This window comes from Psychromarinibacter sediminicola (assembly GCF_029168335.1).
Lineage (GTDB): Bacteria > Pseudomonadota > Alphaproteobacteria > Rhodobacterales > Rhodobacteraceae > Psychromarinibacter > Psychromarinibacter sediminicola.
This window is the reverse complement of record NZ_JARGYC010000004.1, coordinates 55,842-112,382: the sequence shown is the minus strand read 5'-3', so window position 1 is coordinate 112,382 and position 56,541 is coordinate 55,842. Positions and strand designations below refer to the sequence as shown.

52 protein-coding genes (1 of these 52 cut by a window edge) are annotated in these 56,541 nt (G+C 70.2%); 27 read left to right on the top strand and 25 right to left on the bottom strand.

Annotated features, from left to right (window positions below):
* Together P1J78_RS02845 and P1J78_RS02840 are read right to left on the bottom strand one after the other, a co-directional pair.
* Window positions 1–206, bottom strand: the 5' portion of a protein-coding gene (locus tag P1J78_RS02845; protein ID WP_275565805.1) for a cupin domain-containing protein. The gene continues 310 nt to the left of window position 1, outside the view; 206 of the gene's 516 nt are visible here — the first part of the coding sequence; the start codon lies at window positions 204–206; the stop codon falls past the left edge of the window.
* A gap of 487 nt (window positions 207–693) precedes the next feature.
* Entirely contained in the window at window positions 694–1,404 is a 711-nt protein-coding gene (locus tag P1J78_RS02840) for a winged helix-turn-helix transcriptional regulator (protein WP_275565804.1), read from the bottom strand.
* Window positions 1,405–1,509: 105 nt separating this feature from the next.
* Here P1J78_RS02840 and P1J78_RS02835 point away from each other — a divergent pair, with 105 nt between their 5' ends.
* Window positions 1,510–1,962: a cupin domain-containing protein gene (locus P1J78_RS02835; RefSeq protein WP_275565803.1), complete on the top strand. Its 453-nt coding sequence runs from the start codon at window positions 1,510–1,512 to the stop codon at window positions 1,960–1,962.
* Window positions 1,963–1,990: 28 nt separating this feature from the next.
* Here the strand turns inward: P1J78_RS02835 and P1J78_RS02830 are convergent, their stop codons facing one another.
* The 3 genes from P1J78_RS02830 to P1J78_RS02820 all read right to left on the bottom strand — a co-directional run bounded on the left by P1J78_RS02830 (window position 1,991) and on the right by P1J78_RS02820 (window position 4,956).
* On the bottom strand, window positions 1,991–3,154 hold the full coding sequence (locus P1J78_RS02830) for a GNAT family N-acetyltransferase (RefSeq protein ID WP_275565802.1): 1,164 nt from the start codon (window positions 3,152–3,154) through the stop codon (window positions 1,991–1,993).
* 414 nt (window positions 3,155–3,568) lie between these two features.
* Entirely contained in the window at window positions 3,569–4,360 is a 792-nt protein-coding gene (locus P1J78_RS02825; RefSeq protein WP_275565801.1) for an SseB family protein, read from the bottom strand.
* Window positions 4,357–4,956, bottom strand: coding sequence for a uracil-DNA glycosylase family protein (locus tag P1J78_RS02820; RefSeq protein WP_275565800.1), 600 nt, complete (start codon window positions 4,954–4,956; stop codon window positions 4,357–4,359). Before P1J78_RS02820 ends, P1J78_RS02825 begins: the two co-directional genes overlap by 4 nt.
* A 196-nt stretch (window positions 4,957–5,152) precedes the next feature.
* Between P1J78_RS02820 and P1J78_RS02815 the strand changes: the two genes are divergently transcribed.
* Entirely contained in the window at window positions 5,153–6,373 is a 1,221-nt protein-coding gene (locus P1J78_RS02815) for an acyl-CoA dehydrogenase (protein WP_275565799.1), read from the top strand.
* Window positions 6,374–6,433: 60 nt separating this feature from the next.
* Here the strand turns inward: P1J78_RS02815 and P1J78_RS02810 are convergent, their stop codons facing one another.
* From P1J78_RS02810 to P1J78_RS02800, 3 genes are all read right to left on the bottom strand, one after another.
* Entirely contained in the window at window positions 6,434–7,330 is an 897-nt protein-coding gene (locus tag P1J78_RS02810; RefSeq protein ID WP_275565798.1) for a hypothetical protein, read from the bottom strand.
* Window positions 7,331–7,428: 98 nt separating this feature from the next.
* Window positions 7,429–9,711: a glycosyltransferase family 2 protein gene (locus P1J78_RS02805; protein ID WP_275565797.1), complete on the bottom strand. Its 2,283-nt coding sequence runs from the start codon at window positions 9,709–9,711 to the stop codon at window positions 7,429–7,431.
* Entirely contained in the window at window positions 9,701–10,732 is a 1,032-nt protein-coding gene (locus tag P1J78_RS02800) for a glycosyltransferase family 2 protein (RefSeq protein ID WP_275565796.1), read from the bottom strand. Before P1J78_RS02800 ends, P1J78_RS02805 begins: the two co-directional genes overlap by 11 nt.
* Window positions 10,733–10,889: 157 nt before the next feature.
* On the opposite strand from P1J78_RS02800, the gene P1J78_RS02795 reads away from it, so the two are divergent.
* The 7 genes from P1J78_RS02795 (at window position 10,890) to P1J78_RS02765 (ending at window position 17,059) form a co-directional block, all read left to right on the top strand.
* Window positions 10,890–12,398, top strand: a complete 1,509-nt coding sequence (locus P1J78_RS02795) for a hypothetical protein (RefSeq protein WP_275565795.1) — start codon at window positions 10,890–10,892, stop codon at window positions 12,396–12,398.
* A 43-nt stretch (window positions 12,399–12,441) separates the two neighbouring features.
* Window positions 12,442–13,377, top strand: a complete 936-nt coding sequence (locus P1J78_RS02790; RefSeq protein WP_275565794.1) for a phosphoadenosine phosphosulfate reductase — start codon at window positions 12,442–12,444, stop codon at window positions 13,375–13,377.
* A gap of 166 nt (window positions 13,378–13,543) precedes the next feature.
* Window positions 13,544–14,104, top strand: a complete 561-nt coding sequence (locus P1J78_RS02785) for a TetR/AcrR family transcriptional regulator (protein WP_275565793.1) — start codon at window positions 13,544–13,546, stop codon at window positions 14,102–14,104.
* The gene (locus tag P1J78_RS02780; protein WP_275565792.1) at window positions 14,101–14,877 is read left to right on the top strand and encodes an enoyl-CoA hydratase/isomerase family protein; all 777 of its coding nucleotides are present in this window, start codon (window positions 14,101–14,103) and stop codon (window positions 14,875–14,877) included. Before P1J78_RS02785 ends, P1J78_RS02780 begins: the two co-directional genes overlap by 4 nt.
* Entirely contained in the window at window positions 14,870–16,351 is a 1,482-nt protein-coding gene (locus P1J78_RS02775) for a class I adenylate-forming enzyme family protein (RefSeq protein WP_275565791.1), read from the top strand. Before P1J78_RS02780 ends, P1J78_RS02775 begins: the two co-directional genes overlap by 8 nt.
* Window positions 16,344–16,697: a MaoC/PaaZ C-terminal domain-containing protein gene (locus P1J78_RS02770; protein ID WP_275565790.1), complete on the top strand. Its 354-nt coding sequence runs from the start codon at window positions 16,344–16,346 to the stop codon at window positions 16,695–16,697. The genes P1J78_RS02775 and P1J78_RS02770 overlap by 8 nt, the downstream gene beginning before the upstream one ends.
* A complete protein-coding gene (locus P1J78_RS02765) occupies window positions 16,697–17,059 on the top strand; it encodes a hotdog family protein (RefSeq protein WP_275565789.1) in 363 nt (120 codons plus the stop codon). Before P1J78_RS02770 ends, P1J78_RS02765 begins: the two co-directional genes overlap by 1 nt.
* A 746-nt stretch (window positions 17,060–17,805) precedes the next feature.
* Here P1J78_RS02765 and P1J78_RS02760 read toward each other — a convergent pair.
* The 6 genes from P1J78_RS02760 to P1J78_RS02735 all read right to left on the bottom strand — a co-directional run bounded on the left by P1J78_RS02760 (window position 17,806) and on the right by P1J78_RS02735 (window position 23,402).
* A complete protein-coding gene (locus P1J78_RS02760; protein ID WP_275565788.1) occupies window positions 17,806–18,555 on the bottom strand; it encodes an alpha/beta fold hydrolase in 750 nt (249 codons plus the stop codon).
* Window positions 18,556–18,557: 2 nt separating this feature from the next.
* The gene (locus P1J78_RS02755) at window positions 18,558–19,610 is read right to left on the bottom strand and encodes a branched-chain amino acid ABC transporter permease (protein WP_275565787.1); all 1,053 of its coding nucleotides are present in this window, start codon (window positions 19,608–19,610) and stop codon (window positions 18,558–18,560) included.
* 1 nt (window position 19,611) lies between these two features.
* Window positions 19,612–20,643 (bottom strand): branched-chain amino acid ABC transporter permease, encoded by a 1,032-nt coding sequence (locus tag P1J78_RS02750; protein WP_275565786.1) that lies wholly within the window; start codon window positions 20,641–20,643, stop codon window positions 19,612–19,614.
* A 1-nt stretch (window position 20,644) separates the two neighbouring features.
* On the bottom strand, window positions 20,645–21,364 hold the full coding sequence (locus P1J78_RS02745) for an ABC transporter ATP-binding protein (protein ID WP_275565785.1): 720 nt from the start codon (window positions 21,362–21,364) through the stop codon (window positions 20,645–20,647).
* Window positions 21,357–22,121, bottom strand: coding sequence for an ABC transporter ATP-binding protein (locus P1J78_RS02740; RefSeq protein ID WP_275565784.1), 765 nt, complete (start codon window positions 22,119–22,121; stop codon window positions 21,357–21,359). The genes P1J78_RS02745 and P1J78_RS02740 overlap by 8 nt, the downstream gene beginning before the upstream one ends.
* 99 nt (window positions 22,122–22,220) lie before the next feature.
* Window positions 22,221–23,402 carry a substrate-binding domain-containing protein gene (locus P1J78_RS02735; RefSeq protein ID WP_275565783.1) on the bottom strand — a complete coding sequence of 394 codons (1,182 nt, stop codon included), beginning with the start codon at window positions 23,400–23,402 and terminating at the stop codon, window positions 22,221–22,223.
* Window positions 23,403–23,601: 199 nt separating this feature from the next.
* Between P1J78_RS02735 and rfbC the strand changes: the two genes are divergently transcribed.
* Genes rfbC through rfbA form a run of 4 tightly spaced genes read left to right on the top strand, consistent with a single transcriptional unit; the run spans window position 23,602 to window position 26,970 of the window.
* Window positions 23,602–24,183, top strand: coding sequence for a dTDP-4-dehydrorhamnose 3,5-epimerase (rfbC, locus tag P1J78_RS02730; protein ID WP_275565782.1), 582 nt, complete (start codon window positions 23,602–23,604; stop codon window positions 24,181–24,183).
* Window positions 24,180–25,229 carry a dTDP-glucose 4,6-dehydratase gene (gene rfbB / locus P1J78_RS02725; RefSeq protein ID WP_275565781.1) on the top strand — a complete coding sequence of 350 codons (1,050 nt, stop codon included), beginning with the start codon at window positions 24,180–24,182 and terminating at the stop codon, window positions 25,227–25,229. Before rfbC ends, rfbB begins: the two co-directional genes overlap by 4 nt.
* Window positions 25,226–26,098, top strand: coding sequence for a dTDP-4-dehydrorhamnose reductase (rfbD, locus tag P1J78_RS02720; RefSeq protein WP_275565780.1), 873 nt, complete (start codon window positions 25,226–25,228; stop codon window positions 26,096–26,098). The genes rfbB and rfbD overlap by 4 nt, the downstream gene beginning before the upstream one ends.
* A complete protein-coding gene (gene rfbA, locus P1J78_RS02715; protein ID WP_275565779.1) occupies window positions 26,092–26,970 on the top strand; it encodes a glucose-1-phosphate thymidylyltransferase RfbA in 879 nt (292 codons plus the stop codon). The genes rfbD and rfbA overlap by 7 nt, the downstream gene beginning before the upstream one ends.
* Before the next feature lie 114 nt (window positions 26,971–27,084).
* On the opposite strand, the gene P1J78_RS02710 is transcribed toward rfbA, so the two are convergent.
* A complete protein-coding gene (locus P1J78_RS02710; protein ID WP_275565778.1) occupies window positions 27,085–28,014 on the bottom strand; it encodes a helix-turn-helix transcriptional regulator in 930 nt (309 codons plus the stop codon).
* A 113-nt stretch (window positions 28,015–28,127) separates the two neighbouring features.
* On the opposite strand from P1J78_RS02710, the gene P1J78_RS02705 reads away from it, so the two are divergent.
* The 13 genes from P1J78_RS02705 (at window position 28,128) to P1J78_RS02645 (ending at window position 44,179) form a co-directional block, all read left to right on the top strand.
* Complete coding sequence (locus P1J78_RS02705; RefSeq protein ID WP_275565777.1) at window positions 28,128–29,543, top strand: family 4 glycosyl hydrolase; 1,416 nt, start codon at window positions 28,128–28,130, stop codon at window positions 29,541–29,543.
* Window positions 29,544–29,702: 159 nt separating this feature from the next.
* Window positions 29,703–31,691: an ABC transporter substrate-binding protein gene (locus P1J78_RS02700; protein WP_275565776.1), complete on the top strand. Its 1,989-nt coding sequence runs from the start codon at window positions 29,703–29,705 to the stop codon at window positions 31,689–31,691.
* A gap of 164 nt (window positions 31,692–31,855) precedes the next feature.
* Entirely contained in the window at window positions 31,856–32,833 is a 978-nt protein-coding gene (locus P1J78_RS02695) for an ABC transporter permease (protein ID WP_275565775.1), read from the top strand.
* Window positions 32,830–33,975, top strand: a complete 1,146-nt coding sequence (locus tag P1J78_RS02690; RefSeq protein WP_275565774.1) for an ABC transporter permease — start codon at window positions 32,830–32,832, stop codon at window positions 33,973–33,975. The genes P1J78_RS02695 and P1J78_RS02690 overlap by 4 nt, the downstream gene beginning before the upstream one ends.
* A 7-nt stretch (window positions 33,976–33,982) precedes the next feature.
* A complete protein-coding gene (locus P1J78_RS02685; protein ID WP_275565773.1) occupies window positions 33,983–35,008 on the top strand; it encodes an ABC transporter ATP-binding protein in 1,026 nt (341 codons plus the stop codon).
* Entirely contained in the window at window positions 35,001–36,038 is a 1,038-nt protein-coding gene (locus P1J78_RS02680; protein ID WP_275565772.1) for an ABC transporter ATP-binding protein, read from the top strand. Before P1J78_RS02685 ends, P1J78_RS02680 begins: the two co-directional genes overlap by 8 nt.
* Window positions 36,035–37,516, top strand: coding sequence for a hypothetical protein (locus P1J78_RS02675; RefSeq protein ID WP_275565771.1), 1,482 nt, complete (start codon window positions 36,035–36,037; stop codon window positions 37,514–37,516). Before P1J78_RS02680 ends, P1J78_RS02675 begins: the two co-directional genes overlap by 4 nt.
* Window positions 37,513–38,679: a hypothetical protein gene (locus tag P1J78_RS02670; protein ID WP_275565770.1), complete on the top strand. Its 1,167-nt coding sequence runs from the start codon at window positions 37,513–37,515 to the stop codon at window positions 38,677–38,679. The genes P1J78_RS02675 and P1J78_RS02670 overlap by 4 nt, the downstream gene beginning before the upstream one ends.
* A gap of 219 nt (window positions 38,680–38,898) precedes the next feature.
* Entirely contained in the window at window positions 38,899–39,570 is a 672-nt protein-coding gene (locus P1J78_RS02665) for a hypothetical protein (RefSeq protein ID WP_275565769.1), read from the top strand.
* A gap of 486 nt (window positions 39,571–40,056) precedes the next feature.
* On the top strand, window positions 40,057–40,785 hold the full coding sequence (locus P1J78_RS02660; RefSeq protein ID WP_275565768.1) for an RraA family protein: 729 nt from the start codon (window positions 40,057–40,059) through the stop codon (window positions 40,783–40,785).
* On the top strand, window positions 40,778–41,890 hold the full coding sequence (locus tag P1J78_RS02655; RefSeq protein ID WP_275565767.1) for a hypothetical protein: 1,113 nt from the start codon (window positions 40,778–40,780) through the stop codon (window positions 41,888–41,890). The genes P1J78_RS02660 and P1J78_RS02655 overlap by 8 nt, the downstream gene beginning before the upstream one ends.
* Window positions 41,887–43,104 (top strand): carboxylate--amine ligase, encoded by a 1,218-nt coding sequence (locus P1J78_RS02650; protein WP_275565766.1) that lies wholly within the window; start codon window positions 41,887–41,889, stop codon window positions 43,102–43,104. The genes P1J78_RS02655 and P1J78_RS02650 overlap by 4 nt, the downstream gene beginning before the upstream one ends.
* Before the next feature lie 19 nt (window positions 43,105–43,123).
* Window positions 43,124–44,179, top strand: coding sequence for an Ldh family oxidoreductase (locus P1J78_RS02645; RefSeq protein WP_275565765.1), 1,056 nt, complete (start codon window positions 43,124–43,126; stop codon window positions 44,177–44,179).
* A 10-nt stretch (window positions 44,180–44,189) separates the two neighbouring features.
* On the opposite strand, the gene P1J78_RS02640 is transcribed toward P1J78_RS02645, so the two are convergent.
* The 6 genes from P1J78_RS02640 to araD1 form a co-directional block, all read right to left on the bottom strand.
* Window positions 44,190–45,017, bottom strand: coding sequence for a carbohydrate ABC transporter permease (locus tag P1J78_RS02640; protein WP_275565764.1), 828 nt, complete (start codon window positions 45,015–45,017; stop codon window positions 44,190–44,192).
* Complete coding sequence (locus tag P1J78_RS02635; RefSeq protein WP_275565763.1) at window positions 45,014–45,898, bottom strand: carbohydrate ABC transporter permease; 885 nt, start codon at window positions 45,896–45,898, stop codon at window positions 45,014–45,016. Before P1J78_RS02635 ends, P1J78_RS02640 begins: the two co-directional genes overlap by 4 nt.
* 65 nt (window positions 45,899–45,963) lie before the next feature.
* Complete coding sequence (locus P1J78_RS02630; protein ID WP_275565762.1) at window positions 45,964–47,241, bottom strand: extracellular solute-binding protein; 1,278 nt, start codon at window positions 47,239–47,241, stop codon at window positions 45,964–45,966.
* Between the two features lie 58 nt (window positions 47,242–47,299).
* Complete coding sequence (locus P1J78_RS02625; protein WP_275565761.1) at window positions 47,300–48,376, bottom strand: ABC transporter ATP-binding protein; 1,077 nt, start codon at window positions 48,374–48,376, stop codon at window positions 47,300–47,302.
* A 13-nt stretch (window positions 48,377–48,389) separates the two neighbouring features.
* Window positions 48,390–49,901 (bottom strand): arabinosylfuranosidase ArfA, encoded by a 1,512-nt coding sequence (gene arfA, locus P1J78_RS02620; RefSeq protein ID WP_275565760.1) that lies wholly within the window; start codon window positions 49,899–49,901, stop codon window positions 48,390–48,392.
* Window positions 49,902–49,977: 76 nt separating this feature from the next.
* The gene (gene araD1 / locus P1J78_RS02615; RefSeq protein WP_275565759.1) at window positions 49,978–50,982 is read right to left on the bottom strand and encodes an AraD1 family protein; all 1,005 of its coding nucleotides are present in this window, start codon (window positions 50,980–50,982) and stop codon (window positions 49,978–49,980) included.
* Between the two features lie 270 nt (window positions 50,983–51,252).
* Between araD1 and P1J78_RS02610 the strand changes: the two genes are divergently transcribed.
* Window positions 51,253–52,245, top strand: a complete 993-nt coding sequence (locus P1J78_RS02610; RefSeq protein ID WP_275565758.1) for a LysR family transcriptional regulator — start codon at window positions 51,253–51,255, stop codon at window positions 52,243–52,245.
* A 25-nt stretch (window positions 52,246–52,270) separates the two neighbouring features.
* Here P1J78_RS02610 and P1J78_RS02605 read toward each other — a convergent pair whose 3' ends face one another.
* The 4 genes from P1J78_RS02605 to P1J78_RS02590 form a co-directional block, all read right to left on the bottom strand.
* Window positions 52,271–52,807, bottom strand: a complete 537-nt coding sequence (locus P1J78_RS02605; RefSeq protein ID WP_275565757.1) for an NADPH-dependent FMN reductase — start codon at window positions 52,805–52,807, stop codon at window positions 52,271–52,273.
* A gap of 174 nt (window positions 52,808–52,981) precedes the next feature.
* Window positions 52,982–54,475: a TRAP transporter large permease gene (locus tag P1J78_RS02600; protein ID WP_275565756.1), complete on the bottom strand. Its 1,494-nt coding sequence runs from the start codon at window positions 54,473–54,475 to the stop codon at window positions 52,982–52,984.
* The gene (locus P1J78_RS02595; RefSeq protein WP_275565755.1) at window positions 54,472–55,032 is read right to left on the bottom strand and encodes a TRAP transporter small permease subunit; all 561 of its coding nucleotides are present in this window, start codon (window positions 55,030–55,032) and stop codon (window positions 54,472–54,474) included. Before P1J78_RS02595 ends, P1J78_RS02600 begins: the two co-directional genes overlap by 4 nt.
* 76 nt (window positions 55,033–55,108) lie before the next feature.
* Window positions 55,109–56,317: a C4-dicarboxylate TRAP transporter substrate-binding protein gene (locus P1J78_RS02590; RefSeq protein WP_275565754.1), complete on the bottom strand. Its 1,209-nt coding sequence runs from the start codon at window positions 56,315–56,317 to the stop codon at window positions 55,109–55,111.
* Window positions 56,318–56,541: the final 224 nt, after the last annotated feature.

Below are 56,541 nucleotides of genomic sequence, written 5' to 3'. Positions count from 1 at the left end.
GCGTCGGGATGCCAGTGGTGGTAGTCGAAGACGGTATAGACCCAGCCGCCGCCCCAGCCGTTCCGGCGGTGGATCTCCTGCACCTCCGCCGGGCTCAGCGCCGGGTCGAGCGCCGCCTTCAGGATCACCACCGGCAGGTCGGGGTTGTTCGGGATCACCCCGTCATCCTCGAAATGCCGGGCGACGACATCGACGTTGTCCTTCATGAAAGCCTCCATCCTTGCCGGGCCTACGGCTAAGCCAACCGAACGTTGCGGCTTAGAGGCAGAAAAGGCGGGACAGTTCTGCCCGCCTTATCACGTAGTCCTTGGTTTCCAGTTTAACTAGAAATAGTTATCGACGAACATGACGATAGTCATGATGCTTGCGACAAGTGCAACGATTTCTATGACGGTCATTTTTCATGGTGCCCCGTCACTTTGCTTTTCGCGTCCAGGCGTGCCGGATTTTTCGCGTGCAGGCGTGCCGGTCTGTCCCTTATTACATAACAATATGTACTGATGAGCCAATCTGCAAGCCATCAAGGGCCGCACACGATTCAGCGCACTTGGCGAAGTGGCTACCACGAGTTCAATGTGATTGCCCAAGTAAGAGCCTGCGAACCTCTCAATCGGAAGCTGCGTGCCGTCCCCCGGCTTCCGCGCGTCCGCAGCATACAATTGTATCCCGACACTCCATCTACGCCCCCGCGCCCTACGGCGCGACCGAGGCGCCGTCGTGCTTCTTCTGTACCGCGAAGGGGCTGCCGCCCAGCCATTCCGGCACCGCCTCGGCGATGCCGCGGTCGCCGGTCAGCTCCAGCCGCCCGCGGTCCCGCTCGCGCCGCACGGTGGTCAGGCCCATCCAGATCGCCGTCATGCAGCGCAGGTCGGTGGCGACATACAGGTCCACGTCGTAGCCGGGATCGACCGAGCACAGGTCGACCTCCTGCCCCGGCTCCACGATCAGCCACCAATGCGCCCGCTCGGCGGGCTGGTCGGAATAGACGAAGGAGACCACGGTGCGCCGGTCCGGCAGCGGCTCGGGGTTCAGGTTGCGGCGCATGTCCCACATCAGAAGGCCGGGATCGACGTTCTTCAGGCTGGGCTCGGCATCGACCCATTTCTGGCCCCACATGCCCAGCGCCTCGATCACCGGCGCCAGGTCGCGGCCCGCGTCGGTCAGGAGGTAGTCGTGGGCCGTCGTGCCCGGCACCGGCTCGCGCCGGACGATTCCCGCCTCCTCCAGCTCGCGCAGCCGCCGCGACAGCAGGGTCGGCGACATCTTCGGCAGCCCGCGCCGCAGCTCGTTGAACCGCGTCGAGCCGCCCAGAAGCTCGCGCAGCAGCACGAGCGTCCAGCGCGTGTCGAGCACCTCGGCGGCCATCGCGACGGGGCAGAACTGGCGATACCGGCTGTCGGCCATCGCCTGTCACCCTATCAGGGCCGGCGCCGGCGGTACAGTCCGTGGACTGGATGGCCCGGCCCCCGCGATGCCAGGCCGGCGGTATTGCAACCCGAAGGAGGAGACATGACACCGTCCATCCGCATCCCGCTCGCCACCGCCCTGGGCCTTGCCGCGCTCGCCGCCGGGCCGGCCCCGGCGCAGGAGATGGCCGTCGCGCGCACCGTGGACTCCGACGCGCTGGACTGGGGGCCCTGCCCCGGCTTCATGCCCGAGGGCTGCGGCATCGCCGTGCTGCACGGAAATCCGGCCGAGCCCAATGCCGACATCTTCTACCGCGTGCCCGGCGGGGCCGAGATCCCGCGGCACTGGCACACTTCGCCGGAACGGATGGTGCTGGTCGAGGGCGAGATGTCGGTGACCTATGACGGGCAGGATCCGGTGACGCTGGCGCCCGGCACCTACGGCTACGGCCCGGCGCGCAAGCCGCACAGCGCGGACTGCCTGTCCGACGGTCCCTGCACCCTGTTCATCGCCTTCGTCGCCCCGATCGACGCGATGGCGGACGCGCCGGACTGACGCCTGCCCGGCCCGGCCCGGGCCGCGCCTAGCCGAGCGGCAGGCCGGCCTCGGCCACCTCGTCGGCCGGCGGCTCTTCGCTATGCGTCTGGCGGCGCCGGCCGCCCGGCCGCGACCGCCGGCGGGCGCGGCCGGCGCGCCGGGCCAGCCTGTGCCGCGCCTCGGCCCAGGCATCGGTCGCCATCGCCGCGACACCGAGCAGGTTCAGCGGATAGACCCGCAGCGTCACCGTCGCCACGCCGGTCTCGGTCCATGTCCGCTTGAAGTCGTCCAGCTGGCCGCAGAACTCCAGCCGCGTCACGCCGCGCCCGGCCAGGTGCCGGATCAGGTGGTACTGCAGCAGGATGCCGGGGCCGTACCGGCCGTAGCCCGCGTCGTAGCCGGTCTTGTGCGCCCAGTAGACGCCGTCGACGACCTCGCCGATGCTCATCGCCAGCGGGCGGTCGTCGAGCGACAGGAAGGTCAGGTGCAGCCGCCCGGCCCGCGCCTGCCGCCGGCCGTAGCGGCGCAGGAAGGTCAGCTGCCGCGCGTCGTCGACCAGCGCGGTGCCGGCCGCGCGCTTCCAGCCGCGCGCCTCGACATCCGCCGCCTCCAGGATCAGCGCGTCGACCTCCGCCTCGGAGGGTTCTAGGAAGTCCACCCGCAGCGCGCCCAGCTCGCGCAGGCGGCGCTCGCGGCGGCGGATCGACTGCGCCGTCTTCTTCTTCAGGTGGCGTTCGGGCGCCTGCCAGCTGTCGTCGAGCGCCAGGTAGGGGGCGGTGGGCCGGTCCTGCGGCCGCGCCAGCGCGATCGCCCGCCCCCGGCAGGCGTGCCGCAGCAGGTCGACCGCCGGCGAGGCCGCCGGGTAGTAGCCCAGGCTCAGGGGCGCGCGCAGGCCGGCGACGGTCTCGGCCACGGCGGCCAGCGCCTCGGGGCGCCGCGCGGGGATCGCCACGCCGCCGTCGTCGTTGCCGATGAAGCGGTGACGGCGCAGCGGCCCCGGCTCGACCAGGAGCGGCAGCAGCGCCTCGGGGTCGGAGGGCGGCCCGGCGACCACGACCTTCACCTCGCTGCCCGGCGGCGCCGCCTCGGCGGTGCACAGGGTCCAGTCGCGCAGCACCATCGGGCAGCGCCCGGCGGTCGGCGCCACGGCGTCCCAGGCCGCGGCGGGAACCTCGCTGAACGGCAGGATACGGGTGTCGGGTCGGTCCATCACATATTCACCTGCCCGGCACCGGACCGCCGGCGACGCGGGTCACACGAAAAAACACGAGGGTCACAGAGCCACACGGGATTGTGACTTGGCAAGCATAGACTGCCACCGTTCCCGTTTCGTCGACAATTCCGCCACACGCGCGAGATTGTCGAGTGCCGGGCCCCGCACCGCCCAATTCCGCGCCACGACCCCCGAGGCGCCGGCCGCCCTGCCCGGCCGCGATCCCCTCCCCGCAGCGCACACCCCTGCTTCTTCTCGTTCCAAATACGCAGTCCGCCGCATCCGACCGCCACCAAGGCGCCCGCCGGTCCTCAGCGCGCACCCCCCCTGCTTCTTCTCGTTCCAAATACGCAATCCGGCGCCGCCGACCGTCGCCACCGGCCGGCACCTGCGCCCCGGCCCTCTCAGCCGCTACCGCAGCTTCGGCGGTGTCTCCGGGTCCATCCCCGGCGCCCCCGGCGCCAGCACCTGCGCCGCTTCCGGCTCCGGCAGCTCGATCTTCAGCCCGTGCCGTGCCAGCGCCGCCGCTGCCGGGTCGGAGGCCGCGAAGAAGCCCACGTCGAGCGCCCCGGCCTCCAGCCCCGAGAAGGTCAGCGCCTCGCCCACCGCCTGCGCCAGCGCCGGCTCCGCCCCGTCGGCCGCGTCGACGAAGGCCAGCAGGTGGCCGCGCCCGCCGCCGCGATAGCGGACCGAGGCCAGGTAGGCCATCGGCGCCAGCCCGGCCGCCAGCCCCAGCTTGCGGTCGAGCCCCTCCAGGAGCGCCTCGGGCACGCCGTCGGGCGCGGCGATATCCTCGGGCCGCTCGGCCACCTCCGCCGGGCGCCGGCCCAGCGTCTCGGCCAGCCACGCCACCGCGTCGGCCGGAATCAGGATCGACGAGGGCGCCACCTCCAGGTTCAGCCCGAAGCCCATCCCCTCGGCCGCCAGCATTCCCGTCAGCGCCCGGCCCGACAGCGCCGCGTAGGGCGCGGCGTCCCCGACGAAGCCGGTCAGCCGGTCCTCGCGGTCGAAGGCCAGCACGACCCGGCCGCCCTCGACGTCGAACAGCGCGGGTTCGACCCGCTCGCCCTGCGCCTCCTCGGCCAGCAGCAGCACCAGTTCCGCCTCGGCCACCCGCTCGTAGAAGCGCAGCCGCGCCGCGTCGTCCCCGGGTGCGGCCGTCATCGCGGCGTGGGCGCGGTCGATCGGGGTTTCGTCGGTCATCGCTCAAGCACCTCTGCCACCCGGTCGCGGAGCACCGGCAAGAGCTCCGCCTCGAACCACGGGTTCTTTCTCAGCCAGGCCGTATTCCGCCAGGACGGGTGCGGCAAGGGGAAGACCCGGGGCGCGTGGTCGCGCCAGCCCGCCACCGTCTCGGTCACGCCGGCCTTCGTGCCCAGATGCCACTTGTGGGCGTAGCCGCCGACCAGCAGGGTCAGCCGCACCTCGCCCAGCGCCGCCATCAGCGGGGCGTGCCAGGTCTGCGCGCAGATCTTCGGCGGCGGCAGGTCGGAGCCCTTGGCGTCGTAGCCCGGAAAGCAGAAGGCCATCGGGATCACCGCGACCCGGCTCCGGTCGTAGAAGATGTCGCGGTCCACCCCCATCCAGTCGCGCAGCCGGTCGCCCGAGGGGTCGTCGAACGGCACGCCCGATTCATGCACCCGCGCCCCCGGTGCCTGCCCGGCCACCAGGATGCGCGCGCCCGGCTCGAACCAGGCGACCGGGCGCGGTTCGTGCCCGGTCGCCGTGGCGGCGAAGCGGTCGGCACAGAGCGTGCAGGCGCGGATGTCGGCGCGGAGGCGGTCGAGCGGATGCGGCATCGCCCCTAGCTAGGGCCGCGCCCCCCGCGATTGCAACCGGTCGGGCGGGCCGGCAGGCCGCGGGCGGGTCGGAAACATCCCCATACGCGGGGCACGGGCGGGCCCTGCGCGCCGCGGCGGCGGCGGCGCGATTGCCCCGGGGCGCCGCCTGCTCTATCAAACGGGCGACCGCCGGACGCGCGCAAGGGAGAGAGCCATGAACGTCGAGACCAAGCTGTCGGCCAAGGACGCCCCCAACATGGGCCCCTTCGCCTGGGAGGATCCGTTCCTTCTGGAGGACCAGCTGACCGAGGACGAGCGGATGCTGCGCGACGCGGCCCATGCCTTCGCCCAGTCGGAACTGCAGCCGCGCGCGATCGACGCCTTCCGCGAGGAGACCGTGGCGCCCGAGCTGTTTCCGCTGATGGGCGAGGCCGGCCTGCTGGGCTCGACGATCCCGGAGGCCTATGGCGGGCTGGGCGCGGGCTATGTCACCTACGGGCTGATCGCGCGCGAGCTGGACCGGGTGGATTCTGGCTATCGCTCGATGATGTCGGTGCAGTCGAGCCTGGTGATGTACCCGATCCATGCCTACGGCACCGACGCGCAACGGCAGAAATACCTGCCCGGCCTCGCCAGCGGCCAGCTGATCGGCTGTTTCGGCCTGACCGAGCCGGATGCCGGCAGCGACCCCGGCGGCATGAAGACCGTCGCGAAGAAGACCGCCGACGGCTATGTGCTGAACGGCTCGAAGATGTGGATCTCGAACGCGCCGATCGCGGATGTCTTCGTGGTCTGGGCCAAGTCGGAGGCGCATGGCGGCAAGATCCGCGGCTTCGTGCTGGACAAGGGCATGGACGGGCTGTCGGCGCCCAAGGTGGGCGGCAAGCTCAGCCTGCGCACCTCGGTCACCGGCGAGATCGTGATGAAGGACGTGGCCGTCTCCGAGGACGCGCTCCTGCCGAATGTCGAAGGGCTGAAGGGCCCGTTCGGCTGCCTGAACCGGGCGCGCTACGGCATCGCCTGGGGGGCGATGGGCTGTGCCGAGTTCTGCTGGCACGCGGCGCGGGCCTACGGGCTGGACCGCAAGCAGTTCGACCGGCCGATCGCGCAGACCCAGCTGTTCCAGAAGAAGCTGGCCGACATGCAGACCGAGATCGCGCTGGGCCTGCAGGGCGCGCTGCGCGTCGGGCGGCTGATGGACGAGGGGCGCGGGGCGCCGGAGATGGTGTCGCTCGTGAAGCGCAACAACTGCGGCAAGGCGCTGGACATCGCCCGGATGGCCCGCGACATGCATGGCGGCAACGGCATCCAGGAAGAGTACCAGGTGATGCGGCACATGGTGAACCTGGAGACGGTGAACACCTACGAGGGCACCCACGACATCCACGCGCTGATCCTCGGGCGGGCGCAAACCGGGCTGCAGGCGTTCTTCTGAGGGCGCCCCCAGGGGGCGACCCCGGGACCATCCCCCGCACCGGCCCGCTCCGCGCGGCGCTCACGCCGAGATGAAGGTCACCCCCGCCATCCGCTCGATCAGGGCGACGTCTTCCTCGTAGATCGCCGTCACCTCGTCCACCAGCTCGGGCGTCCAGCCCGGCAGGTCGATTTCCTCCTCCAGCGCGTCGTCGCGCGCGAACTTCTCGGCGAAGGCGGCGATGATGCGGCGGCGCTGCATCTCGTGGGCCGGCGGGTGGCTTTCCAGATAGGCTTCCATCTTCCGGAAGCCCTCGTCCTTCAGGATCGACTTCAGAATGTCGTGGTCGCCCTTGAACGGGGCCGACAGCTCGGTATCGGTGATCTCGCGCAGGATCTCCGGCCAGATCAGCGGCGTGTCCTCGTTGCACCAGACGGTGATCGGGCAGCCGGGGTTGTTGTTCTGGATGCGCTCGATCACGCCGGACCAGCGCATCTCGTGCGGGTCGGCGTCGCCCACGAAACCGTCGTAGCCCGGCATGCTCTTCTGCGCCAGCGCGGCGGGCAAGTAGGTGGCGGGGTTGCGGATGGCGATGAAGAACTCGCAGGGGTTCTCGGGAAACAGATAGCGCAGCCACATCGTCCGCATCCCGGCCTTGGAATAGAGCTGCCCCTTGTCGAACACGCCCTGCGGCAGGCACAGGTAGTCTTGGTCGCCCAGGATCACGCGCTCGGCCGGATAGCCCTTGAGGATCGCCTCGTAGAGCGCCTCCTGCTCGGCCTCGGGCATCGGCTCGCCGCGGTACTGGTGCATGTGCTCGCGCACCATCTTGCGGTAGGTGCGCGGGCGCGGGACGATGACGTTGCGGTCCTGCAGCGCGACGCCGTCCTGCAGGAGCGAGCGCACCAGCAGGTCGTCGTCGGTGCAGTGGACGCCGAGATGATAGACGAAGGTCACCGCCGGACTGCCGAACTTCATCGCTGCCCTCCCCCTGTCATGCCGTTTCTCCTTTGCCGGGCTGCATTTAGGCTCATCCCGCCCGGGGGCGCAACCGATCCCGCCCGTGCGCGCCCCTGTCAGTCGGCCGCACGGCCCCGGGGCGGCGCCACGTTGAACACGAACGACGCCGGCAGATCGTCGGCCAGCACCCGGTCGGGGATCACCCGGGGGCCGCGCAGGAACACGTTCATGCCGAAGCGCGCGTGCATCCGCGACAGCCGCCGCATCCGGTCGGAGGTGATCGCGTCGTAGAGCCGGCGATAGTCGTCCTGCGTCTTCAGCTCGGCGATCGTGGCGCGGTGGCGGGCGACGCTGTGGCGATGCGCCGCCGCGATCTCGGGGTCGGCCATCAGCCGGTCGATCTCGGCCCGCAGCGCCGGCAGGTGGCGCTGGATCGAGCGGTCCTCCTCGGCGTTGTTGTTCATGCGGAACCAGTAGCCCTCGTGCTGGTCGTGGGCGACGTGGTTGACGCGGCCGCGGCGGCGCTTGACCAGGTAGCTCTCGGCCGAGCGTACGGCGTAGTGGTTCAGCGTCACTAGGTCGTAGCCCCAGCAATCGGCGGTGGAGCGCCAGCCGGAGCGCAGGAACCGCGCGGGCATCGGCCGGCCGGAGCCGTTGACCCAGCGGACCTGATGCGCCCGCGCGGCGTTCAGCCCCTTGGGGCGGTGGACGGCGAGGCGGCGGAACAGGCCCTGGTTGCGGACCAGCGTCTTGAAGGCCCAGGCCTGGTGCGGCCGGCGGATCAGCCGCGGCGCGCAGCGGGTGAACTGCTCGGTGACGGGGCTGTCTTGGTATTGCGCGATGTCGGCATTGCCGAACAGCCGCCAGGTCATCGAGATCGCGTTCGCCGCGCCGGCGGCGGCGTAGAGGTCCGCGAGCCGGCCCTCGCCCGCGTGGATGTTGATGAACTCGTCCACGTCCATCGGGACGATCCAGCCGGCCTGCTGCACCACCGGCTCGTCGGCCGCCGCGGCAAGGGCGGCGCGCTGGGGCTTGTCGCCGGTGGCGCGGAACGGGTTTTCGCGGTGCTGGACCAGCCCGCGCGCTTGCAGGAGGTCCAGCAAGGTGTCGGTCCCGTCGTCGCAGTCGTTGCTGTAGACGAGGATGTCGTCGACCCCGATCATCCGGTGATAGGCCAGCCATTCCAGCAGGAACGGCCCCTCGTTCTTCATGCAGGTGACGATGACGGTACGCTCGGACGGCGCGGGGGGCAGCGGGTCCGCGGCCGGGGCGGGGGCGGCCTGCGCCGCGGGCGGGCGCACGGGCTTGGCGCCGAACAGGTCCTCGGCGCGGGCGATCAGCCGGGGGTCGGCGGCGAGGCGGTCCTTGTCGACCAGCTCCTGCACCTTGTTGTCGGGGAACAGGACGGACATGCAGCGGTCGAACCGGGCCGGATCGGCGCGCTCGGGCCGCTGCCCCGCGATGCCGCCGGCGAGCCACAGGGCGTCCGGCCCCAGCCGCTTCGGATCGGCGGCCCAGCGCGCCGGTCCGTCGCCCGGCGGCGCCAGGCGGCAGACATGGTCGCCGTGCGCCGGCCGCTGCCCCTTGCGCAGGCGCCAGGGATAGACCGGCTCTCCGGCCAGCGCCAGGACGCCCCTTTCCGTCGCGGCCACGCGGTCGAAGACCGTCGCGGCCCCCGGCGCGGCCACGGCCAGGTCGCAGGGGTCGAGGGCGGCGACCGCGCGGGCGCGGGCGAGAAAGCGCCATTTCAGCGCGTCATAGACCAGCGGTTCGCCCAGCGGCGCGCGCCAGGGGTCGGGCGCGGCCGGCTCGCCCCAGCGGCGCGGCGCGGTGCGCGGGTCGCCCAGCGCGGGCTGCTTCGCCCCGCCGAGCGGCAGGGCGCAAGAGACCACGACCAGCCGCTTAAGCCCCGGCATCGCGGCGGTCAGCCGCTCCAGCGCGTCGGCGAAACCGGCGTCGTCCGGCGCCCGGTCGAGGATCAGCGCGGCGTCGGCGCCCTGGCTGTCGACATGATAGCCCAGCCACCGCGCCACGGTCTCCGCCGGCTCGCGGTGACGCTGCGCCAGCAGCACGGCCATGCCGTCGAACAGCCCGGTTTCCGGCGCGGCGGTGTCGAGATCGGCCGCCCCGGCGGCAAAGGCGGCGCGCAGCGGCCCGTCGCCCGCCGGCGCCTCGCCGGTGACGATCAGGTTTGCCCCGACCACGAGGGCCTTCTTCAGGTGCATCTCGCCCGCCGCCGCCCCCGGTTTCACCATCTCCGGCCGCGCGCCCTGGGCGAACCAGATCCGCACCGCGCTGCCGAACGGCGACGGCCAGCGCAGCGCCTCGATCACGCGCAGCGCGCCGTGGGCGCCGGAAGTCAGCCGGCGCCGCAGAAAGACGGGCAGGTCATCCGGCACGCTGGAACCTCCGGATCAGCTCGGCGATCTCGTCCTGCGGCAGCGGCGTGCTGTCGGCCGCCAGCAAGAGCCGGCCATAGAGCTTCAGCTCCGCCTCCTCGCGCAACATCTCCTCGAAGGCCGCGTGATGCGCGGCATGGGCGCGGGCGTGCAGATCGGCCAGGCCGGGGATCGCCGCCAGCTCGGCCAGCACGGCCTGCGTGCCCGGCTCCAGATGCGCGATGGACGTGTCCTCCACCGTGTTGAAATTCCGCTCCACCCAGTACATCAGATCGACCGGCTTGCCCTTGCGGTTGGGCAGGCCCCGGCGCCGCTTGAGCATGAAGCTTTCGGCGGAGCGCAGCGAGTAATGGTTCAATTGTACAAGCCTCGACGCCTCGGGATGGCCATATAGCGCGATGCGTTGTTCGTTCTGTGAAAACGCATCCGGCAGGTACACGCCCGAGCCGTCGACCCAGTAGGCCTGATCCGCCTGCCCCTTCTTCATCCGCGGGCGGTGCACGCCGATCTGCGCGAAAGGCCCCTTGCGGCGGAACAGCGTCTTCACCTGGCGCGCGCCGACGGGGTAGTCGCACGCCTCCGGCGCGGCGCGGGTGAACAGCCGCGTGGTCGGGGCGTCGACCAGCCGCCGCTGGCCGTTATGGCCGAACAGCCGCCAGGGCATCACGATGGCGTCGGCGCCCTCGATCTCGCCGATCAGGTCGGGCAGCGTCTTCAAAGGCGGGCGCAGGTTCACGAACTCGTCGCTGTCGATGCAGAGGATCCAGTCGGCCTGTTTCCGCAGCGGATGGCCCCAGGCCTCCTTCAGCGCGTTCCATTGCAGCGACTTGCCCTGCGGCGGCGGATTGCGCCGGTGGACCACGCCGACCCGGGCCAGCGCATCCAGCATCGCGTCGGTCCCGTCGGAGCAGTCGTTGGAGAAAAGCAGGAAATCGGTCACCCCGAGCGCGCGGTGATGCGCGACCCATTCCAGAAGATGCGGCCCCTCGTCGCGAAGCGCCGAGACCAGCAGAACCCTCACCGCGCGCCTCCGGGCGCATTTCCGCCCTTACCTGCCATCAAGATTGCCTTTTTGATGCGCATTTGCGATCCATTGCTCGATTATCGGCGGTATTACACATAAATTGCGCCGATCATAAGGAGGAACGGTCCTGCCCCGCGAATATCAGATCGGTGCGTTGTGGATCGGCGGCGCGCTGAGCTATGTCGAGCAGCTCTGCCTGAAATCCTTCCTGGACGCCGGCCAGCACGTGAAGCTGTTCACCTATGGCGCGGTGCAGAACATCCCCGACGGTGTCGAGGTGGCGGATGCCAACGCGGTGCTGGCGGACGACCGGGTGATCCGCCACAGCCGCACCGGCAGCCCGGCGCCGCAGGCCGACCGGTTCCGCTATCACATGCTGGCGCAGTCGGACGACCTGATCTGGGCGGATACCGACGCCTATTGCGTGAAGCCGTTCACCACCGACAACGGGCATTTCTACGGCTGGGAATCCGAGCATCACGTGAACAACGGCGTGCTGGGCCTGCCCCGCGACAGCGACACGCTGGCCGAGCTGGTGGCCTTCACCTCGGACGAATACGCGATCCCCGAATGGCTGCCCGAGGACGAGCAGGCCCAGCTGCGCGCGGCGAAGGAGGCCGGCACGCCGGTGGGCGTGGGCGACCAGCAATGGGGCGCCTGGGGGCCGCGGGCGCTGACCTGGTTTCTGCAGAAGACCGGCGACGTGCGCTTCGCGCTGCCCCGCGCGGTGCTGTACCCGATCGGGTTCCGGGACCGGCAGCTGCTGGTGCGGCCGGGCGCGGACGTGGAGCGGTTCCTGACGCCCGAGACGCTGTCGATCCACCTCTACGGCCGGCGCATCCGCGGCCGGCTGACCCAGGAAGCGGGGGCCGAGCCGGATCCCGACTCGCTTCTGGGCCGGCTGCTGAAGAAACACGGGATCGTGCCGTCGGACGCGCCCCTGCCCGCCCCGCCGAAACCGCCCGAGCGGCTGACCGCCGAGGACCGGCGCGGGCGCGGCGTCGTCAACCTGACCGACCTGGCCGACGCGGCGGGGTCGGACCGGGGCAGCGCCAAGCACCGCTACACCGAGCTTTACCAGATGCTGTTTCACCCGCTGCGGCAGCGCAGGCTGAAGGTGGTGCTCCTGGGCCTCGACGGCGGGATCGGGGTGGAGCGGCCGGAGCTTTCGGCGCCGACGGCCGAGGCGACGGTAAAGATGTGGCTCGACTACTTCCCGAAAGCCGCCTTCACCGCGCTCGACCGCGCGCCGGCCGCGCCGGTGCACGACCCGCGTCTGGGCTATACCCCGTGCGACTTCGAGGACCCGGCGGCCATCGCCGCCGCCGTCGACGGCGCCCCCGACCTGGTGATCGACGACGCGACCCATGCCAGCCACCACCAGCAGAACGGCTTCCGCGCGCTGTTCCCGCGGCTGGCGGCCGGCGGGCTTTACGTGATGGAGGACCTGCGCCATCAGCCCGCGTCGCTGGAAGGTCCGGGTTCGGTCAAAACTGCGGCGCTTTTTCAGAGCTATGTCGAAAGCGGGATCTTCGACCATCCGGACGCAGAGACCCGGGCCGCGTTCAACGACATGCGGGCCGACATATCGGGATGCTTCGTGTTTCCGGCGCATTTCGTAAAGGGCCGGCGGGATCAACTGCTGGTGGTACACAAGCGCTGAGGCCGAGGACGACAGGACGAAACGCATGCGAGACACCGCGACGATGACCAGACCCGCCGCAAGCGCCCAGGAGGTGCTGGACGCGCTGAGGGCCGAGACCGGGGCCGACGGGTTCCAGCACCTGCTGGATGACGACCATTCGGTCAGCTACATCGCGCGCGGGCCGAAGCTTCTGGTGACCTTCGAGCGGATCCAGGACACGCTGGAGATCGCCGAGCACGGGCTGCCGCTGGGGCTGGACTTCGCCGAGGACAAGAACTGGTCGGTGCTGCATTTCGCGGCGTCGGGCGACACCTGGTTCCGCAGCGCGGCGGTCTATGCCGTCCTCGACGACATGGTGGACGACGCCTTCTTCGAGGAGTTCGACGCGGTCACCTTCTACGGCGCCGGGATGGGCGGCTATGCGGCGGCGGCCTTCTCGGTGGTGGCGCCGGGGGCCACCGTCGTCGCGATCTCGCCGCAGGCCACGCTGGATCCGGAGGTGGCCGAATGGGACGGCCGGTTCCCCGCCTCGCGGATGCTGGATTTCCGCGACCGCTACGGCTATGCGCCCGACATGGCCGAGGGCGCGGCGCGGATGCACGTGGTCTACGACCCGTGCGAGACGCTCGACGCCGTGCATGCCAGCCTGTTCCGCGGCGACAATGTCGCGCATCTGCGCTGCCGGCATTTCCGCCACCATATCGCGCGCTCGCTGCGCGAGATGGACGTGCTGCACCGGCTGATCGAGGAGGCCGCCGAGGGGCGGCTGACGCGGGCGGGGTTCTATGCGCTGATGCGCCGGCGGCGGGAGCACAGCCGGTTCCTGCGCAATCTGCTGTTCGACCTGGACGATCTGGACCGGCCCTACCTGACCGCGCTCTACTGCGCCCACGTGCTGTCGCGGATGAACGCGCCGGCCTTCCGCCGGCGGCTGAACGCGGCGCGGGCCCGGCTGAAAGACGCGGGCGCCCTGCCCGCGTGGCTCCCGGAGGCATAGCGCAAAATTCTTCGAAGAATTTTGCCAAGAGTTTTCAAAAAAACTCTTGCGCGCCGGGGGACGCCGCCGCGGCCCAGGGCCCGGGGCATTGCGCCTTGAAAATTGAAACATGAATCAGTATTCATGAATCATGGCGAACGGCACGGCCCCACGGACCAGGCGCGGCGTGGCGCGACGGGAAGCGCTTCTGAAGGCGGCGGAAAAGGTGATCGGCGAGAAGGGCTTCTCGGCCGCTTCCATCGCCGACATCACCCGCGAGGCCGGCACCGCGCTGGGCACCTTCTACATCTACTTCCCGACCAAGGAGGCGGTGTTTCACGAGCTCGTCCTCGAAATGGGCCACGCGACCCGCGCGGCGGTCACCCAGGCGATCGACGGGGCGCCGGACCGGCTGGCCGCCGAAAAGAACGGCCTGCGCGCGTTTCTGCAGTTCGTCGCCGCGCGCCCGGCGCTCTACCGCATCGTCGAGGAGGCGCGCTTTGTCGACCCCGAGGCCTATCGCGGCTATTTCACCACCTTCGCCCGGGCCTATGCGACCCGGCTTCGCGCCGCCGCGGAGGCGGGCGAGATCGCCCATGGCGATCAGGAGGTGCGGGCCTGGGCGCTGATGGGCGTCGCCAAGACGCTCGGCGACCGCTTCGTGCTGTGGGAGGAAAAGCCCGATCTCGACCACGTGGTCGACAGCGCCTTCGCCCTGATCCGCGACGGGCTGGGGCCGAAACCGTGAGCGTCGCCGTGGCCTTCGACACGCTGCCGGACGGCACCGCGCTGTCCGGTCTCACGCTGACCGCGCCGCGCGCGAACGCGCTGACGCCGCAGCTGTTGCAGGATCTGTCCGACGCGCTCGACCGGGCCGAGGCGGCCGGGGCGGCGGCGCTCCTGATCTCCGGCGGGCGCAACTTCTCCACCGGGGGCGACGTGGCCGCCTTCCGCGACGCGGCGGCGCGCGGCGAGGCGCGTGCCTTCGCCGCCCGGCTGGTGCCGCAGCTGCAGGAGATCGTCCTGCGTCTCGTCGCGCTGCCCTGCCTCGTCGCCGTCGCGGCGCGCGGCGCGGTCACCGGCGGCGCGGCGGGGCTGCTGTTCGCGGCCGATGTCGCGGCGGTTCATCCCGGCTGCTTCGTCCAGCCCTACTACGCCAGGGTCGGCTTCGCCCCCGACGGCGGCTGGACGGCGCTTTTGCCCGACCGCATCGGCGCGGGGCGCGCGGCGCGCTGGCTGCTCTGCGACCGCCGCCTGACCGGCCCGGCGCTCGTGGAGGCCGGCCTCGCCGATACCTGCGACGCCGAACCGGAGGCGGCCGCGCGGCGGCTTCTGGCCGACGGCCGGACGGGCGCGCAACTCGCCGCCAAGGCCCTGATCTGGGACGCGGCCCGGCGAAGCGCACTGCGCGAGCGGCTCCACCGCGAGACCGACGCCTTCCTCGACCGCATCGACCGGGGCGACACGCGCGCCGGGATGGACGCCTTCCTCGCCGCCGGCAAGGAGACCTCGCATGTTTGACGCCGTCCCCGACATGGCCGCCAAGCGGGCGGAACTGACGCCAGAGGCGCTCGCCTTCCGGGACGGCCGCGACTGGAGCTTCGCCGCGGTCGACCGCGCGGCCGGCGGGATCGCGGCGGGGCTCACGCAGGCCGGATTGCAGGAGGGCGACCGGCTGGCGATCCTGTGCCACAACGCCGTCGCGTTCTTCCTGGCCCTCTTCGCCTGCCAGAAGACCGGGATCGTCCTGTGCCCATTGAACTGGCGCCAGCCGGCGCCGGAGCTTCTGGACACGCTGGCCCCGGTCGGCGCCCGGGCGATCCTGCACGATGCCGCCTTCGCCGACCTGGCCGCCGAGATCGCCGAGGCCGCCGGGCTGGCACGCTACGCCTTCGAGGGGGACCTGGACGACTGGCAGAGCCTGCCGCCACGCTCCGAGCCCCAGACGGTGCCGGCGGACCGGCCCTGGTATCTGCTGTTCACCTCCGGCACGACGGGCCGGCCGAAGGCGGTGATCCAGACCGCCCGCATGGCCTGGGCCAACGCCGTCAGCGTCATGCAGTCGGTCTCGATGACCGCCGCGGACCGCTCGGTGAACTTCCTGCCGCTGTTCCACACGGCGGGGATCAACCTCTACACGCTGCCGCTGTTCCTCGCGGGCGGAAGCTCCACCGTGCTGCCGAAATTCGAGGCCGAGGCGCTGCTGCAGCTCTGCCGCGACGGGGCCGTCACCCAGTTCTTCGGCGTCCCCGCCATCTATCAGGCGTTCAGCCTGTCCGATCTGGTGGACGACGTGGACTGGGCCGGCATCCGCTGCGGCTGCGGCGGCGCGCCGCTGCCCGACCCGCTGATCCGGTTCTTCGCCGCGCGCGGGGCGCGCGTGCTGAACGGCTATGGCATGACCGAGACGGGGCCGATGGGCACGCTGATGGACCCCGCCGCCGCCGAGGCCAAGATCGGCTCGGTCGGCAAGCCGCAGATGATGAACGAGATCCGCCTGGCCGGCGTGGCCCCGGGCGCCGCGGGGACCGGCGAGATCCAGTTTCGCGGGCCCAACGTCACCCCCGGCTATTACCGCAACGACGCCGCCACGCGGGCCGTCTTCACCGAGGACGGCTGGCTGAAGACCGGCGATGTCGGCCGGCGCGACGCGGACGGGTATCTCTATGTCGTCGACCGCATCAAGGACATGTTCATCTCCGGCGGCGAGAATGTCTATCCGGCGGAGGTCGAACGGGTGCTGCACGCGCATCCGGCGGTGCTTGAGGCGGCGGTCGTCGGCGTGCCCGACGCGCGATGGGGCGAGACCGGCGCCGCCTTCCTGATCGCGCGGCCGGGCGAGGCGCTCGACACCGACGCCCTGCGCGCCTGGTGCCGCGCGCGGCTGGCGGCCTACAAGGTGCCGGCCCGGTTCCGCGTGGTCGAGGACTTGCCGCGCACGGCGGCGGGCAAGGTGCGCAAGCCGGATCTGAAGGAGATGCTGGACGATGCCTGAGATCACCGCGGCGTGGACCCCGACCCAGGCCGAGTTCGACGCCTTCGCCGCCGTCTCCGGCGACGACAACCCGATCCATGTGGACCCGGACTTCTCGGCCCGCACGGCCTTTGGCCGGACGGTCAGCCACGGCATGCTGATCTACGCGAAACTCTGGGGCCTGGTGATGGCTGCGCGGCCGGAAACGCGCCAGCTCCGGCAGGAGATGATGTTCCCGGCGCCCTGTTTCGCGGGCGAGCCGGTGACGCTGCGGGTCGCGGGCGACTGGCCGGGGCGGATCGAGATGACGGCCCGTCGCGCCGCGGACGGCGCCGAGCTCTTCGTCGGCGCGGCAGAGGTGGCCTGATGCGGGTCGGGGCGGCGGCCGAGATCGCGCGGACCTACACGGCGGCGGATCTCGACGCCTTCGCCGCGCTGTCCGGCGCCGGGCCGGGCGAGACCGTGCCCGAGCCTCTGATCGCGGCGCTGTTCTCCTATCTTCTGGGGGTGGAGCTGCCCGGGCCGGGGACGAACTATCTCAAGCAGGAGCTGCGGTTTCTTGGGTCGGCGCCCCTCGGGGCGCGGCTGACGGCGCGGGTGGAGGTGACGCGGGTCAGGCCGGAGAAGCACCTGGTGGATCTGCGCGCGACCTGCGCGCTGGCGGACGGGACGGTGGTCTGCGAGGGTCGTTCGCTGGTGAAGGCGAAGGATGTGGTGGCGGCGGGGTGAGGCGTTGCGGGAGCGCCGGGCCGCTCGAGCAACGTGAGAAGCCGCGCAAGGGCCGACGCGCGTGGGTTCGCACCGAAGAAGAAAACGTCCAGTGGACGTTTTCCGGTGCGGACGGGCGGAGCCCCGGAGGCGCTGGGCGCCACGACCGAAGACGTTCGAACAGCGTGAGGAGCCGCGCAAGGGCCGGCACGCGCGGGGGCGCACCGAACGTCGAGCGGCGCACTTTATGGCTGCCAGGTCCGGGCGACCTCGGAGCTCTGCGATAACGTCGACCACAGCGCCGCCGCGTTGGGGCGGGTCTCTCGGGCATTTCGTTTGCGAAATGCCCTGCCGACAGGCGATTGCAGAGCAATCGCCGAGAGGCGGCGCTTGCGCGGCGGCTTCGCCTTGTTCCGCGCTGAGCACCGTTCGAAGGTGTCAACGCATATGCCGAACGTCCAGTGGACCGACACTACTGGCCATTCCCAAGCAACGTGAGGAGCCGCGCGAGGGCCGACGCGCGCGGGGGCGCACCGACCTTCGAACGGCGCGCTTTATGGCTGCCAAGTCCGGACGACCTCCGAGCTCTGCGATAACGGTTACCACAGCGCCGCCGCACCGGGGCGCGTCGGCGCTCGCGCGGCGGCCTGGGGCCTTGTTCCGCGCCAGGCACCGTTCGAAGGGGTCATCCTCGTGCCCCACACCCCGCACTCCCGACGACGCGCGCGGCGGCCTTCGGCCTTGTCCCGCGCCGGACACCGTTCCAATCACAGCCCTTCCGCGAACGCCCCCAATACCCGGGCCATCTCCCTGGGCTCCTCCAACGGCGGCGAATGGCCCGACGCCGCGAAGCCGTGGACCCTGGCCTCCGGCGCCTGCGCCGCGAGCCAGTCGGCGGCGGAGGCCGGATAAACCCGGCTCCGCCCCCCACGGGCGACGAGATAGGGCACGGCCACCTGCCCAGCCGCAGCGCGCAGGTCCATTCCGGCCAGCTCGGCCCAGCAGCGGCGCATGACGGCCGGATCGTTCGACAGGATCTGCCGCAGCGCCCGCTCCCGCGGGAAATGCGCAGGCCCCGCGCGATCCGCGAACATCGTCGCCGCCACCGCCCCGGCGGTGCCGGGCCAGTCGGTCTCGATCCGCTCCGTCGTGCGCGCCACGTCCGCGGCGCTCTGGCCCAGCAGGCCGTGGCGCCAGCCCGCGCCGTTCGCCAGCCGCGGCGACATGTCGACGGTGACCAGGCCCGAGAGCCCGCCGCAGCCATGCCGCTCGACCATCCGCCACGCCACCGCCGCTCCCATCGACCAGCCGACCAGCAGCGCCCCGGGATGCGCCGCGACCAGCGCCTGCACCTGCTCGGCCGCGACGTCCAGCATCGGCCAGGCCGGCGGCGCCGCGCCGTGCCCCGGCAGGTCCGGCGCCAGCCCCCGCAGGCCCGCCGGCAGCGCCACGCGCAGCGCGTCGAACACCGCGCCGCGCATGGTCCAGCCATGCAGCAGGATGACCGGCCGGTCCACGCCTAGCGACCGGACCGGAGCCGTCCGACGATCCCCGTGGGAAAGAAATAGACGCTGAGGATGAACAGAAGCCCCAGCCACAGCAGCCAGCGGTTGGGGTCGAGGAACAGCGGCAGGATCGGCAGCGCCTCGGTCGCCTCGGCGGCGACTCCCATCAGGTTCTGCAGGTAGTTCTGCGCCAGCACGAAGATCACCGCGCCCAGCACCGCGCCGTACATCGTGCCCATGCCGCCGATGACCACCATCAGAAGGATGTCCAGCATGATCTCGAAGGACAGCGTCGTGTCGGGGCCGACATAGCGCAGCCAGATCGCATAGAGCGCCCCCGCCAGCGCCGCGATGGCCGCCGACAGGCAGGTGGCGGCCGTGCGGTACCAGACCACGCGGTAGCCGATCGCCTCGGCGCGAAAGTCGTTCTCGCGGATCGCCTGCAGCACCCGGCCGAACGGCGAGTTCACGATGCGCAGAAGCAGCAGGAACAGCGCCAGGCAGGCCACGAAGATCAGGTAGTAGTTCAGCACCCGCCCGTTGACCCGCACGCCGAACAGCTCGCCCATGCGGAAGGCGGGCGTCAGCTCGCGCGGGATCAGGTAGGTCAGCCCGTCCTCGCCGCCGGTGATGTTGAACAGCTGGCTGACCAGCACCGCCACGGCCGAGGCGACGGCCAGGGTGATCATCGCGAAGAAGATCGCCCGCACCCGCAGCGAGAACAGCCCGATGATCAGCGCCAGCGCGGCGGCGGCAACGGCGCCCGACAAGCTGCCCACGATCAGCGCGCCCCAGCCGCGGCCGATATGGATCGAGGCCAGCGCCACGCCATAGGCGCCCAGCCCGAAGAACATCGTGTGGGCAAAGCTGACGATGCCGGTATAGCCCAGCAGCAGGTCGTAGGAGGCCACCAGCAGGATGAAGATGCAGATCGTCGCCGCCGTCTCCAGCGACCGCACGCCGGGAAACAGGAACGGCGCACCGGCGAGGCAGACCAGCACGATCAGCAGAAGCACGGTCAGGACGGCCGAGCGCGGCGTGTCGCCGGAGATCAGGTTCACGAGCATGTCACTTCGCCTTCACGACGGGCATCATCCCCTGCGGCCGCCACATCAGGATGGCGGCCATCAGGCCGATATTCGAGACGAGCGCCAGTTTCGGCGCGAGGAACGCGATGTAGTTCTGCAAAAGCCCCACCAGCAAAGCGCCGATGAACGCCCCCTCGACCGAGCCGAGCCCGCCGATGATCACCACGATGAACACCAGGATCATCATCCGCTCGCCCATGCCGGCGGTGATGACCTCCTGGTAAAGGCCCCACATGACGCCGCCCAGGCCCGCCAGCGCCGAGCCGGCCACGAAGACGCCGATGAAGACGAGCCGCAGGCGGTAGCCCAGGCTCTCGACCATCTGGCCGTTCTGCACGCCGGCGCGCACGATCAGCCCGATCTTGGTGCGGCGCAGCACCAGCCGCATCGCGACGAAGATCGCCAGCCCCAGCACGACGGCGAGGATGCGGTACTTCTCCAGCGCCGCGCCGGCGAAGGTCACGGCGCCCTTTAGCGTCTCGGGACGGTTGAGGAAAATCTCGTCCGGCCCCCAGATCACGTGGATCAGCTGTTCCACCACGATCAGCCCGCCCACCGTCACCAGGATCTGTTTCAGATGCGCGCCGTAGACCGGCCGCACGATCACCCGCTCGAAGCCCCAGCCGACCAGCCCGGTCAGGACCATGGCCGCGGCGATGGCCAGCAGCACGGCGGCGAGGTTCAGAAACAGCGACGGCGCCGTCGTCCAGCCGGTCAGCGCCAGAAGCACCGAGATCCCGACGAAGGCGCCGAGCGACACGAAGGCGCCATGGCCGAAATTGATCACGTCCATCAGCCCGAAGACCAGCGTCAGCCCCGAGGCCATGACGAAGATCATCATCCCCATGGCCAGCCCCGAGACGGTGAGCGTCAGCCAGGACGAGGACGAGCCGATCGACAGGAACCCCAGCACGATCAGCACCGGCACCAGGAGATAGGGCGCGGCCTGCCCCAGCCGGTGGGCGAAGGAGGCCCGCGTCATCGTCGGGGCGTGGTCGGGGGCTGCGCTCATGTCACTCTGCCTCCATGCTCAGGCCCATCAGGCGCTCCTGCAGCCCGGCATCCGCCGCCAGCTCGGCCATCGCGCCGGTCCAGACGATGCGGCCGTCATCCATCACCGCCGCATGGTCGCCCAGCGCCTTCGCCACGGCGAAGTTTTGCTCGACCAGCAGGATCGAGGCCCCCTGCCCCTTCAGTTCGCGCAGCGCGCCGGCCATGGTCGACACGATGGCGGGCGCCAGCCCCTTGGTCGGCTCGTCGATCAGGTACAGCACCCGCTCCTCCGCCATGGCGCGGGCGATGGACAGCATCTGCTTCTGCCCCCCCGAAAGCGTGCCGGCCTCGGATTTCCAGAAGGTCTTCAGCGGCGGAAAGGCGGCAAAGACGCGCTCCAGCCGCGCCGCGTCGGGCGGGCCGGAGGCGGCGGCCAGCACCATGTTCTCCTCGACGGTCAGGTCGGTGAAGATGCCCATGTCCTCGGGCACGAAACCGATCCCCGCCCGCGCCCGCGCCGGCGTCGGCCAGGCGGTGATGTCCTGGCCGTCATAGCGGATGCTGCCGGCCTTGGCGGCCCAGTGGCCCATGACGGTCTTCAGCGTCGTGGTCTTGCCGACGCCGTTGCGGCCCAGAAGCATCGTCACCTGCCCGCGCGGCACGGCCAGGTCGACGCCCTCCAGGATGTGATACTGGGCGATGTCGGTGAAAAGCCCCTCGATCCGCAGAACGTCAGACATCTTCCAGCGCCTTTCCCATATAGGCCTCCTGCACCACGTCCGAGGCCATCACCTCGGCCGGCGCCCCGTCGGCGGCCAGCGCGCCGTTGTGCAGCACGATGATCCGGTCGGCGAGCGTGCGGATCACGTCCATCTTGTGCTCGACCAGCAGGATCGTGCGGTCGCTGTCGTGTTTCAGCTCGGCGATCAGGTCGAGGACGACGGGCGCCTCGTCGACGCTCATCCCCGCGGTGGGCTCGTCGAACATGTAGACCATCGGGTCGAGCGCGATCAGCATCGCGACCTCCAGCTTGCGCTGGTTGCCATGGCTGAGCTCGGAGACCTTGTGATCGCGCCGGTCGGACAGCCGCACCCGCTCCAGCACGGCCATGGCGGCGGTGGTGATCTCGGCATGGCCCGAGGCCATCGAGAGCAGGTTGAAGCCCTTGCGGTGGCGCGCCTGGATCACCAGGCGGACATTCTCCAGGACGCTGAGGTCGGGGAACAGGTTGGTCAGCTGGAACGCCCGGCCCAGCCCGCGGCGGCAGCGCTCGGCGACCGACAGGCGGGTGACGTCCTCGCCCATCAGCCGCACGCGGCCGGCGCTGGCGGCGATCTGGCCGGAGATCAGGTTGAAATAGGTCGTCTTGCCGGCCCCGTTCGGCCCGACGATGGCGGTCAGTTCGCCGGCACGGAAGGCGCAGCTCACGGCGTCGACGGCGACATGGCCGCCGAAGCGCACGGTCAGGCCATCGGTTTCGAGAAGCGTCTGGGACACGGGGGGCCTCCGTGGGGGCGGGCCACGCCCGCCATGCACGCCAAGGGGTTTCCGGGGGTATTCGGGGGCCCCCGCCCTGCACCGGGCGGGGGCGGACGGTCAGTTCCGGATCGGAATGTCCATGTCGTCGATGCCCAGCTCGCGGACCAGCACCGGGATGCCGTAGGGCACGTCTTCCTCGACCTCGGTGCGGAAGTGGTACATCGACTGCAGCGCCTGGTGATCCTCGGGGCGGAAGCGCATCAGGCCCTTGGGGGTCTCCCACTCCATGCCTTCCATCGCTTCGATCAGCGCCTCGGTGTCCTCGGCGCCCCCCGCCTTGCGGATCGCCTCGACCACGGCGATACCGGCCGCCATGCCGCCCGCGGTAAAGAAGTCCGGCGGCGTGCCGTAGCGGTCCATATGGGTCTCGACCAGCCAGTCGTTCACCGGGTTGTCCGGGATCTCGTAGTAGTAATAGGTCGCGCCCTCCAGCCCGGGCAGTTCCTTGTAGGCGGTCAGCGCGGCGAGGATGTTGCCGCCGGTGGCGATCTCCACGCCGAAGCGGCCCGGGTCCATGGCGTTGATCGCCGACATCGGGTTGCCGCCGCCGGCCCAGATGATGAACAGGAACTTCCGCTCGGCGTCCACATCCTCCATCGCGTTGAAGATGCGCTCGGCCGCCGCGGTGAAGTCGGTGGTGTCGGTCGGCACGTATTCCTCGTGCTCGATCCGCGCGCCGGTCTCCTCCAGCGCCTCGCGGAACGCGGCCACGCCGTCGCGGCCGAAGGCATAGTCCTGCGCCAGCGTCGCCACGGCGACGTTCTCGCCGCCCAGCGCCACGGCGTTGGCGATGGCGTCCTGGCTGGAGTTGCGCCCGGTGCGGAAGATATAGCGGTTCCAGTTCTCGCCGGTGATCGAATCGGCCACCGCCGGCTCGACGATCAGGATGCGCTCGTATTCCTGCGCCACCGGCAGCATCGCCAGCGCCACGCCCGAGCTGACCGGCCCCACCGCGATATGCGCGTCGGCGTCGCCATAGGCCTCGGCCAGCGCGGCGCGGCCCTGGGCGGGGTCGAGCTGGGTGTCGAATTCCAGCACGTCGATCGGCTCGCCGTCGATCTCCATGGTGCCGTCGGTGGCGTATTCCAGCCCCAGCATCAGCCCGACATGGGACTGCTCGGCATAAGCTTCGAGCGCGCCGGTCTTGCCGTAGACATGGGCGATGCGGATCTCGGCCTGGGCCGCCCCGGCACATGCGATCACCGCGGCCGACGCAAGCCCTTTCCAGATTGGCTTCATCTCGGGGGTCCTCCCTGTATTCCCGATACGGTCGCAATATGTGAAACATGAATCATTATTCATGTCAACGTCGCAGCACCCCGCGCCACACCCCCGCCGCGGCGGCAAAGCCAAATTGCAGACGGGCAGCGACCCGCATAGGCTGCCGCTCGCCGGGGCGCCTGTCGCGTCCCCGGCCGCCGGGTTGGGAGGATCGCCTGTGGCCGCCGGATCGCTCGACATCGAGGAGACGCATCTGCCCGGGGTCCGGCTCCTGAGACCGCACCGGGTCGGGGACGCCCGCGGCTTTCTCTGCGAAACCTGGAACGCGCGCAGGATGGCCGAGCACGGGCTCGACATCCCGTTCGTCCAGGACAACCACTCGCTGTCGCACGCCCCCTTCACGCTCCGCGGCCTGCACTACCAGGCGCCGCCGCACGCCCAGGCCAAGCTGGTGCGCTGCGGGCGCGGCCGGCTGTGGGACGTGGCGGTCGACATCCGCCGCGGCGCCCCGACCTTCGGGCGCTGGGTCGGCGCCGAGCTCAGCTTCGAGAACGGCCGGCAGATGCTGATCCCCGCAGGCTTCCTGCACGGCTTCGTGACGCTCGTGCCGGAGACCGAGATCGTCTACAAGTGCTCGGACCACTATGCGCCGGACTGCGAGGGCGCGGTGCGCTTCGACGATCCCGACATCGGCATCGACTGGCCGCTCGCCGGCCGCGCCCCGGTGCTGTCCGACAAGGACGCCGCCGCGCCGCTGCTCCGCGACCTGGACACGCCCTTCGTCTGGGAGGGGGCATGAAGATCCTCGTCACCGGCGGCTGCGGTTTCGTCGGATCGGCGGTGGTGCGGCTGGCCGTGGCGCGGGGGCACGCGGTCGTCAACCTGGACGCGCTGACCTATGCGGGCTGCCCGGCGAACGTGGCCAGCGTCGCCGACAGCCCGCTCTACCGGTTCGAGCAGGCCGACATCCGGGATCGCGCGGCGCTCGACCGCATCCTCGCCGCCCATGCGCCGGACGCCGTCCTGCACCTGGCCGCCGAGTCGCATGTGGACCGGTCGATCGACGGGCCGGGCGTCTTCGTCGAGACCAACGTCACCGGGACGTTCAACCTGCTGGAGGCGGCGCGCGGCTACTGGGCGGGCCGGGGCCGGCCCGAGGCGTTCCGCTTCCTGCACGTGTCGACCGACGAGGTCTTCGGCACGCTGCCGCACGGCGCCTCGCGCCGGTTCACCGAGACAAGCCCCTACGACCCGCGCTCGCCCTATGCCGCCTCGAAGGCCGCGTCGGACCATCTCGTCGGCGCGTGGTTCGAGACCTACGGCCTGCCCTGTCTTCTGACCAATTGTACGAACAATTACGGCCCCTACCACTTTCCCGAAAAGCTGATCCCGGTGATCATCCTCAACGCGATCGCCGGCAAGGATCTGCCGGTCTACGGGGACGGGACGAACGTGCGCGACTGGCTCTATGTCGAGGATCACGCCGACGCGCTTCTGCGGGTGCTGGAGGCCGGGCGGCCGGGGCGGCGCTATAATATCGGCGGCGAGACCGAGCGCAGCAACCTGGACCTCGTCCGCGCCCTCTGCGCCGTCCTGGACGACATGCGCCCGTTGGCGCGGGGGTCTCATGCCGACCGGATCGTCTTCGTGCCCGACCGCCCGGGGCACGACGCGCGCTATGCCATCGACCCCGCGCGCATCCGCGACGAGCTGGGCTGGCGGCCCGCGGTCGGCTTCGAGGACGGGCTGCGGCGCACCGTTGGCTGGTATCTCGAAAACGAGGGCTGGTGGCGGGCGCTGACGGCGCGCGGCGGCGTCGGCCGGCGGCGCGGGCTGGGCCGATGATCCTGGTCTTCGGACGCACGGGCCAACTCGCCCGGGCGCTGGCGCGGGCGGCGCCGGCGGCGGTCTGTCTCGACCGCGCCGCGGCCGATCTGGCGCATCCGGAGGCCTGTGCCGCGGCGATCGCCGCGCATCGGCCCGCCGCCGTGATCAACGCCGCCGCCTATACCGCCGTCGACCGCGCCGAGGCCGAGGAGGCGCAGGCCCACAGGGTCAACGCCGACGCCCCCGCTGCCATGGCGCGGGCCTGTGCGGGGCTGGGCGTGCCGTTCGTGCATCTCTCGACCGACTACGTCTTCGGCGGCGCGGGGGGGCGGCCCATCGCGCCGGACGCTCCGACCGGGCCGCTCTCGGCCTATGGGCGCAGCAAGCTGGCGGGCGAGCGCGGCGTGCGGGCCGCCGGCGGGGTGCATGCGATCCTCCGGACGTCCTGGGTGTTCTCGGCGCATGGCCGCAACTTCGTGACGACGGTACTGCGCCTGAGCGAAGCGCGCGACGCGCTGCGCATCGTCGACGACCAGATCGGCGGGCCGACGCCCGCGGCCGACCTCGCCGCGGCCTGCCTGAGCGTGGCGCAGCGGCTGCAGGACGCCCCGGCGCTCTCGGGGACGTATCACTATGCCGGCCGGCCGGAGGTCAGCCGGAAAGGTTTCGCAGAGGCCATCGTCGCGCGCAGCGGCCGCAAGGTCCGGGTCGAGGGCATCCCCAGCGCGGCGTACCCCACGGCGGCGGCGCGGCCGCTCGATGCGCGGCTGGACTGCAGCAGGACGGAGGCCGCCCTGGGGCTCGCCCGTCCCGACTGGCGCGCGGGTCTGGACGCCGTGCTGCGGGAGCTCGGGATCGGCCCGGCACGGGAGGCGCAGCGATGGTGACGCGAAAGGGCATCCTTCTGGCCGGCGGGTCCGGCACCCGGCTTTATCCGGTCACCGAGGGCGTGCCGAAACAGCTGCTGCCGATCTACGACAAGCCGATGGTCTATTACCCGCTGAGCGTGCTGATGCTGGCGGGCATCCGCGAGATCGCGGTGATCACCACGCCGCGGGACGGCGACCAGTTCCGACGCACGCTGGGCGACGGCAGCCAGTGGGGGCTTTCGCTGAGCTACATCGCCCAGCCGTCGCCCGACGGGCTCGCGCAGGCCTATCTTCTGGCCGAAGACTTCCTGGGCGGCGCGCCCTCGGCGATGGTGCTGGGCGACAACATGTTCTTCGGCCATGGCCTGCCGGAATTGCTGGCCCGGGCCGGCGCGCAGGCCGAGGGCGGGACCGTCTTCGGCTATCGCGTCTCCGACCCGGAACGCTACGGCGTGGTGGAGTTCGACGCGGCGGGGCGGGCGCGCGCCATCGTCGAAAAGCCCGACCGGCCGCCGTCGCGCTATGCGGTCACGGGGCTCTATTTCCTGGACGGCAGCGCGCCCATGCGCGCCCGGCGCATCGCGCCCTCGGCGCGGGGCGAGCTGGAGATCACCGATCTGCTGGAGGGCTATCTGCGCGACGGGGCGCTGCGCGTCGAACGCATCGGCCGCGGCTATGCCTGGCTCGACACCGGAACCCACGCCTCGCTGCTCGACGCGGGCAACTTCGTGCGGACGCTGCAGGAGCGGCAGGGCCTGCAGGTGGGCAACCTGGACGAGCTGGCCTATCAGTTCGGATGGATCACCGCGGCGCAGCTGCAAGCGCGGGCCGAGAGCCTGGGCAAGACGGCCTATGGCAGATACATCGCCGCGCTGCTGACGGGCGGCTGAGCGGCGGCGCCCGGCCGGGCGCAGCGGGCGCCCCCGGGAAAATGTTTCGCGCGCGAAACATTTTCCGTTTCTTAACAAATGGTTACCGGATCGCGCGCCGGCCGGCCGCCGCCGTCACTCCGGCGCGAGGGGGCGGGCGCCCGGGCCGTGGCTGCCCCAGGCGAGGTCGTGAAAGGTGGCGTCGTCCATCTCGCCGCGGCGCAGCGCGCGGTATTCGCTGGGGGTCAGGCCGACATGGCGCTTGAACACGGTCGCGAAATACTGGCTGGAGGAAAACCCCAGATCCATCGACAGCTCGGTGATCGACAGGTCGCTGGCCATCATCCGGTTGCGCGCCGCCGAGATGCGCCGCTCGATCTGGTGGCTGGCCGGCGTGCGGCCGGTCTCGCGCAGGAACAGCTCGTGGAAATAGCCGGCGCTGAGGCCGAGCCGGGCGGCGAGGTCGGCGACGGTCAGCTTCTCGAAGAGCTGCTCCTCGATCATCGCCAGCGCCGCCTCGACGGTGGGCGAATGCTGCGCCCGCACCACGTCGATATGGTCGTTGACCACGGTGAACAGGATCTGGTGGAAGGCGGCGCGGCTCATCTCCTCGGCGAAGAGCGTCGGCGCGCGCTGCTGGGCGAGGATCATCTCGTACTGCGCCTCGATACCCGGCGAGGCGGGGAAGTGGCGGCGGCGCATAGCGGCGATGCGCGCGGCCAGCCGCCGGCCGGTGCCGCTGCGCAGGCCCGGCAGATCGGGCAGATCGCCGGGATCGAACCGGATCCAGGACCGCCGGCAGGGATGGATCACGGCGCTCGCGCCGCCCTGCCAGTCGCCGGGAAAGTCGATGATGATCGAGCCGGGGCCGGCCTCGTCCAGCCCGTCCTCGGTCAGCCATTCGATGCGGCCCTCGTGCAGGTAGCCGATCTCCAGAAAGTCGAGCCCGTCCGACCGCGCGCCGCCGAGCCGCGGCAGCGTGGTGTCGCAGCGGCCGATGCCGTGCAGATCCGGCAGGACCAGCGCGCTGCGGTCGCGATAGACCTCGAAGATGTCGGCGTTCAAGATTCTCACCTTTCGGATCCGAACGACAGGCCGGGGCGCCGCCACTATCATGACCGGACGACGCCGACGCAAGAGCGGCGCAGGACGGGCCCGGACCGAGCCAGGGAGGAGACATGCCCGCACAGGGACCAAAACAGGGACCAAAGGTCGTCATCATCGGCGCCGGCAGCCTGTTCTTCGGCCGCCAGGCGATCTGGCAGATGGTGCATTCCGGCCACCTGAACACCGGCACGCTGGCGCTGGTCGACACCGACAAGGCGCGGCTCGACAAGCTGGAGCGGCTGGCGCGGGCGGTGATCGAAGAGACCGGCGTGGCGCTGAGGCTGGAGGCCTCGGCGGACCGGCGCGCGGTTCTGGCGGGGGCGGATTTCGTGGTGCTGAGCTTTGCCCGCGACACGGTGCGGTTCCGCGGCCTCGACACGGTGGTGTCCGAGAAATACGGCATCCGCATGTGCTCGGGCGACACGATCGGCCCTGGCGGCGCGTTCCGGGCGATGCGCGAGCTGCCCGAGATCTTCGCCTGCGCCCGCGACATCCGGGCGCTGTGCCCCGAGGCCTGGGTGATCAACTATATCAACCCCGCGGCGGTGAACGGCATCGCGCTGCGCCGCTATGCGCCCGACCTGCGCAGCTTTGCGCTGTGCGACAGCCTGCACATGCCGCATGTCAAGCGCGCCTATGCCGAGCGCGCCGGGCTGATCGCCGAGGGCGCGCCGCTGGATGCCGCGACCGACGCCGCGTTCGACCTGCGAATCGCCGGGGTGAACCATTTCACCTGGGTGCTGATCGCCGCCCATGACGGGCGCGACGTGATGCCGGCGATCGCCGAGTCGATCCGCCGCCGCGCCGCGACCGAGACCGATGGCGGCGACACCGGCGCCAAGGCGCTGCACAACGACGCCATCGGCTATCAGCTGTACGAGAGTTTCGGCGTGGTGCCCGCCTGCGTGTCGCACACCAAGGAATACGTCCGGTTCTGGCAGGGCCACGGCGTGATGCCCACGCAGGTGCCCGCGCTGAAGCTGTGGGAGACCGAGGACCGCTATCGCCGCCACCAGGAGATGTGGGACGGCATCGACGCCTATCTGTCCGGCGCGCGCCCGGTCGCGGCCTTCATGGAGGATTTCGGCCCCGACCACGCCACCGACGTGATCGAGGCGATGTGGGCCGGGCTGGACAAGCCCTTCTACGTGAACACGGAAAACCGCGGCGCGGTCGGCAACATGGCCGATGACGCCTTCCTGGAACTGCTGTGCGACCTGGACATGGAGACCGGCCCGGTGCCGCGCCCGGTAGGCGACATGCCGCGCGGGCTGCGCGGGATGCAGGAGGTGGTGCTGGACACCCACGAGCTGACCGCCGAGGCGGTGCACGAGGGCAGCCGCGACCTCCTGCGGCGGGCGCTGCTGACCGACCCGCTGTCGAACACGATCGAGGATACCGAGGCGCTGATCGACGCGCTTCTGGACGCCGAACGCGACGCGGTCCCGCAGCACTGGTTCGGAGATGCGGGGGCCGTGCGGGCCTGACCGGGCCGCGCCGGGTGGGGGGATGTTCGAGATTCTCCGCCCAGCAAATCGAACGATGACCGGCGCCGATGCTGGTATCGTTCTCAGGCCGGCAAGGCGCGGTCACAGCGCCGCCGGCTCCACATTCCGCCCCGAGGAGGGGGTGACAGGGAGGACCACATGACCGATTCCGTTTTCCGCGGCAGCCGCCGCAAGTTCCTGCAGGTCTCGGCGGCCGCGGCCGCGTCGGCCGCCTCGGGCGCGACGCTGGGGTTCGTCGGCCCGGCCGCGGCGCAGGGGATGAAATACAGCGAGGCGCCGGAGCTGGCCGAGCTGGTCGCCGCCGGGCAATTGCCGCCGGTGGAAGAGCGCCTGCCGGCCGAGCCGGTGGTGGTGGAGCCGATGAACGAGATCGGCGAATACGGCGGCACGATCCGCACCGGGATCATCCAGAACCGCGGCTTTCAGGCGCGGTCGTCCTGGGGGCCCGAGCCGATCCTGCGGATCGCGCGGGACAGCTCGACCATCATCCCGAACCTCGCCGAGAGCTGGGAATACACCAACGGCGGCAAGACCTTCGTGCTGCATATCCGGCCGATCCGGTTTTCCGACGGCGCGCCGCTGAACGCGGCCTGCTTCGATTTCTGGTGGAACCACGTGAACCTGAAGACGGCGCTGACGCCCTCGCCGCTGTCGCAGTTCGTGGTGGCGGGCGAGGTGCCCGAGTTCGAGGTCGTCGACGACTACACGGTGCAGTGGACCTGGTCGAAGCCGCACGCCAACCTGCCGGGCCTTCTGGCGCATTGGGTGGGCGCGCAGATTCCGCGCTGGCTGCCGCGGCACTACCTGGAGCAGTACCACGAGGATTTCGCCGCGGCCGACGCGCTGGCGGCGAAGGTGGACGAGGAAGGCTTCTCGACCTGGGACGAGCTGTTCAACAACCACAGCGCGGCGCAGTACATGATGCCGTTCCAGCACCCCGAGCAGCCCACGCTGCTGCCGTTCCGGCTGCGCGATCCGATGGAGCTGAACACGCTCGTGGCCGAGCGGAACCCCTGGTACTGGAAGGTCGACCCGGAGGGCCAGCAGCTGCCGTATATCGGCGAGATCGTGGTGACCAACTTCGAATCCGGCGACGTGCGCGACGCGGCCATCGCGGCGGGGCAGATGAACTGGGTGAACACCGACACGACCTTCACCAACCTGCCGCTGTATCGCGAGAACGCCGAGCGCGGGAATTACGAGGCGCGGCTGTGGCTGACCTCGCGCGGGGCCGAGCACACGATCATGCTGAACCACGAGGTCAAGGATCCGGTCCTGAAGGCGCTGTTCAACGACATCCGCTTCAAGCGGGCGGTCAGCCACGCCATCGACCGGCAGCTGATCGCCGACGTGGTCTATCTGGGCTTCGGCGTGCCGTCGCAGGTGCAGATGATCCCCGGTTCCGCCTGGCGCAACGAGGACTGGGTCAAGAAGGACACCGCCTACGACCCCGACACCGCCAACGCGCTGCTGGACGAGGTGGGGCTGAGCGAGCGCGACGGCAACGGCATCCGGCTGCGGCCCGACGGCGCGCCGCTGGTGATGAACATGGACTTTCCGGTGGACGATCCCGGCTCGACCCAGGTGGGCGAGCTGCTGATCGAGCTGATGCGCGAGGTCGGGATCACCTTCAACATCCGCCCCATCGCGCGGGAGCAGGTGCGCACGCTTCTGGACAACAACGACATGGAGGTCGGGATCTGGATCGCCGACAAGTGCTCGGACACGATGTTCCCGCACAGCCCCGAATGGCACGTGCCGATGAACGCCTCGGGCGGCTGGAACGCCTGGGGCGCGGCCTATGCCTGGTGGCGCGAGACCGACGGCGAGAAGGGGATCGAGCCCACCGGCGACGTGGCGAAGGTGATCGCGCTGTTCGAGGAGATGCAGGTGACGGTCGACGAGGACCGGCGGCACGAGATCGGCACCGAGATCCTGCGGCTGAACGCCGAGAACCTGTGGAACATCGGCGATGTCGGCGAGGTGCCGATCCCGGTGATCCTGGGGACGAACTTCCGCAACTATCCCGAACAGGGCTTCACCAGCTACGACTGGCTGGGCAACTATCAGTACCAGATCGAGCAGACCTATTTCGAAGGCGGCGAGTGGGTCGGCGAACAGGGCTGAAGCTCCCCTGCCCCGGGCGCGGCGGCGTGCCCGGGGCCGGTCAGGGCATGTCGCGGCAAGCGCGGGCACCGGTCTCGGGCGTCCGGGACATGCGCAACGAACAGGATTGAGCGGGTCGCGCGACGGCGAGGGACCGCGGCGCGCTTTGGAACGGTCGGCAGGTCATGGGCTCCTACATCGTCAGACGTGTGCTGCAGATGATCCTGGTGGTCTTCATCATCTCGATGGTGGCCTTCTTCGTGATCCAGCTGCCGCCGGGCGACTTCGTCACCTCCTACGTGTCGTCCATCGCGGCGGGCGACCGGATCACCCAGGACGCGATCCTGGCGCTGCGGCAGCAGTTCGGGCTCGATGAGCCGCTGCTGATGCAGTATTTCCGGTGGATCACCAACGTGCTGCAGGGCAATTTCGGGCTGTCCTTCCAGCTGCAGCGCACGGTGGGCGATCTCTTGGCCGAGCGGCTGCCGCTGACGCTGGCGATCACCATCCCGACGACGATCTTCGTCTACGCGGTGGCGATCCCGATCGGCATCTACTCGGCGGTGAAGCAGTATTCGGTGGGCGACTATCTGTTCACCTTCGTCGGCTTCATCGGGCTGGCGATCCCCAACTTCCTTCTGGGCATCGTGCTGATCTACCTGTCGACGCGGTATTTCGGCGGCAATGTCGGCGGGCTGTTCAGCCCGGAATTCGAGAATGCGCCCTGGTCCGTCGCGCGGGTGCTGGACATGTCGCGCAACATGGCGCTGGCGATCATCATCATCGGCACCTCCGGCACGGCGGCGACGATGCGGGTGATGCGCGGCATGCTGCTGGACGAGCTGTCCCAGGCCTATGTCGAGACCGCCCGCGCCAAGGGCCTGTCGGAGTGGCGGCTGATCATGAAGTACCCGGTGCGCGTCGCCGTCTCGCCGGTGCTGTCGACGGTGGGCTTCACCCTGCCCGCGATGATCTCGGGGACCGAGATCACCGCGACGGTGCTGAACCTGCCGACGACGGGGCCGCTTCTTCTGAACGCGGTGAAGTCGCAGGACATGTTCCTCGCCGCCTCGATCATCCTGATCCTGTCGGTGCTGACCGTGATCGGCACCTTCATCTCGGACCTGCTGCTGGTCTGGGCCGACCCGAGGATCCGGCTATGAGCGAAGTGCGCACCGACATGCCGGCCGAGGAGCTGCTGGACGAGGCCGAGCCGCGCGCCGAGAGCCGGGCCGCCATCGCCTCGCCCCTGCGGCTGATGTGGTGGAAGTTCAAGCGGCACCGGGTGGCGCTGTGGTCGGGCTATTTCCTGCTATTCGCCTATCTGGTGATGGCGACGGCGGGGTTCTGGGCGCCCTCGACCCCGAACGAGCGCTCGCGTCAGCTCTACGCCCCGCCGCAATGGGTGAAGATCATCGGCCCGGAGGGCGAGCTGCGGCGGCCCTTCGTCTACGGCTACGAAATGACCCGCGACCTGAACACGCTGCGGCCGGTCTATACGCGCGACGAAAGCCAGATCTATCCCATCGAGCTGTTCGTGCGCGGCGCCGAGTACAAGCTGCTGGGCCTGATCCCCTGGGACGTGCATCTGTTCGGGGTGTCGGAGGGCTATATCTATCTGGCCGGCACCGACAGTTTCGGCCGCGACATGTTCACCAGGCTGGTCTACGGCGCGCGGATCACCCTGTCGGTGGGGCTGGTCAGCGTGATGCTGAGCCTGGTGCTGGGGCTGATCATCGGCGGGGTCTCGGGGCTGTACGGCGGCTGGGTCGACAGCGTGACGCAGCGGGTGATCGAGGCGATCATCGCGATCCCGACGATCCCGCTATGGCTGGGGCTTGCCGCGGCGGTGCCGCGCGACTGGCCGGCCGTCTACCAGTATTTCGCGATCCTCGTGGTGCTGTCGCTGATCTCCTGGACCTCGACCGCGCGGGTGGCACGGGGGCGGTTCCTGGCCTTGCGCGAGCAGGATTTCGTGACCGCCGCGCGGGTCTACGGCGCCGGCACCGGGCGGATCATCCGCAAGCATCTGGTGCCCAACATCATGAGCTATGTCATCGTGACGATCACCCTGGCGATCCCGACGATCATCATCGGCGAGACGGCGCTGTCCTTCCTGGGCGTGGGCCTGCGCGCGCCGACGGTCAGCTGGGGCGTTCTGTTGCAGGAGGCGCAGAAGATCCAGGTGATCCAGTTCTACCCGTGGCTGTGGATCGGGCCGGCGCTGTGCGTGATCGTCATCGTGCTGGCGTTCAACTTCGTCGGCGACGGCGCGCGCGACGCGGCGGATCCCTTCTCGAAATGAGGCGGCGATGAGTGATGCGATCCTGAAGGTCCGGGACCTGAAAAAGCACTTCGGCGGCAAGAAGCCCTTGTTCGGCAAGGCGCCGCGGGCGGTGCGGGCGGTGGACGGCATCGACTTCGACCTGCGGCGCGGCGAGACGCTGGGGCTGGTGGGCGAGTCGGGCTGCGGCAAGACCACGCTGGGCCGCTGCATCGTGCGGGCGCACGACCCCACCGGCGGCGAGGTGATCTATGACGACCCCGACCGCGGGCCGGTGGATCTTGCGGCGCTGTCGCGCAAGGAGCTGCAGCCCTACCGGCTGGAGGTCCAGATGATCTTTCAGGACCCGATCGGGTCGCTGAACCCGCGGATGACGCTGCTGGAGATCATCGGCGAGCCGATGATCGTCAACGGCCTCGCGACGGGGGCCGAGGTGAAAAAGCGCGTGGGCGACCTGCTGGTGCGGGTGGGCCTGCGCCGCGAGCACATGAACCGCTATCCGCACGCCTTCTCGGGCGGGCAGCGCCAGCGGATCGGCATCGCCCGGGCGCTGGCGCTGAACCCCAAGGTGATCGTCTGCGACGAGCCGGTCTCGGCGCTGGATGTCTCCGTGCAGGCGCAGATCCTGAACCTGTTGCAGGATCTGCAGCGCGACGGCGACCTGACCTTCCTGTTCATCGCGCACGACCTGGGCGTGGTGGAATATGTCTGCAACCGCGTGGCGGTGATGTATGTCGGCCGGATCGTCGAGCTGGCCGAGACGGACGATCTGTTCGCCAGGCCGCTGCACCCCTATTCCGAGGCGCTTTTGTCGGCGGTGCCGGTGCCCGACCCGGAGGTCGAGGGGCATCCGCACCTGTTGCAGGGGGATGTGGCCAACGCGGTGAACCTGCCGCCCGGCTGCCATTTCCATCCGCGCTGCGTCTATTGCGTCGCGCGCTGCCGCACCGAGGATCCGGAGCTGCGCGAGGTGAACGGGCGCAAGGTGCGCTGCCACCGGGCCGAGGAACTGGACCTGGAGGGCGTGGCGCAGGAGGAGGCGGTCCATGGCTGACACCCCGCTTCTGAAGGTCGAGGATCTGTGTACCCATTACCACCTGCCGCAGGGCACGGTGCGGGCGGTGGACGGCGCGTCGCTGTCGGTGAAGCCGGGGCAGACGGTGGGGATCGTCGGCGAGTCGGGCTGCGGCAAGTCCGTCATGCTGCGCTCGATCCTGCGCATCGTGCCCAGGCCGGGGCGGATCGAGAGCGGCCGCATCCTCTATGCCCGCGCCGACGGGCAGGTGACGGATCTGGCCGCGCTGGACCAGGACGGGCGCGCGGCACGGGCGATCCGGGGGGCCGAGATCTCGATGATCTTCCAGGAGCCGATGACCTCGCTGTCGCCGGTGCACACGATCGGCGACCAGATCGGCGAGGCGCTGATCCTGCATCGCGACCTGAGCCGCAAGGCGGCGCGGGCCGAGACCGTCGCGGCGCTCGACCGGGTGGCGATGCCGCGGGCGGAGCGGATCGTGGACATGTACCCCCACGAGATCAGCGGCGGGATGCGGCAGCGGGCGATGATCGCCATGGCGCTGTGCTGCGGGCCGCGGCTGTTGATGGCGGACGAGCCGACCACCGCGCTCGACGTGACGACGCAGGCGCAGATCCTCGCGCTGATGCGGCGGCTGCAGGAAGAGGACGGCATGGCGATCGTCTTCGTCACCCACGATCTGGGCGTGGTGGCGCAGATGACCGAGTTCGTCGTCATCATGTATCTCGGCCGCGTCGTCGAGACCGGGCCGGTGCGCGACATCTACTACCGGCCGAAGCATCCCTATACCCATGCGCTGCTGCACTCGATCCCGAAGCTGGGGCAGCGCCGGGCGGGGGCGCGGCTGCAATCGGTGAAGGGCGGGCTGCCCGATCCGTATCTGACGATGACCGGCTGCCCGTTCGCGCCGCGCTGCCCGCATAACGATGGCGACCGGTGCGAGCGGGAGGCGCCGGCGCTGCGCTCGGTCGGGGCGGCGCAGGAGGTGCGGTGCCATTACGCGGAGCGGCTGGACTTGCAGGGCGTGCGAAAGGCGGTGACGGCATGAAGACGACATTGGACCGGCAGGCGAAGTTCGAACGGGTGCTGCCCCGGCTGCGGCTGGCGCGGCGGGTGCATCCGCGCAGCGCGGCGGTGACCGTGCTGGCCGAGGGGCTGGCGGATCGCTGCGACGTCCTGGCCCGGCTGGTGGACGGGCTGGGGCGCATCCATGCCGAGACGCAGGTGACGCTGGAGCGCGGCGACGGCGAGATCGGGCTGGGCCAGGCGCTGAACCTGCCGCCGGGGCGCTACGAGGTGGTGCTGAGCCCGCCACGGGCGGAGTTTCACGAGGGCGTGCCGGTGGAGCGGCGGCTGCCGCTGACGCTGGCGACCGAGCGGCTGGCGCAGGCGCCGGAGCGGCCGGGGGCGTCGCTCGGCGGCGACGTGATCGACATGCAGCTGGAGCGCGCCGGTCCGGTGGCGGCGCTGGCCCGGATGGCGCGCGGTGCGCCCTGGCAGAAGGACGACGCGGCGCTGGCCGCGGTGGCGGACGCGCCGGCCTTCGCCTTCGCCGTTCTGGCGCTGGCCGAGGAGAGTGCGGCGCCCGAGGCGCGTGCGGCGGCGGCGGCGACGCTGCGCGGGATCGCCGGGGGCGAGGATCTCGCCGCCTGCATCGCCGGGACCGTCGCGGGGCTGCGCGACGACGCGGGCGCCCGGCTGCGGGCGGCGGGGCTTGCCGGCGACGCGGCGCTGGAGACGCCCGAGGTGCTGGCCGGGCTGGTGGCGCTGGCGATGGCGCGGTCGGATCTGGCGGATCTGGTGCAGGCGGTGCTCGACCGGGCGGCGCTGGGGCTGGCGCTGCGATCCGGCGGCGGGGCGCTTGTGGGGCCGGCGGAGGGGCCGGAGGCGTCGGGCATCTCGCGCTTCGCGGCGCTCGGCTATCTGCTGTGGGGCGTCGGGCTGCCGGGCTGCGCCGGGCCGGAGACGCTGGCGCTGGCGGCGGCGGGCTATGACTGCCCGGCGCTGGTGCGCGCCTTCGCGCTGCGGACCGGGCCGGGCGGACATGTCGACGACCGGCGCGCGGTGTGGCGCGACGGACCCGTGGTGCTTTGCGCCGGCGGCGGGCGCTGGCAGATGCGGGTCGGGACGGATGTGGCGCTGGCCGGAGAGGGCGCGGCGCGTGTCGGGACCGGCGAGCTGGTGGCCGAGGGGCCGGTGCCGGCGATCTGCGACCACGCGGACGAGACATCAGTGCAGGACGGCCGGCTCGGGCTGCGGCTCGGCCGGGTGCTGGTGGCGCTGAGCTCGGGGGCGCCGATGAGCCTGGAGAATGCCGCCTCGGGCATCGCGCTCGACGGCGGGTCGGGCCGCTATGTGCTGCGTGTCGGCGCGGGCGACGATCTGGCCGCCTTCGTCGCGGAGGACGGCGCCGATCCCGTCCCGCTCACCCGCCCTGCACCGGAGATCGCGGCAGAGGGCGCCACCGTGACCCTGCGGCTGGGCGGCCATGCCCTGGCGCTCGACTTTTCGGAAGGGACGCCATGAGCATCGTGCAGCACCCGGTCGAGGCAAGGGCGATCACGCCCGACGGGCAGTTCTGGTTCGGCTATTACGACAAGTTTCCGTGGAACGCCTCGGGCCGGTATCACCTTGCGATGCGGGCGGGGTTCATCGACCGGCAGCCGCGCGTCGACGATGCCATCGAGATCGGGCTGATCGACACCGAGGGCGGCAACGCCTGGGCGCCGCTGACCGAGACCACCGCCTGGAGCTGGCAGCAGGGCACGATGCTGCAATGGCTGCCCTCGGCGCCGGAGGACACGATCATCTACAACATCCGCGAGGGCGACGCCTTTCGCGCCGAGATCCGCAATGTGGTCACCGGCGAGACCCGCCGCCTGCCCCGCGCCGTCTATGCCGTGTCGGAGACGCATGCGCTGTGCCTCAACTTCGCGCGGCTGCACCTGACGCGGCCGGGCTACGGCTATGCCGACGGAACGGGCGGGCGGATCGACGACTATCACCCCGACGACGACGGCATCTGGAAGATGGACCTGGCCACCGGCGAGAGCGAGCTGATCGTCTCGCTCGACCGGCTGGCGGGGATCGAGCACCAGGAGACGATGGACATCGCGCCGATGTGGGTGAACCACCTGACCTGGTCGCCCGGCGGCAGCAATTTCGTCTTTCTCAACCGTTGGTTCCGGCAGCATCCGCGGCGGCCGTTCTCGGACCGGTTCTACCGCGCCACGGCGGACGGGCGCGACCTGCGCAAGGTGCATGACAACGGCTATTTCAGCCATTTCACCTATCGCGACGAGACGCATCTGATGGGCCACGGGCGCAAGCCGGACGGCGAAGACGACTATCTGATGTTCGACCTGATGGGCACGCCGGGCTACGAGGTCGTCGGCGGCGACGTGTTCGACTGCGACGGGCATTGCAACTTCGCCTCCGGCGGGCGCTGGTTCGTGACCGACACCTACCCCGATGCCGAGGACCGGCGCACGCTGATGCTGTACGACATGGAGACGGGAACCCGGGTGGATATCGGCCGGTTCCATTCGCCGCCCGAGCTGGAGGGGCCGCTGCGTTGCGACCTGCATCCGCGCTGGAGCCGCGACGGGCGGCGGCTGTCGATCGACAGCGCGCACGCGGGGCGGCGGGCGATCTACGTGCTGGAGGTGGGCGAGATCGTGGACGGCTGAGACCGGCCCGAGGGGCGCTGCGCGCGGCCCGGCGGCCGCGGAAACCGTTTGTTTACCAAACTGAAACCAGCGATTTCAATATGTTATCCGGCGAAACCCCGGCCGGACCCGGCGCAGCGTTGACAGATGCGTGATCCGGGTGGCAGGCGATTGGATGTTTCCGACGTTCTCGGCGGCGTCGCATTTCCTCTCCGCCATTGCCGCTTCAGGAGTACCATCATGATCTTCAAGTACGATCCCGCCGTCGCCGCGCCCGAGCTGCAGACCAAGGGATACGCGCATCTCAAGGATGTCCTGTCGGACGATTTCGTCGCCTACCTGACCGGGTTTCTCGACGCCTGCCTGGCCGAGGACGCGCGCGAGAGCCGGAGCTGGAACATCAAGGGGAAGAAGCGGCAGTTCGTCTTCGACTTCCCCTCCGACGAGAGCGCCGAGGCGTTTCGCCGGGGGCTGGCCGCGCTGACCGGGATCGCGCCGGACGACTTCACCGTCGCCGAGCGGCACCTGAAGGTCTATGACGACCACGCCGCGCCCTTCCCGGCCCCGCACAAGGACCGCGCGGCGTCGCATTACTCGATCGGGCTGCCGATCCGCCTGCCGGAAGGGTCGACCGTCTGCGCCTTTCCCGATCTCGACCCCGGCGAGAACACCGAGGATCACGCCGTCTTCCTGGGCCAGGAGGATCCGGAGACGATCCGGGCGCTCTATGACAGCGACGCGGCGCGGATGCTGAACGAGAGCGTCGGCGATCTGGTGGTGTTCTGGGGCTCGCGCCTCTACCACGAGCGGGTGCGCGGCGCGGGCACGGCGATCCTCTATATCAAGGCGAACGGCGTGGGCGACGACCCGCTGGGCGAGAACATCTATCGCCGGGCGGCCGAGCCTGTCTGACGCGCACTCCGGCGCGCGGCGCGGGCCTGCCCGGCGACGACCGGATGCAGGCCATTGCCGTGCCGAGACACCGACCCCCTGCAAGTACACGGCACCGCCGCGGTCGCGGCGGTGCGATCCGACGCGCCGTGGTCCGCGCCGGCCCGGCCGGTGGCCGTGCGGGAACCGGCCGCGGAGGCCCGGAGAACCCCGCTCCGGCGAATCGTTGTGTGGTGCTGCAGCACATTCTACCCCCGGTTGTGTAGCTCCATTGCACAAACAGCCACGCGCGAGGCGATCCTTGCCCGCCCAGGGACAATGCCGGGTCCGGGAACCGCATTGTCCCGCAACCCCGGCGGGCGCCGGGCGGAAGTTTGTCCCGAACGCGCCGATGGCGAAATCTTGGCGAAACGGTGGCGACCCGGTGCCGGAGCGGGGGTGACGATCCCGCAGCACCGCCCCCTCGACCGCCGCTTTGACAAGGTTCCGAACCCCAGGGAGAGCGCGATGCTCGACAAGTCCATCGGTGCGCAGAAGCCGAAATCCTCCGAGATGAGCCCCGGCCCCGGCTTTCGGGTGCGCGCCGGGTTCGAGCGGCTGCCGCGGGCGCTGGTGGCGCAGTTCGGGGAGTATGAATCCACCGACATCTCGGACGCGATGAACCGCATGTACGCGATGGGCAGCCAGATTCACAACCTGGTCAACGACGCGCCGCTGGTGGGGCCGGCCTGTACCGTCACGGTCTATCCCGGTGACAACCTGATGGTCCACAAGGTGCTGGACATCGCCGAGCCCGGCGACATCGTCGTGGTCGACGCGCGCGGCAGCACCAACGCCGCCGTCATCGGCGACCTGGTCGCGAACAAGGCCCGGCACCGGGGCATCGCGGGCTTCGTCATCGACGGGCTGGTGCGCGACCTGGCGGGGCTGAAGCAATGCGGCCTGCCGGTCTATGCCCGCGGCGTCACGCCGTTCGGGCCGCTGCACCGTGGGCCGGGCGAGATCAACTATCCGGTGAGCTGCGGCGGCATCGTGGTGCATCCCGGCGACGTGGTCCGCGCCGACACCAGCGGGGTGACGGTGGTGCCGCAGGGCCACGCGCGGGAGATCCTGGCGCGACTGGCGGCCGACCGCGCGCGGCTCGCCTCCTATGTGGCCAGCGTGATCGAGGGCGATTTCTCCAACGCCTGGGTCGACGAACAGCTGGCGGCGGCGGGATGCCTGTTCGATGAGTGACGCGGCCGGCATGGTTCCGCGCGGCGTCCGGCTGCCGCGTCCGGGCCTGCCGCGGCTCTACCGCGCGCGGCGCTTGCTGGACCTGTCCGCCGCCGTGCAGCGGCGCCGGATCGCGCCGGTGCGGCAGCGGTTCTACGACAGGCTCTGGGCCGAGGCCGCGCGCGAGATAGGCGCGACGGTCGAGCCGACGCCGCTGCGCCTGACCTGCATCCGGCGCGGGCCCATGGTGACCTATCTGCGCGAGTCCGAGGTCATGCTGGACAATGCGCTGATGTTCGACGTGGTGGGCGACAAGGCGTTCTGCTACCGCCTGTTCGCGGACCGGGGGCTGCCGGTGCCGGCCTATTGCGCCTTCTCGCCGGGCCGGCTTGCCGATGCCGAGACCTTTCTGGAGCTGCTGGGCGCGCCGGTCGCGGTGAAGCCGATGGCGGGCACCGGCGGCGGGCGCGGGGTGACGACCGGCATCCGCACCGCCGCGGCGCTGCGCCGTGCGGCGCGCTACGCCTCGGGCTACGGCCCGCGCCTGCTGGCCGAGGAGGAACTGGGCGGGGAGTCGATCCGGCTTTTGTACCTGGACGGGGTCTTCCTGGACGCGGTGCGGCGCGAACGGCCGCGCGTCACCGGCGACGGCCGCAGCACCCTGCGTGCGCTGATCCGGCAGGAGAACGTGCGCCGCCGCGACGCCGCCGAGCCGGTCGCGCTCAGCCCGCTGCGGCTGGACGAGGACATGCGCAACACGCTGGCGCGCCAGGGGCTGGGCCTGCGCCACGTGCCGGCGGCGGGTACGGAGGTCACGGTGAAGGGCGCGGTGAACGAGAACGCCGCCGCCCAGAACCACAGCATCCGCGACGCGATCCATCCCGATATCGTGGACCGGATCGGGCGGCTGGTGCGGGACATGGGCGTGCGCTTTGCCGGGGTCGACCTGCTGGCCGGCGACGTGTCGCGCCCGCTGGCGGAGACCGACGCGGTGGTCCACGAGGTCAACGCCAATCCCGGCCTGCATCACCATGTCCTGATCTCGGACCCCGCCGCCCGCGCGCCGGTGGCGCAGCGGGTCCTGGCGCATCTGTTCGAGACCGGCAGCGGAGTCGTGGACCCGTGAGCGACCTTCGGATTCCCACCGGGCTGGACCCCTCGGTGCCGGTGCTCGCGCTGGGCGGCGAGGCCAATGCGGTCGAGATGGCGCGCAACCTGGCGCGCTACGGCATCGAGGTGCGGGTCTGCGGCACCCGGGGCTGCTATGCGATCTGGAGCCGCGACGTGGCCGAGGCGCTGCCGGTCCCGGCCGGCGTGGCGCCGCACGACTACTGGGCGGCGCTTCTGCTGTCGCCGGACGGCTCGCGGTTCGCGGGGCATGTGGTGATGGCGATGGACGACGACGCCATCGCCTTCGTGATCGCGCATGCCGACGCCCTGCGCGCGCGCTATCGGCTGGAGCGGTTCGACACCCGGCTGCGGGCCGACATGCTGGACAAGGCGCGGACCATCGAGCTGGCAGCGCAGGCGGACGTGCCGGCGCCGCGGCACTGGCGCGTCTCCGACCCGGCGGATCTGCCGGCGATCCGCGACGCGCTGACCTTCCCGGTGATGGTCAAGCCGATCCACACCTGGCGCTTCGTGCAGGCCTTCGGGCGCAAGCTGTTCATCGTCGAGGACAGCTATGACGAGGTCGTCGAGAAGGTCGCCCTGGCGGCCGAGCGCGGGCTGGAGGTGATGGTGGTCGAGATGATCCCCGGCCCCGACAGCCTGCTGAGCAGCTACTATACCTTCATCGGCGACGACGGCCGGCCGCAGTTCCACTATACCAAGCGCGTGCTGCGCCGGCTGCCGGCCAACCGGGGGCCGGCGGTCTATCATGTCTCGGAGTGGCTGCCGGAGACGGCGGAGGCGGGGCTGCGCTATCTGCAGGGGATCGGCTGGCGCGGGCTGGCCAATATCGAGTTCAAGCGCGACCCGCGCGACGGCCGGCTGAAGGTCATCGAGATCAACACGCGGCTCACCGCCGCGCACCGGCTGCTGGTGCGCGCCGGGGTGCCGACGGACCTGTTCGTCTATTGCGATGCCACGGGGCAGCCCGGGCCGTCGGTGCAGAGCTACCGGCAGGGGCTGACGCTGTGGTATCCGCTGCGCGATGTCCGGGCGTTCCTGGAGCTGAACCGGGCCGGCAAGCTGACCCTGCGCGCCTGGCTCGGCACGCTGCCCGTGCGGCGGCTGATGCTGCCGCTGTTCAGCCTGCGCGACCCGCTGCCGTCGCTGGCGCGGGCGGCCGAGACGCTGGGCGGGCTCCGGCGCCGGCTGTGGTCGCGCGGTGCCTGATCCGGCCCCTGCCCTGCGCGTGCCGCGCGACGCACTGGCGCCTTTCGTGCGCCGGCTGATGGCGGCCGCCGGGGTGGACGCGGACCAGGCGGAAACGGTCTGCGACAACCTTCTGTGGAACGACGCCGCCGGGCGGCGCAATCACGGGCTGGAGCGGCTGCCGATCCTGCTGGAGCGGGTGCGCGCCGGGCTGATCCGCTGCCCCGCCGCGCCGCGCTGGCGCGACCTGGGGCCGTCGCTGGCGCATCTCGACGCCGGCGACTGTTTCGGCCAGCACGCCGGGCGGCTGGTGATCGACCGGGCCGTCGCGCTGGCCGAGGAGACCGGGATCGGCACGGTCGGGGTGAGCCACAGCAACTTCTTCGGCTCCGGCGCCTGTTTCCTGGCCCGCGCGGCGGATCGGGGGATGGTGGGGCTGGCGCTGAGCAATTCGTTCCCGAAGGTGGCGGCGCATGGCGGGCGGCGCCCGGTGCTGGGCACCAACCCGCTGGCCTTCGGGGCGCCGCGCGCCGGGGGGCGGCGGCTTCTGGTGGACATGTCGACGGCGGGGCTGGCCGGCTCGACGCTGCGCGACTGCCGGCGCACCGGCCGGGCGCTGCCCGAGGGGCTGGTCGTCGATGCCGACGGCGCGGCGGTGACCGACCCGGCGGCGGCGGGCGGCGGCGCATTGCTGCCGGCGGCCGGGGCGAAGGGGTTCGGGCTGGCGCTGATGGTGGAGATCCTGGCGGGCGTGCTGACCGGCGCGGGCGTCTCCGACGGCGTGGGCTCGCTCTATGGCGATTTCGAGCGGGCGGGCAACAGCGGGCACGTGTTCCTGGCGCTCGACATCCGCCGCTGGATGCCGCGCGAGGCGTGGGACGACCGGATCGAGGGGCTGTGCGCCGCGGTCGCCGCCTCGGGCGCGCCGGGCGACGTCCGCCTGCCCGGCGAGCTGCGCGAGGCGGAGCTGGCGCGCAGCGACCGGCTGGGCATCGCGCTGGAGGCCGACACGGTCGCGGGGCTCACCTGGCTGGCGCGGGACTGTGACGTGGCCCCGCCCTGGCCGGTGCCGGGCGGGGTGCAGGCGGCGGAGTGACCGGCCCCACTCAGCCCTTGACGCCGGAGGAGATCATCACCGCCTCGGTCACGCGGCGCTGGAAGATCAGGTAGGCGACGGCCACCGGCATCGCGCCGAGCAGCGCCACCGACATCAGCCGGGCATAGAACACGCCGAAGGCGTCGTTGACCTGGGTGATGCCCACCGGAATCGTCATCTTGTTTTCGGTCGTGACCACCAGGAACGGCCAGAAGAACGAGTTCCAGGCGGTGATGAAGGTGACGATGGCCAGCGCCGTGGTGATGCCCCAGTTGAGCGGCAGGTAGACCCGGAACAGCAGCGCGTATTCGCCGCCGCCGTCCAGCAGCACCGCCTCGCGCATTTCCTTCGGCACCGCGTCGAAGAACTGCTTGTAGACGATAATGACCACCGGGACGATCAGCTGCGGCAGGATGATGCCGGCCCAGGTGTTGATCAGCCCCATCTCGTTCATCAGGATGAACTGCGACACGACGAGCGCCTGCGCCGGGATCATGAAGCTGGCCAGCACGATGCCGAACAGCAGCTTGCGGCCGGGAAAGCGCATCTGGCTGATCGCGTAGGCGCACATCATGCCGGAGATGATCACCACCACGGTCAGGATCACCGAGGTGCCGACCGAGTTCCAGTACCAGGTCAGCATCTGGGTGTTGAACAGCGCGTCGATATAGCTCGACAGGTTGAACTGGTCGGGCAGCAGGCCCGCACCGGCGGAGACCACGTGCTCCTCGGTGCGCACCGATGTCACCCCGGCCCAGTAGAGCGGGAAGATCCAGATCACCGCGCCGAGGATCGTGATGAAGCTGAGAATCCGGTTTTCGACTTTTCGGCCGTTCATCGTTTCCCCCTGATCCGGAGCAGCTGGAATTGCAGGATCGAGACCACCATGATGATCACGAACAGAACGAGCGCCACCGCCGAGGCATAGCCGCCGTCGTTCTGCTGGAACGCCTCGCGGTAGACGAGCAGGAGCAGCACCTGGCTGGTGTTGAACGGCCCGCCCTGGCTGAGCAGGTAGACCTGGTCGAAGAGCTTGAGCTGCAGGATCAGCTGCAATGTCAGAACCAGCGCGGTGACGGGCCACAGAAGCGGCCAGGTCACGCGCAGGAACTTCTGCCGCGGCGTCGCGCCGTCGAGCGCGGCGGCCTCGTAGAGCTCCTGCGGGATGTTGCGCAGGCCGGCCAGGAACAGCAGGACGTTGAACCCGTTGGTCCACCAGATCGTGACCACGGCGATCATCGGCATCACCCAGTACGGGTCGCGGAAGACGGCGACGCGCTCGCCGACGAAGAATTCGATGACCGGCTGCAGGATGCCGAACTGGAAATCGAGCATCCAGGCCCAGATCAGCGTGACCACCGAGACCGGCAGGATGTAGGGCAGGAAGAAGACCGCCAGGATCAGCGCCTGCACCCAGCCCTTCAGCCGGTTGACGGCCAGCGCGATGGCCAGCGCGATCGCGGTGGTCGGGATGATCGTCAGCAGCAGGAAATAGCCGTTGTTCTTCAGCGCGATCCAGAACAGCCGGTCGCCCAGCAGGTCGCGGTAGTTGTCCAGCCCGACCCATTCGCCGGCGCCGATCAGCGGCGCGTCGGTAAAGCTGAGCTGGATCACCTTGTAGGTCGGCCAGGCGAAGACCAGCAGGAAGGTCAGGGTGAACGGCGCGATCAGCGACAGGGCGATGAGATTGCGCCGGAGCGTCTTGTTCTTGGTGGCCATCTGCGCGTCCCGAAAGGTTGAAGGGAGGGGCCGCGGTCAGCCGCGGCCCCCGGTGGGCGGATGGATCAGTCCATCGCGCCTTCGAGCTCGTCCTTGAGCTGCGCCACCGCCTCTTCCGGCGGGAAGAAGCCGTGGATCGACGGGATCATGATGTTCAGCGCCGTGTCGTAGACCGGCGAGGCCACGCCCGCGATCTCGCTGCGCGGATCGAAGAACGCGGTGTCGGCCAGCGAGGCATAGGTCGCGTTCGGCTCCATCGACTGATAGGCGTCGCTCTGGGTGGTCGGCACGTAGGCCGGGATGTGGCCCGCATCGGCCCAGCCGATGGAGTTGCGGTTCATCCAGCCGATCACGGTCATCACCGCGTCGCGCTTTTCTTCCGACATCTCGTCCTCGCCCTGGACCGGGATCGCGAAGGCGTGGGAATCCGCCCAGGTCGCGGTTTCGTCCAGCAGAGTCGGCACCTGCACCGCGCCCCATTCGAAGCCCAGCGTGTCCTGGGCCGCCATGTCGGTCATCGTGGGCACTTCCCAGACGCCGTTCATGTGGAACGCCGACTGCCCGGAGGTGAACAGCGCCACCGAGGCCTCGTATTCCGCCTGCTCGGGGATCCAGCCCGCCTCGCGCCAGTCGCGCATGATCTCCAGCGCGCGGGTGGCCTTTTCGGTGTTGTCGCCGGGCAGGACCTCGCCGTCCTCGATCAGCTGGCCGCCCTGCTGGCCGAGCAGCGTGTAGAAGACGCGCCAGACGCCACCCTCGCCGCCGGTCTGGAAGCTGAGCGGGTTCTCCGAGCCGTTCTCCTCGGCGACCTCCAGCGCGCGGTTGAAGTCCTCCAGGCTGTCGATGCCGGTCAGCTCGCCGTTGTCGTCGAGGAACTCGGTGCCTTCGAGGTAGCTCTTGTTGTAGTAGAGCACGATCGAGTGGATATCGAACGGCACCGCGTAGAGCGTCCCGTCAGGTCCGCTCGCCGCGTCGACGGCCGAGGGGAAGAAGTCGTCGGTCGACAGGCCGGCGGCCTCCAGGTCGTCGTCGGTGATCGGCGACAGCACGCCCTCTTCCAGCGCGAGCGGGATGCGCGACAGGTGATAGGTCATAATGTCCGGCCCCTCGCCCACCGCGGCGGAGGTGCGCACCTTGGTGTAGAACGGGATGCCCCATTCCAGCGTGGTGGCGGTGATGTTGATGTCGGGATGTTCCTCGTTGAACTCCTCGATCAGCGCCTTCATGCGCACGCCGTCGCCGCCGGCGAGGAAGTCCCACCAGACCACCTCGGTCTGGGCGAGCGCCGGCCCGGCCAGCATCGTGGCCGTCGTGGCGGCCAGTATCGTCTTCGTTCGGATCATCTTGAAGTCCTCCCAGTATGATCGTGTGCGTCGCCGGCGCCCCATGCGCCGGCGCTTCTCACCTCAGCCGCCGACCCTCGGGGTCGAAGACCAGGATGTCGTCCGGTTCGGCCGTCAGGCCGACCGTGTGTCCTTCCAGCGCCTCGCGCAGGCCGTGGCGCTCCACCACCACGTTGCTGCCGTCCTCCAGCTTGACGTGCAGGTACGACACGCCGCCGAGCTGCTCGACCATGTCGACCTTGGCGCGCAGCCCGTCCTCGGCCAGCGCGATATGCTCGGGGCGGATGCCCAGCGTCACGGTCCGGCCCTCGGGCGCCGCGCCGGTGTGCCTGGCGGTGAACGTGTGCTGTCCGATCCGCGTGCGGGCCTGCATCACGCCGTCGCCGCCGCCGGTGACCTCGGCCTCGAAGAAGTTCATCGCGGGCGAGCCGATGAAGCCGCCGACGAACCGGTTGTCGGGGTCGTCGTAGAGCGTCAGCGGCGTGCCCGCCTGCTGCACCCAGCCGTCGCGCAGCACGAAGATGTCGTTGGCCAGCGTCATCGCCTCGACCTGGTCGTGGGTGACGTAGATCATCGTCGCGCCCAGCTCGCGGTGCAGCCGCGCCAGTTCCAGGCGCATCTGTACCCGCAGCTCGGCGTCCAGGTTCGACAGCGGCTCGTCGAAAAGGAAGACCGAGGGTTGCCGCACGATGGCGCGGCCGATGGCGACGCGCTGGCGCTGGCCGCCCGACAGGTTCGCCGGCCGCTTGGCCAGGTGGTCGGTCAGCTGCAGGATGCGCGCGGCCTCGGCCACCTTCTCGCGGATCACGTCCTTCTTGGCGCCGGCGAGCCGCAGGCTGAAGGCCATGTTGTCGAAGACGGTCAGGTGCGGATAGAGCGCGTAGTTCTGGAACACCATCGCCACGCCGCGGTCGGCGGGCTCCTCTTCGGTCACGTCCTTGCCGTCGATCTCGATCCGCCCGCCCGAGGTGTCCTCCAGCCCCGCGATCATCCGCAGGAGCGTGGACTTGCCGCAGCCCGACGGGCCGACGAAGACGGCGAAATCGCCCTTGGGGATGTCGATGGAGACATCGTGGATCACGTCGACCGAGCCGAAGCTCTTGCGCACGTTCTTGAGGCTGACGCCCGTTGTCATGGCTGCGACCCCCTTACGCCACCTTGAATTTCAGGACGTGGTAGGACAGCGGCGCCAGCCGCCCCTTGAGCGCGCCGTCCTCGATGCCGACGCCGGTGCCGTCCCGCGGCGCGATGGCGTCGGGCTTGTCCGGCCCGTTCGTGGCGGCAAGGTCGTGGCCCTCCATCACCTTGTGCATGACGAGCGACGCGCCCGGGAACCCGGTCAGCGCCATGTCCAGCTCGGCCGTCTCGGTCAGGTGGCGGTTCAGCGCGAAGACGGTGACGGTGCCGGCGCCCGCGTCATGCGTCGCGGCGATGTCCAGGTAGGACACGTCGTCCGCCACCCGGCAGTCGTAGGTCGGCGCATCCACCGCCACGCGCAGCGCGGTGCCGCGGCCGTGCAGCGAGGCCATCTGGTAGGGCCAGTAGATCGTCTGCCGCCAGGCTGGCCCGCCGCGCTCCGCCCGGATCGGCGCGATCACGTTGACCAGCTGCGCGATGCAGGCGATCTTCACGCGGTCCGAGCGGCGGATGAACTCGTTCAGCAGCCCGCCGATGAACAGCGCGTCCTCGAAGTTGTAGTCCTCTTCCAGCAGGTCCGGCGCCTCGGGCCAGTCCCACGTCTTCCAGCGCTGGGTGTCGCTTTCGCGAATGTGATACCAGACGTTCCACTCGTCGAAGCAGATATGGACGTCGTTCTTCGCCCGCTTCTTCGCCTTCACATAGTCGATGACCCCGGCGATGGACTGGATGTAGCGGCCGGTCTCCTCGATCTTGCCGAAGAAGTTCAGCGTGTCCTTGGAGTTGTTGCCGAAATACTTGTGCAGCGAGATGTGGTGGACGTTCTCGTAGCACTCCTCCAGCACCTCGCGCTCCCATTCGGGATAGGTCGGCATCTGGTCGTTGGACGAGCCGCAGACCACCATCTCGGCATCCGGCGTCAGCTGGCGCAGCGCCTTGGCGGTCTCGTTGGCGAGGCGGCCGTATTCCGGCGCCTCCTTGTGGCCGATCTGCCAGGGACCGTCCATCTCGTTGCCCAGGCACCACATCTTGACGTCGTAAGGATCCTCGACGCCGTGGCTGCGGCGCAGGTCGGACCAGAAGCTGCCCGAGGGGTGGTTGACGTATTCGACGAACTCGCGCGCGTCCTGCAGGCCCTTGGAGCCCAGGTTGATGGCCAGCATCATCTCGATGTCGGCCTCCTTCGCCCACCAGGCGAACTCGTTGATGCCGACCTGGTTGGTCTCCTTCGACCGCCAGGCGAGATCCAGCCGCACCGGCCGCTCCTCCTTCGGGCCGATCCCGTCCTTCCAGTCGTAGGCACTGACGAAATTGCCGCCGGGATAGCGGATCGCCGGGATGTTGAGATCCTTGACGAATTTCATCACGTCGCGGCGAAAGCCCATTTCGTCGGCCTCGGGGTGGCCGGGCTCGTAGATGCCGGAATAGATGGCGCGGCCCATATGCTCGATGAAGGCGGCGTAGAGCCGGTCGTCGATCTCGGCGATGCGGAAGTCGCGATGGATGGCGGCGTTGACTTTCATGCGTGTCCTCGTTCTGTCGCGCCGCCCGTGGGCCGGGCGGTCTGCGGGGTGTTCCGATGTCGGGTCCGGGCGGGTCTCATAGCGTCTGCACCTCCACCGCGCGGTCGGGCGACGGCTTCGCGCTGACCGCGAGCGGATTGCGCAGCGGCAGGCCGAAGCCCTCGGCCTCAATCTCGAAGACGTCGCCGGCCTGCGCCATGACGCCTTCGCTGAACGACAGCGTCGCCGTGCCGAACATGTGGATATGGACGTCGCCCGGCTGGCGGAAGACGTCGTACTTGAAGTGGTGATGCTCCAGGTTGGCGAGGCTGTGGGACATGTTCGTCTCGCCGGTCAGGAACGGCGCCTCGAACACCAGTTCGTTGCCGCGCCGGATGCGGCTGATCCCGGCGACGGTCTCGGGCAGGTCGGAGATCAGCACTTCGGGGCCGACCGACGCCTGCCGCAGCTTGGAATGCGACAGGTAGAGGGCGTTGCGCCGCTCCATCACGTGGTCGGAGAACTCGTTGGCCAGCGCAAAGCCGATGCGGACCGGCGTGCCGTCCTCGGCCACCACGTAGAGGCCGGCGACCTCCGGTTCCTCGCCGCCGTCCTCGGCGAAGGCCGGCCGGGTCAGCGCCGCGCCAGGGGCCACCAGCGCGACGCCGGTGCCCTTGAAGAACCATTCCGGCTGGACCCCCGCGATGCCGTGGCGCGGCTTGCCGCCCTCGACACCCATGCGGAACATCCTCATCGCATCGCTGTCCTCGGCCGCCTCCACATCGGGCCCCGCATCGGGCATCTCCGCGCGCGGGACGGCGGCGCCGAGATGGGTCAGCCCGGTGCCGGTGAGCCACAGATGCGCCGGGTCGGGATGGGTGAGCGGCGGCAGCAGGCGGTGTTCGTCGTAGAGCGCCTCCAGGTCGACCGGGCCGGACAGGCCCAGCGCCAGCACCCGCTCGCGCAGCCCCTCGCCGGTGGCGGCGCAGGCGCGGGCCAGATCGTAGAGCGTGTCGGAGGTGGCGACCTCGAACGCCTCGGAGCCTTCGCGCGCAACCAGCTGGATGCGCCCGTCGTCCCGCAGGAATTGCGAAAGCAGCATGTCCGGCGTGCCTCCAGGCGAACCTCTCCTGTCACGCGACAAGGCTTTCGCGCGCGCTTGCGGTCCGTCTCTTGCTGTCCTCCCTCGACCGCCCGGGCCGGGCGGTGCCGGCTCGACCGAGCCTGACGCAGCGACACAGGTAGCACTGCCTGTCATTCCTAGATAATTCCGATTTTCTTTCTGGACATGCAGAAATGGCATATCGGGAATTGCACGGCCTCCGCATCCCGGCCACACTGGCCGGGACCGACACAACGCGGAGCCGTCGCAATGGACACGCTGGACCAGCAGCCGCGCGCGGCGCGGACGGACACCCTGGCCCGCCGCGGGCTGAAGATGTCGCAGCTCCGGCTGATCGCCGCCGTGGCGGAGACCGGGCAGGTCGCGGCAGCGGCGCAGCGGGTGGGGCTGACGCAACCCGCCGCGTCGCGGCTGCTGGCGCAACTGGAAGACGTGACCGGCTCGCAGCTCTACAGCCGCCACCCCCGCGGCATCACGCTGACCGAGGCGGGCCGCAGCCTGGCACGGGACGCCGCCCGCGTGCTGAACGAGCTGGACCTGGCGCATGAGCGCGTGACCCAGGCCAGCCTGGGCACCAGCGGCCAGATCCGCGTGGGCTCGGTCACCGGGCCGTCGCTGCAACTGCTGCTGCCCGTCGTGCGCGACCTGCGCGTCGCCTATCCCGGCATCGAGCTGGGGATCGAGATCGACACCTCGGTCAAGCTGGCCGAGGCGCTGCTGTCGCGCGATCTCGACTTCTTCATCGGCCGCATCCCCGACGGGGCGGACAGCCGCCCGTTCCGGTTCGTGCCGCTGCAGGAGGAACCGATCAGCCTGATCGTCCGCCGCGGCCACCCGCTGACCCGCCGCAGCGACGCGGGGCTCGAGGACTGCCTGAACTATGACTGGGTCATGCAGCCGCCGGGCGGACTGTTGCGGCAGACGGCGGAGAGCTACCTGCTGGCCAACGGCCACGACCTGCCGCGGCGGGTGCTGGGCACGACCTCGACGCTGTTCACCCTGGCGCTGGTTCACGGGACCAACGCGATCGCGCCGCTGGCCAGCGCGGTCGCGGATTTCTACATCAACGACTCCGGGCTCGGCAGCCGGCTGGACCGCCTGCGGGTGCGCTCGGACATCGTGGTGAAGGCCTACGGACTGGTCAGCCGGTCCGAAGGCGGCATGAGCCCGGCGGCCGAGCGTGTCCTGGGCCTTCTGCGCGACCGGGCGCTGGCCCGGTCACGCTTGCGGGCCGAGGGATGACGGGGTCCCTTGCCGCGGCCCTGTGTCAGGCGGCCCGGCTGAGCGCGGCGGTAAAGGCGCGTAGGGTGTCCTCGGCCATGCCGAGCGTTTCGTCGCTGTCCAGCGTGCCGTCGGACAGCCGGGCATTGGCATGGGTGATGACCAGCTCCCGGCACGGGTGAACCGCGGCCAGCATCCCGCTCAGGACGTATTTCAGATGCGCCTGCGCCCGCACGCCGCCGAGCGCCCCGCCCGAGGTCGACACGATGGCGCAGGGCTTGCCGACGAAGACCGACGCATAGGCCGGGCGCGACGCCCAGTCGATGGCGTTCTTCAGAAGCCCGGGGATCGAGTAGTTGTATTCCGGGGTGACGAAGACCAGCCCGTCGGCCTGGTCGATGGCCGCGACGAAGGCGGCGACCGCGGCGTCGTCGGTGACATCGGCATTGTAATGCGGCAGCCGGCCGGGATCGGCCAGATCGCACGCGGCCACCTCCTCCAGCCGGCGCATCAGCGCCTCTGCGGTGGCGCGCGACGACGAGGCCGCGCGGAGGCTGCCGGGGATGAAGAGAAGCTTTGGCATCGTGTCGGGTCTCCTTGGTCTGGCGGGCGGGGCGTCGGCGACGACCGGCCGTGCCCACCTGATACAGGGGCGGATCGGGGCGCCATATACCCTCGATAGCGGACGGGCCAGATGACCGTTGGTGCGCGGATGCGGGAGTGCTGTCTTGCGACGGCGGCGCGGGGCCCGCGCCGGTCAGGACCCCGCCCCGGCCTCGGGAAGCCAGGTCGCGATCTGCGGGAACGCGATCAGCAGCAGCAGCACCAGGATCGCGGTGACGGCGAACGGGGCGACGCCGCGGAACACCGTGGCCAGGGTGATCGTCGTTCCGAGATTGGCCTCGGGGTCCGAGGCGATGCGGTGGACGATGAAGGTCAGGATGCCCAGCGGCGGCGTCAGCAGCCCGACCTCGGCCATCACCACCAGGAACACGCCGAACCACAGCGGGTCCACGCCGACGGCCTGCAGCGGCGTCAGCAGGACCGGGATCGTCAGCAGCATCATCGCCAGCGTGTCCATGAACATGCCGAGAAACAGGTAGACGAGGATCAGCATCAGCAGGATCTCGACGCGCCCCAGCCCCATGTCCAGGATGCCCTGGGCCAGCATGTTCGGCACCTGGCTGAGCGCCATCGCGCGGGTCAGAACCTCGACCCCGATGATCAGCAGGAAGACCGACGCGGTCCCGAGGAGCGTGCCCACGACGGACTCGCGGCACATGGTGCCGACGGCGCGCCAGCCGCGGCCGCCGCGCAGCTGGTGGAACGTGCCGAAGACCAGCGCGGTGAGCATGCCGAAGACGCCGGCCTCGGTGGCGGTGAAGATGCCGGCGAAGAGGCCGCCGATCACCACGACGATCACCAGCAGGATCGGCAGCACGCCCACCAGCGAGGTCCACCGCATGGCCCAGGTGACCGTGCTCATGTCGACGCGCGGCGCGAGCCCGGGGCGCAGGCTGGCATGGACCACGATCATCAGCGCGAAGGCGGCCGCCAGGATCAGCCCCGGCAGGACGCCGGCGAGCAGCTGGTGGCCGACCGGCACCGCCGCGGCGCCGGCATAGACGACGAGCAGAAGGCTCGGCGGGATGATCTGGCCCAGCGTGCCGGCGGCGGCGACGCTGCCGACCGCGAGGCGCGGGTGATAGCCCGATTTCAGCATCTCGGGGATCGACACGCGGCCCAGCGCATAGGTGATGCCGATGGTGCTGCCGCTCGACGCCGCCAGCGCGGCGCCGGCGAAATTCGTGGCCACGGCCAGCCCGCCCGGCAGCCAGCCGAGCCAGCGGCGCGCGCTTTCGAAGGCGGTTTCGGTCAGGCCCGACTTCCACAGGATCATCCCCATCAGGATGAACATCGGGATCACGCTGTAGGACCAGGATTCGGCGCCGTCGAAGACCGCCGATTCCATCGTCGAGGTCACCACCCGAAGGCCGCTGATGGCATAGAGGCCCAGGAGCGCGGCGCCCAGCATGGCGACCCCCACGGGAATGCCCATCAGCAGAAGCACGATGCTGAGCGCGATCACCAGCCCGCCGATCTGGCGGTTCGAGATGTCCAGCCAGAGCATCGCCGCGACCGCGCCGGCCGCCACGGCGAGCCCGATGGCGAACAGCACCAGCGGCACCTTGCTGCGGCCGTAGCGGGCCGGGGCCGCCGTGTCGCCGCCGGTCTCGTCGGGGGGCGTCATCCCAGATCCGCGTCCGTGTCGTAGGCGTGATAGCGCGGCAGGTGCCCGAGGAAGTAGCGGCACGTGCTGGCGGCGTATTGCAGCGCGAACAGGCCGATCCCGGCGACCGCGACGAACTTGAACGGCCAGATCGCGACCGGCGGGCGCGAGGAGGTGGTCTCGCGGTAGCCGGCGCTGTCGAGCGCGTCGACCAGCGTGTACCAGGTCAGCGCGATCAGCAGCGCCGTCGCCAGCACGCCGAAGGCGCCCTCGACGATCTGGCGCATCCGCAAGGGCAGCGCGTCGAGCAGGATCGTCACCTTGATATGCTCCTGCCGGCGTTCGGTATAGGCGAAGGCGAAGAGGGTCAGCGTCGGCATCCACCAGTTCGCCGTCATCTCCAGCGTCCCGGTGAACGGCGCGTTGAAGAAGCTGCGGCCGACGACGTCGACGAAGACCGACGCGGCCAGCAGGATCAGCGCGGCCGCCGCCCCGTAGGCGAAGAGCCCCGCCAGCCCGTCGATCAGACGGAGCGCGGCCGGCGCGCGCCGGGCGGGCGGATCGCTGCGGTCGGTCACGAACGGCGTTCCTTCTGTCGGGGCCGCAAGGGGGCGCGCGGCCGCCGCCCGGACCGCGCCGGGCGGCGGCGCGGCGTCACTTCAGGAGCGTCGGCAGAACCTCGTCCTTGTAGCGCTCGTAGAAGGCCGACAGGTCCACGTCGCGCAGCCCGGCGAAGGCGTCGACGATCGCTTCCGGCGTGCGCTCGGCCACCGGATAGCCCTGCTCTTCCAGAACGCCGGTCCAGTAGTCGATGCGCTCCTGGTACTCGTCGACCACCTGCTGCGGGTTCTCGACGCTGGGCGGCGCGCTCTCGGCCAGCTCGTCCAGCGCCGCCTCGCGCTGCGCCTTGGCCACCGGTTCCAGCTCGGACACGTCGTGGGTGCGGATCTCTTCGCCTTCGGCGATCAGGTCGCCCGCCTTCGCCTCGATCTCCAGATAGCCCTTCCAGATGTTGTAGGCGGCGCGGACGTTTTCCTTGATGATGAAGTTCTGCAGCTCCACCGGGAAGCTTTCCCAGGTGTCCTTGTTCATCACCCAGGTCGACGCCTGCAGCTGCGCGAAGGTCACCGGCACGTATTCCGGCGCCACGTCCTTCAGGATCAGCCCGTCGGCATACTGGTTGGGGTTGATCACCATGCAGTCGAACACGCCGCGCTGCAGCCCCTCGTAGGCCTCGTTCCAGGCGATGCTGACCGGCGTCATGCCCAGCGCCTCGACGGTGTCGGACCAGACGCCGCCAATGGCGCGGGCGCGCTTGCCCTCGGCCTCTTCCAGCGACGAGATCGGCGTGTTACACAGCAGGTTGTAGGCCGGGGTCGAGGTGCCCTGCATGACCACGAGGTTGTGGCGGGCATACTCTTCTTCCAGCGCGGGCAGGGTCAGGACGGTCTCCAGCGCGGTGGCGCCGCCGGCGGCCACGTCATGCACCGTCGAGCCGCTGAGCGCGCCGCCGAGGCCGAACAGCCAGGTGCCGACGGGCAGCTGCTGGGGATAGTAGCTGGGGATGATCAGACCGACATCCGCGACCCCGTCGCCCACGCCCTCCAGCGTGTTCAGCGCGTTCAGAAGCGACGAGGACCAGTAGTTCTCGAACGTGATCTTGCCGTCGGTGAACTCGGTGATCGCCTCTTCCCACTCGACCATCGCCTTGCCGAAATTGGCGGTCTGGTCGCCCGAGAAGTCGGCGAGTTGCAGCACCCGCGGCTCCAGGTTGTCCAGCCATTCCTGCGCCGAGACCGGCCCGGCCGCCATCGCGGTCGCCAGCACCAGCGCGGAGACGCCCTTCGTTATCCCCATTCGCATCGTTTTCTCCTCCCGATCGACACAACGGACGACTTGCGGTCTGCAGTGTCGCCCCGCAATCGACGGAAGGCTAACACCTCCTACCATGTGGGACAACTGCTCAGTGACGCCCGCGCCGGCGAAATGCGGTATCAGGCAATTCCTTCCCATCTCTTGCCCATCGCGCGATGGTTTTCGCATGTACCGACCGTCCGCAACGCCGATCTCGTCTCATAATACGGGAC

What these genes read in the sequence shown, in the direction of transcription:
- arfA (WP_275565760.1), bottom strand. Translation starts at nt 49,901, where the DNA reads ATGAAAGTCAACGCCGCCATCCATCGCGACTTCCGCATCGCCGAGATC.
- P1J78_RS02600 (WP_275565756.1), bottom strand. Translation starts at nt 54,475, where the DNA reads ATGACGCCCCCCGACGAGACCGGCGGCGACACGGCGGCCCCGGCCCGC.
- rfbA (WP_275565779.1), top strand. Translation starts at nt 26,092, where the DNA reads ATGGTGACGCGAAAGGGCATCCTTCTGGCCGGCGGGTCCGGCACCCGG.
- P1J78_RS02745 (WP_275565785.1), bottom strand. Translation starts at nt 21,364, where the DNA reads ATGTCTGACGTTCTGCGGATCGAGGGGCTTTTCACCGACATCGCCCAG.
- P1J78_RS02705 (WP_275565777.1), top strand. Translation starts at nt 28,128, where the DNA reads ATGCCCGCACAGGGACCAAAACAGGGACCAAAGGTCGTCATCATCGGC.
- P1J78_RS02640 (WP_275565764.1), bottom strand. Translation starts at nt 45,017, where the DNA reads ATGAACGGCCGAAAAGTCGAAAACCGGATTCTCAGCTTCATCACGATC.
- P1J78_RS02590 (WP_275565754.1), bottom strand. Translation starts at nt 56,317, where the DNA reads ATGCGAATGGGGATAACGAAGGGCGTCTCCGCGCTGGTGCTGGCGACC.
- P1J78_RS02680 (WP_275565772.1), top strand. Translation starts at nt 35,001, where the DNA reads ATGGCTGACACCCCGCTTCTGAAGGTCGAGGATCTGTGTACCCATTAC.
- rfbB (WP_275565781.1), top strand. Translation starts at nt 24,180, where the DNA reads ATGAAGATCCTCGTCACCGGCGGCTGCGGTTTCGTCGGATCGGCGGTG.
- P1J78_RS02830 (WP_275565802.1), bottom strand. Translation starts at nt 3,154, where the DNA reads ATGGACCGACCCGACACCCGTATCCTGCCGTTCAGCGAGGTTCCCGCC.
- P1J78_RS02655 (WP_275565767.1), top strand. Translation starts at nt 40,778, where the DNA reads ATGAGTGACGCGGCCGGCATGGTTCCGCGCGGCGTCCGGCTGCCGCGT.
- P1J78_RS02820 (WP_275565800.1), bottom strand. Translation starts at nt 4,956, where the DNA reads ATGCCGCATCCGCTCGACCGCCTCCGCGCCGACATCCGCGCCTGCACG.
- P1J78_RS02690 (WP_275565774.1), top strand. Translation starts at nt 32,830, where the DNA reads ATGAGCGAAGTGCGCACCGACATGCCGGCCGAGGAGCTGCTGGACGAG.
- P1J78_RS02635 (WP_275565763.1), bottom strand. Translation starts at nt 45,898, where the DNA reads ATGGCCACCAAGAACAAGACGCTCCGGCGCAATCTCATCGCCCTGTCG.
- P1J78_RS02675 (WP_275565771.1), top strand. Translation starts at nt 36,035, where the DNA reads ATGAAGACGACATTGGACCGGCAGGCGAAGTTCGAACGGGTGCTGCCC.
- P1J78_RS02665 (WP_275565769.1), top strand. Translation starts at nt 38,899, where the DNA reads ATGATCTTCAAGTACGATCCCGCCGTCGCCGCGCCCGAGCTGCAGACC.
- P1J78_RS02835 (WP_275565803.1), top strand. Translation starts at nt 1,510, where the DNA reads ATGACACCGTCCATCCGCATCCCGCTCGCCACCGCCCTGGGCCTTGCC.
- P1J78_RS02765 (WP_275565789.1), top strand. Translation starts at nt 16,697, where the DNA reads ATGCGGGTCGGGGCGGCGGCCGAGATCGCGCGGACCTACACGGCGGCG.
- P1J78_RS02660 (WP_275565768.1), top strand. Translation starts at nt 40,057, where the DNA reads ATGCTCGACAAGTCCATCGGTGCGCAGAAGCCGAAATCCTCCGAGATG.
- P1J78_RS02695 (WP_275565775.1), top strand. Translation starts at nt 31,856, where the DNA reads ATGGGCTCCTACATCGTCAGACGTGTGCTGCAGATGATCCTGGTGGTC.
- rfbD (WP_275565780.1), top strand. Translation starts at nt 25,226, where the DNA reads ATGATCCTGGTCTTCGGACGCACGGGCCAACTCGCCCGGGCGCTGGCG.
- P1J78_RS02775 (WP_275565791.1), top strand. Translation starts at nt 14,870, where the DNA reads ATGTTTGACGCCGTCCCCGACATGGCCGCCAAGCGGGCGGAACTGACG.
- P1J78_RS02840 (WP_275565804.1), bottom strand. Translation starts at nt 1,404, where the DNA reads ATGGCCGACAGCCGGTATCGCCAGTTCTGCCCCGTCGCGATGGCCGCC.
- P1J78_RS02815 (WP_275565799.1), top strand. Translation starts at nt 5,153, where the DNA reads ATGAACGTCGAGACCAAGCTGTCGGCCAAGGACGCCCCCAACATGGGC.
- P1J78_RS02630 (WP_275565762.1), bottom strand. Translation starts at nt 47,241, where the DNA reads ATGATCCGAACGAAGACGATACTGGCCGCCACGACGGCCACGATGCTG.
- P1J78_RS02770 (WP_275565790.1), top strand. Translation starts at nt 16,344, where the DNA reads ATGCCTGAGATCACCGCGGCGTGGACCCCGACCCAGGCCGAGTTCGAC.
- P1J78_RS02700 (WP_275565776.1), top strand. Translation starts at nt 29,703, where the DNA reads ATGACCGATTCCGTTTTCCGCGGCAGCCGCCGCAAGTTCCTGCAGGTC.
- P1J78_RS02605 (WP_275565757.1), bottom strand. Translation starts at nt 52,807, where the DNA reads ATGCCAAAGCTTCTCTTCATCCCCGGCAGCCTCCGCGCGGCCTCGTCG.
- P1J78_RS02810 (WP_275565798.1), bottom strand. Translation starts at nt 7,330, where the DNA reads ATGAAGTTCGGCAGTCCGGCGGTGACCTTCGTCTATCATCTCGGCGTC.
- P1J78_RS02670 (WP_275565770.1), top strand. Translation starts at nt 37,513, where the DNA reads ATGAGCATCGTGCAGCACCCGGTCGAGGCAAGGGCGATCACGCCCGAC.
- araD1 (WP_275565759.1), bottom strand. Translation starts at nt 50,982, where the DNA reads ATGCTGCTTTCGCAATTCCTGCGGGACGACGGGCGCATCCAGCTGGTT.
- P1J78_RS02750 (WP_275565786.1), bottom strand. Translation starts at nt 20,643, where the DNA reads ATGAGCGCAGCCCCCGACCACGCCCCGACGATGACGCGGGCCTCCTTC.
- P1J78_RS02685 (WP_275565773.1), top strand. Translation starts at nt 33,983, where the DNA reads ATGAGTGATGCGATCCTGAAGGTCCGGGACCTGAAAAAGCACTTCGGC.
- P1J78_RS02825 (WP_275565801.1), bottom strand. Translation starts at nt 4,360, where the DNA reads ATGACCGACGAAACCCCGATCGACCGCGCCCACGCCGCGATGACGGCC.
- P1J78_RS02610 (WP_275565758.1), top strand. Translation starts at nt 51,253, where the DNA reads ATGGACACGCTGGACCAGCAGCCGCGCGCGGCGCGGACGGACACCCTG.
- P1J78_RS02755 (WP_275565787.1), bottom strand. Translation starts at nt 19,610, where the DNA reads ATGCTCGTGAACCTGATCTCCGGCGACACGCCGCGCTCGGCCGTCCTG.
- P1J78_RS02735 (WP_275565783.1), bottom strand. Translation starts at nt 23,402, where the DNA reads ATGAAGCCAATCTGGAAAGGGCTTGCGTCGGCCGCGGTGATCGCATGT.
- P1J78_RS02790 (WP_275565794.1), top strand. Translation starts at nt 12,442, where the DNA reads ATGACCAGACCCGCCGCAAGCGCCCAGGAGGTGCTGGACGCGCTGAGG.
- P1J78_RS02625 (WP_275565761.1), bottom strand. Translation starts at nt 48,376, where the DNA reads ATGACAACGGGCGTCAGCCTCAAGAACGTGCGCAAGAGCTTCGGCTCG.